Here is a 54,223-nt window from a genome sequence, read left to right as displayed (position 1 = left end):
CGTACGCACCCTCCCACCACGTGATCACCAGCACCCGGTCCTCGGGCGCGTGGAACGTCTCGCGGCGCTGTGGCGCCGGGTCGAGGGGCTGGTCGGCGACCCAGGCGAGCAGTTCCCCGCCCCGGCCCTCGACGGCCCGGGCTTCCCACATCAGGGCGACGGTCATGCGTAGAGGTTCTTCCGGCTCAGCTCGTGGACGTGGTCGTGGGTGTGCGGCGCGGGCGCCGGGACGTGGGGGTCCGTCACCGGGAGGGAGGAGTCCGCCGACAGGTCCCAGGCGGAAGCGGACCGGCCGCGCGCGACCATCTCCGCGCCGAGGGCGGCGACCATCGCGCCGTTGTCCGTGCACAGCTTGGGGCGCGGCACGCGCAGCGTGATGCCCGCGTCCTCGCAGCGGCGCTCGGCCATGGCCCGCAGCCGGGAGTTGGCGGCGACCCCGCCGCCGATCATCAGGTGGTCGACGCCCTCGTCCTTGCAGGCGCGGACGGCCTTGCGGGTCAGGACGTCGGCCACCGCTTCCTGGAAGGAGGCCGAGACGTCGGCGACCGGGACCTCCTCGCCCGCCGCGCGCTTGGCCTCGATCCAGCGGGCGACGGCCGTCTTGAGGCCGGAGAAGGAGAAGTCGTACGCGGCGTCGCGCGGCCCGGTCAGCCCGCGCGGGAAGGCGATCGCGTCGGGGTCGCCGTCGCGGGCGATGCGGTCGATGACGGGGCCGCCGGGGAAGCCGAGGTGCAGCACCCGGGCGATCTTGTCGAACGCTTCGCCCGCCGCGTCGTCGATGGTCGAGCCCAGCGGCCGTACATCGGTGGTGATGTCGGGCGCCAGCAGCAGCGACGAGTGGCCACCGCTGACCAGCAGCGCCATGGTCGGCTCGGGCAGCGCGCCGTGTTCGAGCTGGTCGACGCAGATGTGGGAGGCGAGGTGGTTGACGCCGTACAGCGGCTTGCCGAGGGCGTACGCGTACGCCTTGGCGGCCGAGACGCCGACGAGCAGGGCGCCCGCGAGGCCGGGACCCGCGGTGACGGCGATGCCGTCGAGGTCGGAGGCGGCGACCCCGGCGTCCTTCAGGGCACGCTGGATGGTCGGGACCATCGCCTCCAGGTGGGCGCGGCTGGCGACCTCGGGGACGACGCCGCCGAAGCGGGCGTGTTCGTCGACGCTGGAGGCGATCGCGTCGGCGAGCAGGGTGTGGCCGCGGACGATCCCGACGCCGGTCTCGTCGCAGGAGGTCTCGATGCCGAGGACGAGCGGTTCGTCAGCCATGGGTCTTCGTTCCTTGTACGCCTTGTACGGATGAGGGGGACGAGGGGGGCGCGACGGTGGTCGCCGGGCCGGTCAGGCGCATGACCAGGGCGTCGACGTTGCCGGGCTGGTAGTAGCCCTTGCGGATGCCGATGGGCTCGAAGCCGAAGCGCTCGTAGAGGCGCTGGGCGCGGGTGTTGTCGACGCGCACTTCGAGGAGCACCTCGCGGCATTCGAAGGCGGTGGCGGCGGCGAGCAGATCGGTGAGCAGGCGGGCGCCGAGGCCGGTGCCCCAGTGGTCGCGGGCGGTGGCGATGGTCTGGACGTCGCCGGTGCGGTCGAAGACGGCCAGCCCGGCGTAGCCGACTATGCGGCCGTCGGTCTCGGCGACCGTGTAGTGGCGGGTGGCGGCCCCGCCGCGGGCGTGCGCCAGCTCGGACCAGAACATCCCCTGCGACCAGGCGTCCTCGGGGAACAGCTCCTCTTCGAGCGTCAGCACCGGGTCGATGTCCCACCAGCGCATCTCGCGCAGCGCGACGTCTTCGTGGGCCGTGTCCGTCACTTGGGCGTGACCACCTTGTAGTTGGCGGGCACCTGGGCGTCGGGGCGGCGCAGATACAGCGGCCGGTCGGGCAGCAGCTCCTCGCCGCGCGCCAGCTTCTCGGCGGCGAGGGAGGCCAGCGCGCCCGCCGACTGGTACTCGGGCATGCCCGCGGGTACGTCGGCGAAGGCGTCCGGATAGAGCAGGGCGCCCGCGCCGACGGCCGGGAGCCCGGCGACGCCGGGCCGCCCGGTGAGGTCGGCGGGGTGGTCGACGGCAGGCTCGGTGACCCGGGTCCGCGGGTCGTCGTAGCGCGCCCAGTACACCTCCTTGCGGCGGGCGTCGGTGGCCACCACGAAGGGGCCGGTGAGCCCGGCCGCCCCGGCGGCGTACGCGATCCCGTCCAGCGTGCACAGTCCGTGCACGGGCACGTCCAGCGCGGCCCCGAAGGTGGCCGCCGTGACCAGCCCGACCCGCAGCCCGGTGTACGGGCCCGGGCCGACGCCGACGACGATGTCCGTCACGGCCCCCAGCTCCACGCCCGCCTTCTCCAGCGTCCGGTGGACGGCGGGCAGCAGCAGCTCGCCGTGGCGCCGGGCGTCGACCTCGGCGGTCTCGGCGAGGACTTCGGCGCCGTCGTGGAGGGCGACGGTGACGGCGGGGGTGGCGGTATCAAGCGCGAGCAACAGCACGAGGACAGCCTACGGCGCCGCCGGGGGCGGCCGCGGTGGACCGGTTGCGCCCGTTCACCGGTGCTACCGTCGGAGGACGTGCGTACGGGCGGTAAGCACGTACTGACCGCAGGAGAGGGTGGCCACCGTGCCAAGGAGCAGCACCGGGCCCGCCGTGGCCGTACTGACCGCGGCCGCGCTGGGCGTCGTCGGCTTTCTCGGGTACCAGGCCAAGGCCACCGCACCGGACCACCGCACCCAGGAGCGGCGCAGCTCGCACGCGGCAGGCGACGCGAAGGGCAAGACGAAGGACAAGGAGCGCAAGAAGTCCACCGCACTGCCCGGCGGCTCCGGCACGGGCCTGCGCGTCGTCTACGCCCTCGGCGACAGCCGGGTGTGGCTGGTCGGCGCCGACGGCAAGGCCACCCGCACGTATCCGGTGGGCGCCAGCTCGGCGAGCCCCGAGCCGGGCACGTACCAGGTCACCTCCCGCAATCCGAGCGGTGTCGGCTCGGACGGCGTGCAGGTGGAACACATCGTGGTGTTTCACCAGAACGAGGGAGTGACGTTCGGTTTCAGTGCGGCCATGGACGGCGGCATGCCGGACCAGCAGGCGACGAAGAAGACGGGCGCGGTGCGGGAGTCCCGGGCGGACGGCGCGGCGCTGTGGGAGTTCGCGCAGCCGGGCACGAAGGTCGTCGTGATCGCCTGAGCCGAGCCCCCTCAGGCCGCGTCGCGCTCCGGCTTGTCCCGCTGTGCCTCCACCAGGGAGGGAGCCGCCGCCTCGGCGGGGGCCTCCGGCGGGGTGGAGACGGCACTCGCCGCCGCGCAGGCCGCCAGCAGATCCCTCATCGACGGTGACCGGTCATCGCACCGGGGGTCGTCCAGGGCGGTGGGTTCGTGGGCCGACATGGATGCCTCCTGAGGGTCCTGGGGGCAGGTGGTTAGGCACGCCTAACCACGCTTCCCTCTCCATGTGACCACGTCCGATGCCCGAAGTGCAACATCATGCCGACGGCCTGTCGGAAACTCCGCCCGGAATTCCGCCCGGGCCCTCCCGCCTCAGCCCGCCAGCGACGCCAGGTCCGCGTCCGCCCAGCGAGGGCCCACGCCGGTCACGGCGACGCCGCGCACGTCGCTCGCCGCCGCGTCGGCCCCCACGGTGCGCTCGATCACCACGTGCAGCCGGTCCTCGGACAGCCCCTCGACCTTGCCCTCGCCCCACTCCACCGCGATCACGGACTCCGGCAGCGAGACGTCCAGGTCCAGGTCCTCCATCTCCTCCAGGCCCCCGCCCAGCCGGTAGGCGTCGACGTGGACCAGCGGCGGACCGTCGGACAGCGAGGGGTGGACGCGGGCGATCACGAACGTGGGCGAGGTGACCGCGCCCCGGACGCCCAGGCCCTCACCCAGGCCCCGGGTCAGCGTGGTCTTGCCCGCGCCCAGCTCCCCGGTGAGGAGCACCAGGTCGCCGGGGCGCAGCAGTTCGGCGAGCCTGCGGCCCAGGTCCCGCATCTGCTCGGGAGAGGTGACGGTCATGCGCGTGGTGCCTACGTCCATACCGGCCGATGGTACGGGCCTGGCCCGGGCCGCGCGTCCGCCCCGAGCCCCGGCCGAACGGCGGCCGACAACGCTGGTCAGCCCCTGGCCGAGCGGCGCCCCGTGCTGTCCCCCGCGTTGCCCACCACCTGGGTCAGCAGCTCGGCCAGATGCCCGTTGACCACCTCGGGGTGCTCCAGGATCACCAGATGGCCGCCGTCCTCCACGATCACCAGCTCCGCGCCGGGCAGCAGCTCCGCGATGGCCTGGCTGTGTTCCATCGGGGTGATCAGGTCCTTGTCCCCGGCCAGCACCAGCACCGGCACCCCGTCGAAGTGCGGCAGCGCCGCCGCCTTGTCGTGGGCGATGAACGCCGGATAGAACTCGGCGACCACATCGATCGGCGTCGCCTCGATCAGCCGCTCCGCGAACCGGGCCACCCCCGGGTCCACGTCCTTCGTCCCGAACGAATAGCGCTTGATCAGCCCCGCGAAGAGGTCCGCGGTCGCCCGGCGGCCCCGCTCCACCAGCTCGACCTGCCAGCCGAGCGCCTTGAGCAGCCCGGGCAGCACCCGCCGCACCGCGTTCATGCCGACCACCGGGAGGCCGAAGCTGACCTCGCCGAGCCGCCCCGCCGAGGTGCCGACGAAGGCCGCGCCGATCACCCGCTCGCGGATCAGCTCGGGGAACTGGGAGGCCAGCGCCATCATCGTCATGCCGCCCATGGAGTGGCCGACCAGCACCAGCGGCCCCTCGGGCGCCGCCGCGTCGATCACGGCCTTCAGATCGCGGCCCAGCTGGTCGATCGAGACCTGGGTGCCGTCCGTCTGGGAGCAGCCGCGCGCGGAGCGGCCGTGGCAGCGCTGGTCCCAGTAGACGGTGCGGACCACATCGCGCAGCGCGGCCCGCTGGAAGTGCCAGGAGTCCTGGCCGAGGCAGTATCCATGGCTGAAGATCACGGTCACCGGCGCCGCGGGCGCCCGGCGGAACCGGCGCTTGCGGCGGGTGGGTGCCGCCGGCTCACGTATCTCCTCGACCTCGTAGTACAGCTCCGTGCCGTCGTCGGCGACCGCCCGTCCCGGGGTGCCGCGCAGCGTGCCGTACGGGCCCTCCGCGTCCAGTGCGAGGCGCGCCTTGCGCCGTACGCCGCGGCCGACGGTCAGCCGCTCCAGCGCGACGCCCATCGCCGCGCCCGCCGCGACCACGCCGATCGCGGCTCCCGCGAACCCGGCGCCCCGGCGCCAGCCCACGGCTGTGGCCCCCGCCGCGGCCTTCGTCGCCGTCTCCACCGTGCTGTCGTCGCCCATGGTCAGATCCCTGTGCCCCCGAGGTCACCTACATAAACGCGGGGAACCCGGGCGCTGATCCGGGTGACGATCTCGTACGCGATCGACCCCACGGCCCGGGCCCAGTCCTCCGCGGTCGGCTCCCCGCTGTCGCCGGGGCCGAACAGCACCGCCTCGTCCCCCGGCTCCGCGCTGTCGCCGCCGAGGTCGACCACGAACTGGTCCATGGCCACGGTGCCCGCGATGGTCCGCCACTTGCCCGCGACCAGCACCGGTCCGGTGCCCGAAGCGTGCCGCGGAATCCCGTCACCGTAGCCGAGCGGCACCAGCGCGAGGGTGGTCTCCCCCGGGGTGACGTAGCGGTGCCCGTAACTGACGCCGTGCCCGCCCGGCACCCGCTTCACGGCGGCCAGCGATGCCTTCAGCGTCATCACCGGGCGCAGCCCGAAGTCGGCCGGAACGCCCAGCTCCGGGCTGGGCGAGATCCCGTACAGGGCGATCCCGGTGCGGACGAGGTCGAAGTGCGACTCGGGCACGGTCAGGGTCGCCGGGGAGTTCGCCAGATGCCGCACCTCCGGGCGCAGCCCCGCCCGTTCCGCCTGGTCCAGCATCTCGCGGAAGACGTCCAGCTGGGCGGCGATCGACGGGTGGCCCGGCTCGTCCGCGCACGCGAAGTGCGACCACAGCCCGGTCACCTTGACCGTGCCCTCCGCCTCCGCGGCCAGCGCCTCGGCGACCAGCTCGGGCCAGTCGGCCGGGGGGCAGCCGTTGCGGCCGAGCCCGGTGTCGGCCTTGAGCTGGACGCGCGCGGTGCGCCCGCACGCGCGGGCCGCCGATGCGGCCTCGCGCAGCGCCCACGTACCGCTGGCGGACACGTCGATGTCCGCCTCGATCGCCTGCCGCCACGGCCCGCCGGGCGTCCACAGCCAGCACATCAACCGGCCCTGGTCGCCCGCCGCGCGCAGCGCGAGCGCCTCCTCGGGCGTGGCCGTGCCCAGCCAGCCCGCGCCCGCCGCACGGGCGGCGCGCGCGCACGGGACCGCGCCGTGGCCATAGCCGTCCGACTTGACCACGGCCATCAGCTCGGCGGTGGGCGCCGCTGCACGCAGCGCCCGAACGTTGTCCCGCAGGGCGGTCAGATCGACCACGGCACGGGCGCGCATCGGTGTCTCGTCCATCTCCGTCAGTGTCTCAGGCTGGTCGACCGACCGGGGGATGTACCGGAATGTGAGCTTCCGAAAGCTGGCCGGAGTGGGCGCGAAAGCTGGCCGGAGTACGCGGCAAGGCTGACCGGAGTGTGCGCTTCCGAGCGCGGAGCGCCCTCCGTTCGGGAGACTGGGACCATGAGGATCGCCTACAGCGTCGAGACCGTACGAGCCGCTGAACAGGACCTGATGGCGCGGCTGCCCGAAGGAACACTCATGCAGCGCGCGGCAGCCGGGCTCGCCGCCGCCTGCGCCGACCTGCTCCCCCGGGTCTACGGGGCCCGGGTCGCCCTGCTGACCGGCAGCGGCGACAACGGAGGCGACGCGCTCTACGCCGGTGCCCGGCTCGCCCGGCGCGGCGCGGGCGTCACCGCCGTCCTGCTCGCCCCCGACCGCGCCCACGCCGGAGGTCTGCGCGCCCTGCGCGCGGCGGGCGGCCGCGCGGTGACCGCCGGCTCCGGCGCCCCCGCCGAGCGCGCCCTCGCCCACGCCGACCTCGTCCTCGACGGGATCGTCGGCATCGGCGGCAAGGGCGGGCTGCGGGAGGAGGCCGAGCGGCTGGTCCGGCTGGTGCGCGGCACCCTCGTCGCCGTGGACCTCCCCAGCGGGGTCGACGCCGACACCGGCGAGGTGCGGGGGGCGGCGGTGCGCGCCGACGCGACGGTCACCTTCGGTACGTACAAACCCGGGCTGCTCATCGACCCCGCCCATGAGCACGCGGGCGCCCTCCGCCTGGTCGACATCGGCCTGGAGCCCCATCTGCCCGCCGTCCCCGACGCGGAGGCCCTCCAGCACGAGGACGTCGCCGCCCTCCTCCCCCGGCCCACCGCCGAGAGCGACAAGTACCGGCGCGGCGTCGTCGGCGTCGTCGCGGGCTCCGCCCGCTACCCGGGCGCCGCCGTCCTCGCCGTCGCGGGCGCGCTGCGCGGCGGCGCCGGTGCCGTACGGTACGTCGGCCCCGGCGCCGACACCGTCATCGCGCGCTTCCCCGAAACCCTCGTCCACACCGGGCCCCCGGCCAAGGCGGGCCGCGTCCAGTCCTGGGTCGTCGGCCCCGGCCTCGGCGACGGCGCCGCCGCCCGGCACTCCCTGGACGACGTCCTCGGCTCCGACATCCCCGTCCTCGTCGACGCCGACGGCCTCCACCTCCTGCCCTCCGGCGGCCTCCACGGCCGCGCCGCCCCCACCGTCCTCACCCCGCACGCGGGCGAGGCGGCCGCGCTGCTCGGGGTGAGCCGCGCGGAGGTCGAATCCGGCCGGCTCGCCGCCGTACGGGCCCTGGCCGACAAGTACGGCGCCACCGTGCTGCTCAAGGGCTCCACCACCCTGATCGCCTCCCCCGGCCACCCCGTCCGCGTCAACCCCACCGGCATCGGCTGGCTCGCCACCGCGGGCAGCGGCGACGTCCTCTCCGGTCTCACCGGCTCCCTCCTCGCCACCGGCCTCACCGCCCGCGACGCCGCCTCCACCGGCGCCTACCTCCACGGCCTGGCCGCCCGCCGCACCACCGCCCCGGCGGGTGCCCCGATCGCCGCGTACGACGTGGCGACGGCCGTGCCGGAGGCATGGCGGGACATCCTGGGCTGACGCCGCCGAAGGCCGTGAGGGGGCGCCTCGCCCCCTCACGGCCGCGCCTGCTCCGGCAGGGTGAGGATCTCGGCACCGTCGTCGGTGATGGCGATCGTGTGCTCGCTGTGCGCCGTCCGGCAGCCCGTCGCGCTGCGGAGCGTCCATCCGTCCGCGTCGGTGACGAGTCGGGCGGTGTCCGCCATGATCCACGGCTCCAGTGCCAGCAGCAGTCCGGGGCGCAGCTTGTACCCGCGTCCTGGCCGTCCGGTGTTCGACACGTGCGGGTCCTGGTGCATCGTCGATCCGATGCCGTGTCCCCCGAACTCGGTGTTGATCGGGTAGCCCGCCTCGCTGAGGACCGTGCCGATGGCATGGGAGATGTCCCCGATACGCGCCCCGGGCCCGGCAGCTGCGATCCCCGCGGCCAGCGCGCGCTCGGTCGCGCTGATCATCGCGGCGCTCTCCGGGAGGTCCGCGTCGCCCACGATGAAGCTGATGGCCGCGTCCGCCGCGACGCCGCCCTTGGAGACGGCGAGGTCGAGCGTCAGCAGATCGCCCTCGGCGAGCGCGTAGTCGTACGGCCGCCCGTGGAGCACGGCGTCGTTGACGGCCGTGCAGATGTAGTGGCCGAACGGGCCGCGTCCGAAGGACGGCTCGTAGTCGACGTAGCAGGACAGCGCCCCCGCCTCGACGATCATGTCCTTGGCCCACCGGTCGATGTCCAGCAGGCTCGTTCCGACCGTGCTGCGGCTCTTCAGCGTCTGGAGGATGTCGGCAACCAGGGCGCCGGTGTCCTTGGCTCGGGCCAGCAGGGTGGGGCTCAGGATCTCGATCATGCGGCGCCCTTCTCATGCAACCAATTACTATACCGGCCATACTATACCGGTATTAAAATTGGGGACCCCCGGAAAAGGAGCGGCGACAGGAAGGGGCGGTCAGTAGCCTGACGCCGTGACTCCCCTGGGCTTCGACCGCTACCACGCCGAAATCGTCCGGCAGACCGACCAGTTGAGGGCCTGTCTGGCGGGGGCCGATCCCACGACCCCGGTGCCGACCTGCCCGGGCTGGAACCTCGGACAGCTCGTCCGCCACCTCGGCGGCGCCCACGGATGGGCCGAGACGGTCGTACGGACCCGGGCGTCCGAACCCTTCCCGGAAGACCTGCCCCGCCGCGCCGGCGAGGACCCCGCCGCCCTGAGCACCCAGCTCGGCGACGGCGCCGCGCGCCTGGCCGACGCGCTGCGCGACGCCGGGCCCGATACGCCGATGTGGACCCCGGGCCCCGGCGGGACCGCCATGTTCTGGGCGCGCCGGATGACCCACGAGACGGTGGTCCACCGGGCGGACGCCGCGCTGGCGGTCGGCGCCTCGTTCCGCCTGGACGAGGACGTCGCCCTCGACGCCCTCGACGAGTGGCTGACGTACAGCACGCTGCCCGAGGCGTACGAGGGCGAACCCGCCCTGCTCGGCCCCGGCCGCACCCTTCTTTTGCAGGCCACCGACGCGAACGCCCGGTGGCTGGCCGACCTCACCGGCCCCGCCCCCGTCCTGCGCGACGGCGACACCGGCCGGCAGCCCGCCGTCGAGCTCCGCGGCCCCCTGACCGACCTCCTCCTGCTGGTCTACCGACGACCCGCACCCGGCGTGGAGGTCACGGGCGACACGGCGCTGCTCGACCTGTGGCTGAAGCGGTCGGGCTTCTGGCTCCAGTGACGCGCCCCGCGCTCACCCCTTGACCGCGGAGCTGGCGACGCCCTGGACGAACCAGCGCTGGAAGAAGGCGAAGACGATCAGGACGGGCAGGACGAGGAGGACGCCGAAGGCGAGGATCTGCCCCCAGTCCGGGGGCTGTTGCCCCTGGAAGACGCTCATCTCCAGCGGCAGGGGGCGGACAGAGGGGTCGGAGACCATCAGCACCGGCCAGAGGAACGAGCCCCACTGCATGAGGAAGGTGAGGATCGCGACCGAGGCGAACACCGGCTTGGACATCGGAATGACGACCGCGAAGAAGGTGCGCCAGGGGCCCGCGCCGTCCAGTCGGGCGGCCTCTTCGATGCTGATCGGGATCTTCCGGAAGAACGTGTGGAACTGGTAGATCGAGAAGGCGTTGGCGATGAACGGGATCGCCTGGATGGAGATGGTGTTGCGCTGGTCGTTGAACATGTAGAAGAGCGGCACCGCCACCGACTCGAACGGCACCAGCATGAGCAGCAGGACGAGCGTGAAGACGGCATCCTGACCACGCCACTTCAGCCGTGACATGCCGTACGCCGCCATCGAGTTGACGAAGAGGCCGCCGGTCACGACCACGAACGACAGGAGCAGCGAGATGCCCATGAAGCGCCAGAAGTAACCGGTGCTGTCGGAGTTCAGGGCATCCAGTACGTGTGCGTAGTTGTCGAAGGACAGGTGGGTGGGAAGGAAGCCGGTCAGCCCGTTCAGCACCTCGTCGGAGGGCTTGAGGCTGCCCAGGAGCAGATACAGGACGGGCAGGACGAAGACGAACGCCAGGACGCCGAGGACGGCGTAGTCGGCGAAGCGGCGCAGACGGCGGCGCGGCGCATGGGACGTGGCCATGGATCTCAGTCCTCGTTGTCGGGCCGGACGACGCGGCGCTGGATGAGGGTCAGGACGACGACGATCAGGAAGAAGACAACGGTGATCGCGGACGCCTGGCCGATGTTGTTCTGGTCGAAGGCGGTCGTGACGGCCTGGTACATCACGGTGCGGGTGGAGTCCTCGTCGAGGCCGCCGCCATGGATGAGGACGTAGACCTGGTCGAAGACGCGGAAGCACAGCACCGAGGTGAGCATGGCGACGAACACGAGGGTGCCGCGGATGCCGGGCAGGGTGACGTGGCGGAACTGCTGCCATCGGGAGGCGCGGTCCAGTTCGGCGGCCTCGTAGAGTTCGCCGGGGATCTGCTGGAGGCCGGCGAGCAGGATGACCATCTGGAAGCCGACGCCCTGCCAGACGGACAGCACGATGATCGAGGCCATGGCGGTGGCGGTGTCACCGAGCCAGTCGAAGGCGCCCCAGTTGCCGAAACTCACCGCGTGCAGCGCGGAGTTGAGCAGACCCTCGTCGCTGCGGGCGAGGATGAGCCGCCAGATGACGGCGACCAGCGTCATGGGGAAGACGACCGGCATGAAGAACAGGGACCGGAACAGACCGATCGCCTTCAGCTTGCGGTTGAGGAGGATCGCGAGGGCGAGCGCCAGGCCCGACTGAAGCGGTACGACGACCACGGCGAAGGTCAGGTTGTTCAGCAGGGCCCGCAGGAACGGGCCGGACAGGTCGGGGTCGGTGAACAGCCGCCGGTACTGCTCCAGGCCGAAGAACTCAGGTGCCAGCGGCGAGCCCAGGCGCACGTTGTAGAAGGAGAGGACGACGGCGTAGCCGAAGGGGATGCCGACGAAGGCGATGAGGCCCACGAGGGCGGGCGTGGACATGAGCAGTCCGTGCAGCCAGTCGCGGTTCCTGGGCCCTGAACGCGCGGGCCGCTTCGGCCGCGCGGACTGCGCAGAGGTCATGGGCGGGCCTTCTTCCCCGCCTGGGGGCGCGGTGTGCGCGGGTTCGACGGTCTTCACGGGAGGTCCTGTTCCCGGCCGGAGCGGGCGCGCCGCCGCAGGCGGGCCCACCCCGGCCGATGCGTCCTACGGGATCTTGTAGCCGGCGTTGTCGGAGTAGTCCCGGTCGATGGCGCGGGTGGCCTTCTCCAGGGCCTTCTTGGCATCGGCGCCGCCGTAGACGGAGCTCAGGGCTTCGCTGAACTTGGCGGTGACCGTGGGGTATCCCGCGGTGACCGGGCGGGTCACGGCGACGCAGGACTTGATGATGTTGGTGTCGCCGCAGGGCTCGGCGAGCTGGTCGGCGAAGAGCTGGAGCGGGCCGCCCCGCTTGTAGAGGGGGCTCGCGGCGAGCGCGGTCCTGGTGGCGGGCGGGGCGCCATTGGCCTTCGTCATCGCCCTGACGTTGGTGTCGTTCAGGAGGTAGTCGAGGAAGGCGCCGGCGGCCTTGCCGTTCTCGGAGCCCGCGCCGATGCCCCAGGCCCAGGATCCCTGGCCGGTCTTGGGGCCGTTGCCGAAGTCGGGCAGCGGCAGCACGACCAGGTCCTTGCCGAGTGCCTTGCTGTAGGCGGGGTACATCCAGTGACCGACCCAGCTCAGCGCCACGCGGCCGTTGGCGAAGGCGTTGCCGTCGGTGTTGGGGTCGACGTACGCCTTCCAGGAGTGGAAGGTCTTCATCGCCGACACCACGGCCGGCGTGTCGAGGGCGCCTTCGGCCTTTCCGTTCTTCAGCAGGGAGCCGCCGGCCGACCAGACGATCGGGGCGAAGCCGTAGGTGCCCCATTCGGTGGCGTAGCCGGCGCTCTCCTGGAGGTCGAGCACCTTGCCGTCCGCGTCCTTGGCCTTGAGTGCCTTGAGCGCGGCGGTGAACTGGTCCGCGGTCCAGTCGTCGGACAGGCCGGTCGGGTACTTCACCCCGGCCGCGTCCAGCAGCTTCTTGTTGCCGTAGACGCCGAGCCCGGAGTCGTACATGCCCAGGCCGTAGTGCTTGCCGTCGATCTCGCCCTGCGCCTTGCTCGCGTCGGTGGCGTTGGCCAGGGTCCTCGCCGAGACGTAGGAGTCGATCGCGGCGAGCTTCTTGTTGTAGACGAAGTTCGCCATCGTGGGACCGTCGAACTCCATCACGTCCGGCAGCTCGGAGGCGTCGGTGGCGGTGATGGTCTTGGTGTAGTCGTTGCCGGGTATCAGCTTCAGCTCGACCTTGATCTTTTTCTGGGAGGAGTTGAAGGACTTCACGGCGTTCTGCAGGGCCGCGCCCTCGCTCTTCTGGCCCTGGTGGGCCCAGACGCTGATGGTGCCCTTGCCGCTGCCGGCCGAGGCGGAGGTGTCGCCACCACTGCCGCCGCCGCAGGCGGCCAGGGCGGCGAGGGGCAGGGCGAGGGCCAGGCTCGTACCGGCCGTGCGGCGGTACCTTCTGCTGGTCGGGCTCATCATGTCGTGCCTCCGTGCGGTGCGTGGGTTCGTGGTGCGCTGGCGCTTTCCGGAGTGGGAGGGGTGCTACTGGGGTCCGCGCGGGCGCGGCGGCGCGGTGGTCTCGCGCAGGACGAGACGGATGGGCATGTCCACCCGCCCCGGCGGTTCGGTGCCGGGTTCGTCCAGCCGGCTCAGCAGCAGCCGGGCGGCCTCGGCGCCCTGGCCGGCCACCGGCTGGGCGACGGTGGTCAGCCCGATGACGTCGGACAGTTCGTGGTCGTCGAAGCCGACGACCGACACGTCGTCCGGCACCTTCAGCCGGTGCCGGCGCAGGGCGCGCAGCGCGCCCATCGCCATCTCGTCGGACTGGGCGAACACCGCGGTCGGCGGCCGGGAGGCGGCCAGCAGTTCGGTCATGGCCCGCTCACCGCCCTCGACGGTGTAGTCGCCGTCCGCCTCCAACGCCGGATCGTGCGCGATCCCGGCTTCGGCCAGCACATCCAGGTACGCCTGGCGGCGCGCGATGGGCGTGGTCCAGTGCTGTGGACCGCTCGCCCCGCTGATCATGCCGATCCGGCGGTGGCCGAGGTTCACCAGATGCCGTACGGCACTCTCGGCGCCGGCCCGGTCGTCGATGCCGACGACGGTGAAGCCGGGACGGGCGCCGCCGACCGTGCTCGCCAGCGGTACGCCGAGGGAACGCAGTGCGGCCGACTCCTCCTCGTCGGGGATGAGCAGGGACAGCACGGCGTCCACCCGCTTGCGGACCGGCATCCTGGCGAAGAAGCGCTTGCGCGTCTCCGGCGAGCCCAGGTTGTACAGCAGGACGTCGTAGCCGGCGGCGCTGAACACCTGCTCGGCGGCGTCCAGAACGGTGCCGAAGAACCAGCGGCCCACGTGCGGGACCACGACGCCGATGGTGAAGGTGCGCCCGCTGGCCAGGCTGGACGCCGAACGGGACGCCGTGTAGCCGAGCCGCACGGCGACGGCGGTGATCTGTGCCCGCACCTCGTCGGAGACGCCCGGCCGGCCGCGCAGGGCGCGGGACACGGTGGAGGCCGAGACGCCGGCGGCGCGGGCGACATCGGTGATGCTGACGGTCACAGCGCGGTTCTCCCGTCGGTTTCACATCGGTGTGATCTGGAGGTGACGAGACCGTAAGCCCGGCCCCGCTGTTGCGCAAGCGTTTGCGTTCAGTTTTACTTGGCCCGATTCTCAAACGAGACCTTCGATGCCACTGGTCAGCGCACGCGTTTGAGCGCTGCGAGCCGACAGGAACTGCGCATGCGATACGCCCCGCCCGGCCTCTGTGTGAACGACTTCGCCCTGCTCCGCGACGGCGACGGCACCTACGCGGTGCTGCACCTCCAGGGCCCGTGGACGAGCGAGTTCGACCACCTGAGGATGGAGACCTCGTACGGCAGGGCCACCTCCGTCGACCTGGTCTCCTGGCGGCCCGAGGGCACCGCCTTCGGCAACGGCCTGCCCGGCCGCTTCGACCAGCAGGCGGTGTGGACCATGCACCCCGTTCCGTACGGCGACGGGATGGCGATGTTCTACACGGGCGTGAGCGGACTGACGGCGGGCGGCTGGCCGTTGCAGGCCGTCGGTCTTGCGTACTCGGACCGCACCGACGGCACGGGCTGGCGCCGCCACGGTACCGGGCCCGTCGTGGAGGCGGACGCCCGCTGGTACCGCACCGGTGAGCGCATGGGCTGGCGCGACCCGTTCGTCGTGCGCGACGACGAGTCGGACGGCTGGGTCATGGTCGTCTGCGCGGCCGACGCCTCCCTGCCCGTCGAGGTCAGCGGCTGCGTGGCGTGGGCGACCTCGGACGACCTGGAGCACTGGACGGTCCGCCCGCCGCTCATCTCACCCGGTGACGTGGACGAGCTGGAATGCCCGGTCCTCGAACGTCTCGACGACGGCAGCTGGCTGCTGATCGGCTCGATCGGCGCCACGCGCGGTTTCGAGGCGTGGACCGCGCCCCGGCTGCGGGGGCCGTGGACCCGGCGTGGTCCGCTGGGCCCGACCGGCTCGTACGCCCCTCGCGTCATCGCCGCCCCCGACGGCTCCCGCGTCGTCCTGCACACCACACCCCGCCGGGTCGGCCTGACGGACACCGGTGATCGCTGCCGCGGCATGCTGGCCCAGCCCAAGTCCCTGGTCGTCACGGAAGGTTCGGCACCCCGCCTGGAGTGGTGGCCCGGCCTGGACGCCTGGCTGCTGGAGGAGACGACGGAGCCGGCGCTGCACGCGGTCGGCGATCTCGACGTCTCCGGGCGCGTCGAGGTCACCCTGCGCACCGGCGACGACGGCCCCGCCCTCGCCGTCGGGTGCGACGGCACGAAACTCTGGATCACCGGCCCCGGCGGCAGCAGCATCGGAGAGACCGTCCTGTCCGAGCCCGCATCGGCCCTGCGCATCCTCACCGTCGGCGAGTACGTCGAGGTCTACGCCGACGGCGTCTTCGTCCTGACGAACCTGTGCTACTCGGGGCGCCCCACCCCGTGGACGGCGGTCTCGGAAGGCCGCACCCGCCCCGTCCCCGTCCGCCCGGTCCGCCTGCCCGACCCCGGCCGGGACGACGCCTCGGCCGTCTGGCCCGGACCGGCAACGCGTTGACGTCAACAGCGACTGGTGGCAGCGGGAGCCCGCCCGCCCCGATCGAGAACCATCACGTCATGCAGGTCGGCGCCGTCCCAGGGGTGCGCCTCGCCCACCTTGCGGTACCCCCACGCCCGGTAGGCGGCCTGCGCGGCCTCCACGTCCGGCCGGGCGTTGAGCAGCACGCGCTCCTCGGTGCCGCCCGCGAGCACCGCCTCGTGCAGCCGCCGCGCCACGCCCTGGCGCCGCCACGGCGCGCGCACGGCCAGCTCCATCAGCCCGAACGTCCGCCCCCGTCCTCCCGCCGCAGCTCGCCACTCACCGGCGTGATGAGCCGATCCCACCAGCCGGTGCTCGCGCTCAGCGGGTAGCCGTACGCGATCCCGACCGGCTCACCGTCGCCCGTGCAGGCGAGCGCGCCCCGGAAGGTCTTCTTGCGGACCTGCGAGCGGAACCGCCGGAAGTTCGCCTCGACCGAGTCCGACTCCTTGTCATACGGCGGCTCGGCGAACGCCTCTGCGTAGACCAGGGTGAAAGCTTCCTCGGCCCGCCCCGCCGCCACGCCGTCCATACGCTCAACAGTGATCATCGCTGGCCGCCCTCTCGCGTCGCCTCGCGGATACGTTCGATCACGTCACGTGCAGCGGGCGCATCGACGCTTACGGCGGATCGTTCGAACGCCCGTAAACGGCGCCGAAGCCTCGCCGACGACACACCACCGCACGCATCGAGCACGCCCGTCATCTCGTGGCACGCCTCCTCGACCTCGCTCGTGAGGAGCAGGGTCTGCGCGAGACGAGCCCGGTACCAAGCGGTGTTGCGGGTGTAGCCGCCGCCGAGCCCGGAGACCGCGGAGCGCAGGAAGGGCACGGCTCGCGCGGGCTGACCCCCCGTCGTGTAGTAGGCCGCCGTCGCGTAGTCCACCTCGACGGAACCGGCGAACCGCGCCCACCTCGGCACGTCCGCATCGGTGTCCGTACGCCCCTGGTAGGAGACGGCGCGGCTCAGCGCACGACGGGCGCCGGACAGATCACCCGCCTGCCCCGCCGCGCTCGCCTCCCGCAGCGAGATCACCAAGTGCACCGTCGGCCCCGCGCCCGCCCGGCGGGCAAGGCGGTAGGCGTTCTCAATGGCCGACGCCGCCTCCCACATACGCCCCGCGTCGACGGAGAGCAGGGAAAGCGTGTTGAGCGCCCGCACCTGCAACAGGGGGTCGTCGATGAGCTGTGCCGCCGTCATCGCTTCCATGCAGGCAGCGCGGGCCTCATCGGGCGGCCCGCCGTCGTATCCGAACCATGCGCGGTGACAGGCGATTTCGCAGACCATGGTGTGAAGGTCGCGACCGACCCTGCTCGTATAGACACCACCGCTGAGCGCGTGCGTAACGCGCCCCTCCAGCCGCTGGGCCCGCGCCTTCGCGGGGATTCCGCCGGACCGGTGGTCGACCGCGTAGAGATCGGTCAAACTCGCCCGGAACGCCGCCACCTCGCCGGCACCGATACGGATGCCGTGCCGATTCGGCAGGATCGCCGCTGCGGCGACCGCCCCGGACCCCGTGACGAATGCTCGACGTCTCACCTCTTCATCGTCGCCGATCCTTCCGGCAAACGTACGCCGGTACGAGGGAACCACGAATCCCATCTCCGCGAGCGGCAGGCCGAACATGGCCTCAAGCACGGCCTGTTGACCGGGATGCGGTACCGGAGGAGGCGACTCGCACTCCCACCGCCGGTACTGCCGGACGCTCACCGAAGCGTCGATACCCAGCCGGGCGGCCTCACGGCGGAAGGCAGCGACGAACGTCACCTGGGTGTACCCCGCTTCCCTGCGCAACCCCGCAAGCCGGGCGCTGTCCGCCATCAACGTCTCCCCACGCGCATGTCCGTCTACTCAGCGTAGCGATCCGGGAATGCGCCGCCTGGAAAACGTCCGCCCAAACGTCCTGTCGCGAGCGCCCCTCGACTCCCCAGGAGGCGCTGAACTGGTCGGGTACTCGCGAGACCTCAGCCAATGGGAGCTGACAATGACCGGCCTGCGCCTGCTGCCGTGGTCCGACCTCGAGGGCAGGCCCTGCTACCTGTCCTCGGACAACGGCAACAGCCCCCTGAACCGACGTGCGGACCAGATCGAGGAACTGCAACTGTCCATGGGGACGCAACTCCTCGGCCACGCCCGCGCCCTGCTGGACGCCCCCGCAGCGGACGCGCGAGAACTCCGCTTCCTGGCGGAGCGGCTGGGCGAGGCACTACGCGACGTCCTGCGGGTGGCGGAGAGCAGAGGCGGACGGCTTGCCGCCTCCAGCGAAGACGCGGATCTCGCCTGAGCGAAAACCGATCGACAGACGAGTCCGCACCGCACTGTGTCGGACATGTCACTCGTAGACTCCGGTCCCTGGCGTACGGGGACCGACGAAAGGGGCAGGGATGTCGCGGACCGAAGGGGCCCGGGTGTTCGGGAGGCGTGGATCGAGGGCGTGCGGCGGCACTTTCCCGGGGAGCCCAAGCCGGGGTATGTGACGCCTTGGGAGGACACCCCGGAGTGGGAGCGGGCGGCTGCCGGGGCCGTGTACGAGCAGGTACGGCAGTTCCTCCAGCTGAGTGAGGGGCATGCGGGGCGGCTGACGCGGGAGCAGCAGGGCCGCTTCGTCGCCACGTGCTGGACCGCACAGATGTACCGGCACTTCGAGGACCCGAAGCCCGGGTACGTCGCCGACTGGCCGGACCTTCCCGGCTGGCAGCGTGAGACGGACGCGGACATCTTCGAGGCGATCGAGAAGGGCGTCAGCTGACGCGCGCCCCCGGGCAGGCCGGAAGCGGACGGGAGCCGGGGGCCACCGGCGGGTGGCCGCCGATGAGACGGGAGGGGGCGGGGTCGCATCCCACCCCCGCCCGGCGCCCGCCCCACCGGGCGGACCGGAGGAGGGTCGGGTGCCAGGGGCCACTGGCGGTTGGCCGCCGCACGACGGGAGGGGGCGGGGTCGCAGGGGTGGGGTCCTGGACGACGACGTGTATTTGTGGCGCCCATTCGCGGCCCACCCCACGTCTCCGGGCACGGGCGCCAAAAATATACGAGTCCAGGGCTCTGCCCCGGAGGCCCCGCACCCGGCGCCCACCACCGAACCGACCGCGCACCCGCCCCGGGCTCACACCTCCGCGATCACCACCGCGGACGCGCCCCCCGCGTCGCGGCTCAGCGAGACGTGCCACCCGGCGACCAAAACGATATCTACTCCCGCGACTCAATGCTATCGTTTTCATGGCAGAAGCATTCGCGAAGGGACCGTCCGCATGGCCAGAACCGTCATCGACCTGGACGAAGACATGGTCGCCGAGGCCATGCGCATCTTCGGCACCAAGACCAAGGCCAAGGCCGTCCGCCTCGCCATGGAGGACGCCGTCAAGAGACACCTTCGCCAGGAAGGCTTCGACGCCATCGAAGCCGGTGAACTCGACTTCAGTGAGATCGTCGAGAACACCGGACCCCGCAACGCAGACGGCTCCCTCAAGCACAACGGCGACCGCGACGGAGGCCGGGCCGCCTGATGCAGGACCGCTATCTGGTCGACAAGTCCGCCCTGGCCCGCTGGACGAAGCCAAGCGTCAAGGAGGTGCTCAAGCCCCTGCACGAGCGCTACCTCCTCGCCGTGTGCCAGCCCACCGAGTACGAGATGATCCACTCCGCGCGGGACAGCTCAGAGGCGACCCGGATCAGCACCTGGCTCCACGCCTTCGACTACCTCCACGCCGACGACCACACCTTCGGCCACGCCCTGGAAGTCCAGCGCCACGCACTCAACGCAGGCTTCCACCGCGCGCTGTCCCTCCCCGACCTACTGATCGCCGCCACGGCAGAACTGCACCAGCGGACGATCCTCCACTACGACGGCGATTTCGACATGATCGCCTCCCTCACCGGGCAACCCGCCGAATGGGTCGTACCGCCCGGCAGCGCGGACCGTTGAGCAGGTCGAGGTCTTCCGCTCCCGGCCACTCTCGCGTGACCCATCGGCTGTGCACGCGGGACGGCTGACGCGGGAACAGAAGGGACGGGTCGGCTGACACGCGTTCCCGGCCTCACGCTTCCGCGATCACCACCGCCGACGCCACCCCCGCGTCGTGGCTCAGGGAGACGTGCCAGGTCCGTACGCCCAGCTCATCGGCGCGCGCCGCGACCGTGCCGCGTACGGACAGCCGGGGGCGGCCGCCGGGTTCGGTCCAGACCTCGGCGTCCGTCCAGCGCAGGCCGCCCGGGGCGCCCAGGGCCTTGGCCAGGGCCTCCTTGGCGGCGAAGCGGGCGGCCAGCGAGGCCGGGCCGCGGCGTTCGCCGCTCGGCAGGGACAGCTCGGCCTCGACGAACAGGCGCTCCGCCAGCCCCGGCGTACGGTCCAGCGACGCCGCGAAGCGGTCGATCTCCGCGACGTCGATGCCCACTCCGACGATCACGCGGTCACTCGACGGTCACCGACTTGGCCAGGTTGCGCGGCTGGTCGACCTCGTTGCCGCGGGCCGTGGCCAGCTCGCACGCGAAGACCTGGAGCGGCACGGTGGCGACCAGCGGCTGGAGCAGCGTGGGGGTGACGGGGATCTCGATGAGGTGGTCGGCGTACGGGGCGACCGCCTCGTCGCCCCGCTCGGCGATCACGATGGTGCGGGCGCCGCGGGCGCGGATCTCCTGGATGTTGGAGACGATCTTGTCGTGGAGGACGGACCGCCCGCGCGGCGAGGGCACGACCACGACGACCGGCACGTCCTGCTCGATCAGCGCGATCGGGCCGTGCTTCAGCTCGCCCGCCGCGAAGCCCTCGGCGTGCATGTACGCGAGTTCCTTGAGCTTGAGCGCGCCCTCCAGGGCGACGGGGAAGCCGACGTGGCGGCCGAGGAAGAGGACCGTGTTCTTGGCGGCGAGGGTGCGGGCCAGCTCCCGTACCGGCTCCATGGTCTCCAGGACCTCTTCGACCTGGGTGGCGATCTCGGACAGCTCGCGGATCACGGAGAGGATCTCGTCGCCCCACTTGGTGCCGCGCACCTGCCCGAGGTAGAGCGCCACCAGGTAGCACGCGACCAGCTGGGTGAGGAACGCCTTGGTGGAGGCGACGGCGACCTCGGGCCCGGCGTGGGTGTACAGGACGGCGTCGGACTCGCGCGGGATCGTGGAGCCGTTGGTGTTGCAGATGGCGAGGACCTTGGCGCCCTGCTCGCGGGCGTGCCGCAGCGCCATGAGGGTGTCCATGGTCTCGCCGGACTGCGAGATCGCGATGACGAGGGTGCGCTGGTCGAGAATCGGGTCCCGGTAGCGGAACTCGCTGGCCAGCTCCGTTTCGCAGGGGATGCGGGTCCAGTGCTCGATGGCGTACTTGGCGATCATCCCGGCGTGGTACGCCGTACCGCACGCCACGATGACGACCTTGCTGACCTCGCGCAGCACGGAGGCGGGGATGCGGACCTCGTCCAGGCAGAGGTTCCCGGCCAGGTCGATGCGGCCGAGGAGGGTGTCGGCGACCGCCTTCGGCTGCTCGGCGATCTCCTTGAGCATGAAGTAGTCGTAGCCGCCCTTCTCGGCGGCGGAGGCGTCCCAGTCCACGTGGTACGGGCGGACCTCGGCGGGCTCCCCGTCGAAGTCGGTGACGACGACGCCGTCGCGGCGGGCCTCGACGACCTGGTCCTGGCCCAGCTCGATGGCCTCGCGGGTGTGGGCGATGAACGCGGCCACGTCGGAGGCGAGGAACGCCTCGTCCTCGCCGACGCCGACGACCAGCGGCGAGTTGCGGCGCGCGCCGACCACCACGTCGGGCGCGTCGGCGTGCACGGCGACGAGGGTGAACGCGCCCTCCAGGCGGCGGCACACCTGGCGCATGGACTCGGCGAGGTCGCCGCAGGAGGAGAACGACTCGGCGAGCAGATGCGCGACGACCTCGGTGTCCGTCTCGGAGGCCAGCTCATGACCGCGGTCGGCCAGCTCGGCGCGCAGGGCGGCGAAGTTCTCGATGATGCCGTTGTGGACGACGGACACCCGGCCCGCGTTGTCCAGGTGCGGATGGGCGTTGGCGTCGGTCGGCCCGCCGTGGGTGGCCCACCGGGTGTGGCCGATGCCGGTACTGCCACTGGGCAGCGGCCGGTCGGAAAGCTCCTTCTCCAGGTTCGCGAGCTTGCCCGCCTTCTTGGCCGCGGCGAGCCCGCCGTCGGCCAGGACGGCGACCCCGGCCGAGTCATAGCCGCGGTACTCGAGCCGCTTGAGCCCGGCGAGGACGACATCGAGGGCGGACTGCCCTCCCACGTAACCAACGATTCCGCACATGCAGTGCAGCGTACGACCCACCGGTACGGGGGCCGACCACCGGCCACGCGCCGGACCTCGCATTTACCCCCATAACGGACCGGCCGCTCAGGCTCCCGCGTGGCACGGGGTGACAGACTCCACGCCCCCCGACCCGCTCCTCCGGCGGGCCCAACCCCGACAATGAAGGGATGATCACGTCTACCGCGCGCGAGGCGCGCACCGGGCCCGTGCGCGCTCCGCAGCGGCGGGGCGGCGAGGCGACCCCGTATGTGGACCTGTCCCGGGCCGAGTGGAGTGCGCTGCGCGACAAGACCCCGCTGCCGCTGAGCGCCGAGGAGGTCGAGCGGCTGCGCGGCCTCGGCGACGTCATCGACCTGGACGAGGTACGGGACGTCTATCTGCCGCTGTCCCGGCTGCTCAACCTGTACGTGGCCGCCACCGGCAGCCTGCGCGGCGCGCTGAACACCTTCCTCGGCGACACCAAGAAGGGGCACGGCACCCAGACCGGCACCCCCTTCGTCATCGGCGTGGCGGGCAGCGTCGCGGTCGGCAAGTCGACCACCGCCCGGCTGCTCCAGGCGCTGCTGGCCCGCTGGCCCGAGCATCCGCGGGTGGAGCTGATCACCACCGACGGCTTCCTCCACCCCAACGCCGAGCTCCACCGGCGCGGGCTGATGTCCCGCAAGGGGTTCCCCGAGTCGTACGACCGCCGCGCCCTGACCCGCTTCGTCGCCGATGTGAAGGCGGGCCGGGCGGAGGTCTCGGCCCCGGTCTACTCGCACCTGATCTACGACATCGTGCCGGGCGAGCGGCAGACCGTGCACCGGCCCGACATCCTCATCGTCGAGGGGCTGAACGTGCTCCAGCCCGCCCTGCCCGGCAAGGACGGGCTGACCCGGGTCGGGCTCGCGGACTTCTTCGACTTCAGCGTCTACGTGGACGCCCGTACGGCGGACATCGAGCGCTGGTACCTCGACCGCTTCCGCAAGCTGCGCCAGACGGCCTTCCAGGACCCCTCCTCGTACTTCCGCAAGTACACCCAGGTCTCCGAGGACGAGGCGCTGGACTACGGCCGCATGATCTGGCGGACCATCAACAAGCCGAACCTCCAGCAGAATGTGCAGCCCACGCGGGGACGGGCCACACTCGTGCTCCGCAAGGGCCCGGACCACAAGGTGCAGCGGCTCTCCCTGCGCAAGCTCTAAGGAGTTCCCGACGTGCTGCATCTGCGGCTGATCGCCCCGGCCGACCGGACGGACGCGGTGGTGCGCCTCCTGGAGGACACCGTGGGCACCGCCCACCTGATCGTCCTGCCCGGTGCCGCCCGCGATCCGGCCGGGGACGTGGTGCTGTGCGACGTGGCCCGCGAGGCCGGTGACGCGCTGCTGGGCGAGCTGCGGGCGCTCGGTCTCGACGAGCACGGCTCGATCGCCGTCGACGACATCGGCCTGTCCCTGTCGAAGCGCGCCGACCGGGCGGAGGAGGACGCCCCGGGGGAGGGCGCGGACGCGGTGCTGTGGGAGCACCTGGCGGACGCCACCCACGAGGAGTCCACCCTGTCGGTGACCTTCCTCGCCTTCCTCACCATCGCCACGATGATCGCGGCGTGCGGTGTGGTGCTGGACAACGCGGTCCTGATCGTCGGTGCGATGGCCGTCGGCCCGGAGTTCGGCCCGCTGGCCGGGCTGTGCACCGCCCTGGTGCGCCGCGCCCCGCGGCTCGCCGCCCGGTCGGCGCTGGCGCTGGTCGTCGGGTTCGCGGTGGCGATGGTCCTGACGACGGGCTTCAGCGTGCTGATGGACGCCTTCGGGCTGTTCAGCAAGGGCCAGCTGGACGGGAACCGCCCGAACACGGAGTTCATCTGGCAGCCGGATCTGTTCTCGTTCGTGGTCGCCGTGCTGGCGGGCATCGCGGGGACGTTGTCGCTGACCTCGGCGAAGTCGGGGGCGCTGGTGGGGGTGGCGATCTCCGTGACGACGGTCCCGGCGGCGGCCAACGCGGCGGTGGCGCTGGGGTACGGGGACGTCGACCAGATGGTGGGGTCGAGTGAGCAGCTGCTGCTGAACCTGGCGGGAATCGTGGTGGCGGGGACGCTGACGCTGCTGGCGCAGAAGTGGCTGTGGGCGCGCCGGGGGTAAGCCCCCACCCCGCGGCCTTCCCGGCACCTGTCGATTTGCGGCTCCGCCGCGCGAGGGGCCCCGCCCCCGACCCCCCTCTCCGCAAGCGCCGGAGGGGCTGGATTTCCAGCCCCTCCGGCGCAGCGAGCAGTCAGCCTGGCGCTAGCCCAGGGCCGACTTGACGGCGTCGGCCAGGCGGGCCGCCACGGAGCGGGCCTGGTCGATGTCGGCCGCCTCCACCATCACGCGGACCAGCGGCTCCGTGCCCGAGGGGCGGAGCAGGACGCGGCCCGTCTCGCCCAGTTCGCGCTCCGCCTCGGCCACGGCCGAGGCCACGTCGGCGCTGCTGGCGACGCGGGACTTGTCGACGTCGGGGACATTGATCAGCACCTGCGGGAGGCGTTCCATCACCCCGGCGAGGTCGGCCAGGGTGCGGCCGGTGGTGGCGACGCGGGCGGCGAGGAGGAGGCCGGTGAGGGTGCCGTCGCCGGTGGTGGCGTGGTCGAGGGCGATGACGTGGCCGGACTGCTCGCCGCCGAGGGCGTAGCCGCGGCTCTTCATCTCCTCCAGGACGTAGCGGTCGCCGACCGCCGTCTGGACCAGCTCGACGCCCTCGCGCCGCATGGCGAGCTTGAAGCCGAGGTTCGACATCACGGTGCCGACGACGGTGTTCCCGCGCAGCGTGCCCGCCTCGCGCATGGCGAGGGCGAGGACGGCGAGGATCTGGTCGCCGTCGATCTCGCGGCCCACGGAGTCCACGGCGAGGCAGCGGTCGGCGTCGCCGTCGTGGGCGATGCCGAGGTCGGCCTCGTGCTCGACGACGGCGGCCTGGAGCGGGGCCAGGTGGGTGGAGCCGCAGCCCGCGTTGATGTTGAGGCCGTCCGGCTCGGCGCCGATCGTCACGACCTCGGCCCCGGCGCGGGCGAACGCCTCCGGGGAGACCCGGGAGGCGGCGCCGTGGGCGCCGTCGATGACGACCTTGAGGCCGTCGAGTCGGCCCGGGAGGGCGCCGACGAGGTGGGCTACGTACGCGTCGAAGCCCTCCGCGTAGTCGCGCACCCTGCCCACCCCGGTGCCGGTGGGCCGGTCCCACGGCTCGCCCGAGGCGTGCGCGCGGTACGTGGTCTCGATGCGGTCCTCCAGCTCGTCGGCGAGTTTGTGGCCGCCGCGGGCGAAGAACTTGATGCCGTTGTCGGGCATCGGGTTGTGGCTGGCGGAGAGCATCACGCCAAGGTCCGCGTCGAGCGCGCCGGTCAGATGGGCGACCGCGGGCGTCGGCAGCACGCCCACCCGCAGCACGTCCACGCCCGCGCTGGCGAGCCCCGCCACCACGGCGGCCTCCAGGAACTCCCCGGACGCGCGTGGGTCCCGCCCGACCACCGCCACCGGCCGATGGCCCTCGAAGGTTCCCACCTCGGCGAGCACGTGTGCCGCCGCGACCGACAGGCCGAGCGCCATCTCAGCCGTCAGGTCGGCGTTCGCGACGCCGCGCACACCATCCGTACCGAAGAGTCGTCCCACTGGTGTCCTCCGAGATTGCGAGCTGAGGGGGCTGAAGCTTGCGTGGAGATTGATAGACGCTTGCCTGTAGGTATACGCCCCCTGGTGGCGATAGCCGAACGCCCCGGAGGCACGAGTGGTGCCGCCGGGGCGTTCGGGCGAGCGGCGGAAGCCGCCGAACCGCGAAGTGAAGCGGATTAACGCTTGCTGTACTGCGGCGCCTTGCGGGCCTTCTTCAGACCGGCCTTCTTACGCTCGGTGGCGCGGTCGTCACGGGTCAGGAAGCCGGCCTTCTTGAGCGGGCCGCGGTTGTTGTCCACGTCCGCCTCGTTCAGCGCGCGGGCGACGCCCAGGCGCAGCGCACCGGCCTGGCCGGAGACGCCACCACCCGCGATGCGGGCGACGACGTCGTAGCGGTCGTCGAGCTCGAGCACCTTGAAGGGCTCGTTGACTTCCTGCTGGTGCACCTTGTTGGGGAAGTACTCCTCAAGGGTGCGACCGTTGATCTTCCACTGGCCGCTGCCCGGGATGATGCGGACACGGGCCACGGCGTTCTTGCGGCGCCCGGTGCCGGCGGCCGGCTGCGGGTCACCGAAACGCGAGGCCATCGACTCGGAGGTGTACTCCGACTCGATCGTCTCCACGCTCTCGGTGGTGTACTCCTCGACATCGAGGGGGGTCTCGGCGGTGGTCTCGGCCACGATGCTCCTCAGATTCTTTTCGTCTTAGGGGGTGGCCGGACTTACTGCGCGACCTGGGTGATCTCGAACGGGACCGGCTGCTGAGCGGCGTGCGGGTGCTGGTCACCCGAGTACACCTTCAGCTTCGAGAGCATCTGACGGCCCAGGGTGTTCTTGGGGATCATGCCCTTGATGGCCTTCTCGACTGCCTTCTCCGGGTTCTTCGCCAGGAGCTCGTCGTAACGGACGGAGCGCAGACCACCGGGGTAGCCCGAGTGGCGGTAGGCCATCTTCTGGGTCCGCTTGTTGCCGGAGAGGTGCACCTTGTCGGCGTTGATGATGACAACGAAGTCACCCGCGTCGACATGCGGCGCGTACACCGGCTTGTGCTTCCCCCGCAGGAGGGTGGCGGCCTGGCTGGCCAGACGGCCGAGGACAACGTCGGTGGCGTCGATGACGTACCACTGACGCTGCACGTCGCCGGGCTTGGGGCTGTACGTACGCACGGTCGTAGCCTTCGCTTCTTCAGTGAGTGTGGTCCTGACAAGGCCACCCGGACGATCACGACAGCCCTGGCCGCACCTCGGTGACGCATTCCGAGTGCGTGCCGCTGGTCATCGGCCCGGTGAACCGGCGTAAGGGCCCCTCACGTGAGAACGAGCAAGCCAATACGCATAACGAACGAGCAGAATACCGGCCCCTACCCACGGGGGTCAAAACGCCTCCCTGGCCGCAGCCGGGTCCCGGCTGTCAGCTGCCCCCATTAGGATGCGCGCCATGAGCTTTGGGCAAGGGGGGCCGTACGGGCCCGGGGGATCTCAGCCGCCCCAGTCGCCTCAGTCGTCCCGATCGTCGACGCCGGACTGGGCCGCGATGGCCGATCACAGCGCCACGCGCGACCGCCGTCGCCGATGGCTCTTCATCGGGGGCGCGGTGCTCGCGACGGCGGCCGTGGGCGCGATGGTCGCCACGGCGGTGGTCAGCAGCAACGACGACGGCGGGTCCTCGGACGACTCGGCGAACCATCTGCCCTCGCAGCCGACGCTGCCGCGCGAGTCGGAGTCGCCCGAGCCGTCGTTCTCCAATGTGGCGCCCCCGGCGCCGCCCAAGCCGCTGGACATCATCTCCGACGCCAAGCGGGACAAGGCGCCGCTGAGCGCCAGGACGCTCTTCCCCGACGAGGAGGCCGCCAAGGAGGGCCGCAGTTACGCGAAGGCCGCGACCTCGTCCACGGCGAGCTGCGCCGCGGGCACCCAGGGTGGCCTGGGGTCGGTGCTCAGCGCCAACGGATGCCGCAAGCTGCTGCGCGCCACCTTCTCCCGGGACGGCGTGGCCACCACCATCGGCGTCGCCGTCTTCGACGGGCGCGCGGAAGCGGAGAAGGCGAAGAACGGGTACAAGCCGAACGTGGCATCGCTGTCGGGCGGCTCGGTCCCGTCGTTCTGCCGCCAGACCGCGTGCCGCACCTCGGCCAACGCGATCGGGCGGTACGCGTACTTCACGATCTCCGGCTACACCTCGGGGAAGAAGGTGACGGAGTCGGACACCGAGGCGCTCCAGGCCGGGCGCGACATGGCCGACTACACCTTCCGCCGCATCCTGGCCCGCGGCAACGCGCAGGCGTCGGCGGCCGCGGGTTCCAACGGCTGACGCGGCGCTCCCAGGGGCGTCCGGAAGGGGGTCCGGCATGACGGAGCTGGTGGGGTTCCGGCTCGGCGACGGCACGACGAGCGTGATCGTCGAGGTGGACGACGACGAGCCGGGGGTACGGCTGGCCGCCGGCGGCCGGAACGGGGTGCCCGATGCGAGCGCGGCCTTCGACGCCGGGTTCGCCCGGGTCAGGGAGGCGGCCGCACGGGCGCTGACGCAGCTCAGCACGCTGCCCGAGCCGCCGTCGACGGTGGAGCTGGAGTTCGGCGTGAAGCTGAGCGCACAGGCGGGGGCGGTGATCGCCAAGACCGGGGTGGACGGCCACCTCAGGATCAAAATGACTTGGGAGCGCGGTCCCGGCCGACCCGCCGCGGAGGACGAGGGCGCGGACGAGGACGGGTGACGGGCACCTCGCCGACGGGCATCTCGTCGAAGGCCGCGTCGGCAGGGGCAGCGTCGGCAGGGGCGGCGGGGCTCGGGGGCGCGTCCTCCGGCGGGATCACCGCCGTCAGCTCCGTCACCGGCTCCTTCTGCTCCCGGCGGTCCAGCTGGCTGCGGTAGATCGTCACGCCGCCCATCACCAGCGCCGCGCTCAGCACCGCGATGACGCCCGGTCCCAGCAGCCCGGAGTCCCCGCCGGTCTCCACGGCCATCACCAGGACCGCCACCGGGGCCCGCACCACCGGCCCGAGGCAGGCGGCCATGCCCACGATCACGAACATCGCCGGGCTCTGCGGCGCCCATCCGAGCGGTTCGGTCAGCCGCCACACCGCCGCCCCGACGCCCGCGCCGACCACGAACCCGGGGCCGAAGATGCCGCCGGAGGCGCCCGAGCCCACGGTGAGCGCGGTACCGACGATCTTCGCCAGCGGCACCAGCAGCACGGCCCAGAGGGAGAGGCCGAGCAGCACGTCCCGCTCCATCGCGCCCTCCATCAGCCCGTACCCCGTCCCCAGGACGCCCGGGACGAGCAGGCCGAGGCAGCCGACCGCGAGGCCCCCGGCGGCGGGGAACGCGAGCTTGCGGAGGGTCGTACGGGAGCGCGGCTCCACCCGGTCGTGGACCCAGTAGAACGCCGCCGCGTACAGCCGCCCGGCGCCCCCGGCCAGCAGTCCGATCACCACCAGCAGCGGCAGGTCCCCCAACCCGATGGCGCCGCTCACCGAGTGCTCGCCGAAGACCGGGCCGAAGCCGAAGCAGACGCCGAACGCCGCGTATCCGGCGGCGGAGGCGAGCAGCGCCTTGGGGACGATGCTCACGTCGGCGTCCTTGCGGTACAGCAGCTCAGCGCCGAGCAGCGCCCCGCCCAGCGGCGCCCGGAACACCGCCCCGACCCCGGCGGCCAGGCCGATCACCACGGCGGTGCGGGCCTGTGCGGGGGTCAGCCGGGCGCGGCGGGCGAAGACGGAGCCGAAGGCGGCGGAGATCTGGGCGGCCGGTCCCTCCGTACCGGCCGAGCCGCCGGAGCCGATGGTCAGCGCGGAGGCGAGCATCTTCACGATCGTCACCCGGCCGCGCATGCTCAGCGGCGCGTGGTGCGCGGCGGCGATGGCCGCGTCGGTGCCGTGCCCGCCCGCCTCGGGGGCCAGCCAGCGCACCAGGGCCGCGGCGGCGAGCGCGCCCCCGGCGACGACGAGCGGCACCGCCCAGGGGCGCTCGAAGGAGGACGCGAGTTCGAAGCCGCCCTCGATGGTCGTGCGGTACGGGTGGTAGCCGCCGAGTTCGCCGAGCACCCAGTGGGTGCCGAGCTTCAGCAGGCCGAACAGGCCCGCCGCCCCTAACCCCGCGACCGCTCCGATGCCGACCGCGAGCAGTGCCCACCGGGCCAGGGTGTCCCCGCCGGGTTCGTCACCCGGAAGCCATTTCTTCCGCCGGGACCCGCCATATCGTAGGCTTGGCACTGGAGCTCCCTCGGGCCGGTATGCACCATCTTCTCTTCTCGTGGTTCATATTGGCATCCCCACAACGTTCCTGACGTTGATTCACACACTGATTCGAGGGGGAGACGATGCACGGGATCACTGGGGAACGGGAACCTCTGATGCCGGATCTGACCGGCCTCCCCCTGGACGACATCCTGAGCGGGTCCAGCAGCGCGCTGGTCAACGCCCTCCACCGGGTCGTGGACGAGGTGGCCGCGGCCGAACCCGCCGTCTCCGCCTATGACTCGGGTGCCCAGCTCCTCCCCACCGCGCCGTCCGACCGGCCGTGACCCACGGCTTATCGCACGCGTTCTGGCCGGACGAGGCGCTGGACGTCGCCGCGCTGCGCGCCGCGGGCGTACCCCGGCTGCCGTTCCGCGAGTTCCTGCTGAAGGTGCACAGCCGGTGCAACCTCGCCTGCGACCACTGCTACGTCTACCGGGGCGCCGACCAGAGCTGGCGCGACCAGCCCCGCGCCATGGCCTGGCCGACCGCCGAGCGCACCTGCCGCCGCATCGCCGAGCACGCCGCCGCGCACCGGCTGCCCTCCGTACGGGTGCTGCTGCACGGCGGTGAACCGCTGCTCGCCGGGGCGGAGTTCCTCGGACGGCTGGTGCGGCGGCTGCGCGAACTGCTGCCGCACCACACCCGGCTCGACGTCCTCGCCCAGACCAACGGCACCCTCGTCGACGGGGCGGTGCTGCGGCTGTGCCACGACCACGGCATCCTGCTCGGCGTCAGCATGGACGGCGACCGGGCCGTCCACGACCGGCACCGGGCCCGCGCGGGCGGCGGCGGCAGCCACCGGGCCGTCGCCGACGCGCTGACCCTGCTGGGCCGCCCGGAGTACCGGCCGCTGTGGGCCGGGGTGCTGTGCACGGTGGACATCGCCGCCGACCCCGCCGCGACCTACCGCCATCTGCTGTCGTTCGCGCCCCCGGCGATCGACCTGCTGCTGCCGCTCGGGCACTGGGGCAGCCCGCCGCCCGGCCGTACCGCCGATCCGCGCCACGTTCCGTACGCCCGCTGGCTGACCACGGTCTTCGACCTCTGGTACGGGGCTCCCGAGCAGACCGTCCGGCTGCCGTTCTTCGAAAGCGTCCTCGATCTGCTGCTCGGCGGCACGAGCCGCGTCGAGTCGGTGGGCGGCGGCCCGTCCCGGCTGGTGGTGGTCGAGACGGACGGCCGCCTCACCCAGTCCGACCTGCTCAAGACGGCGTACGCGGGGGCGCCGGACACCGGGTGCGATGTGTTCCGGCACGGCCTGGACGCCCTGCTCGACCATCCCGGGATCGTGGCCCGCCAGCTGGGGCGGGACGCGCTCGCCGCCGAATGCCGGGCCTGCCCGGTGGAGGCGGTGTGCGGCGGCGGGCTCTATCCGCACCGCTACCGGCCGGGGGCGGGCTTCCGCAACCCGTCGGTCTACAGCCCCGACCTCAAGGCGTTCATCCGCCATGTCGCGGATGTCGTCCGGGCCGACCTGGCGCGGCTGTCCGGCGCCGGGGCGGTCCGGTGAGCGCTCCCTCCGGCTTCCTCGCCCCCACCCGGGCCGATCTGGAGTCCGTGGGGCGCGGCGGCGGCCCGGTCCGGCCGGAGCTGCTGCGGGAGGCCGTGCGCAGCCGGACCCTGCTGCTGCTCCGGGCGCTGAACGACCTGTCCAGGGCCGCCGGGCCCGCGGTTCCGGGCCTGGCCGCGGGTCTTGCGCTGCTGGCCGCCGTGCAGCGCCGCTCCCCCGCGGCCTTCGCCGCCGCGCTCGACCTCCCGGCGACCGGTGCGTGGGCCGCGTACTGCGTGCGCGCCGCGACCGCGGCGGGCCCCGGGGCGCCGCTGCCGCCGGAGGCCGACGGCCTGGCGGCGCTCGCGGGCGCGGCCGCGCACCGGGCCGGGATGCCGTACCGGATCACGGTCGGCGCCCTGGACGGCGCGGTGCCGCTGCCCGGCCTCGGCCTCGCCGTCCTGCCGTCCGGCACCGCGCGCGCCGAACTCCGCGGCGCGGGCGGGGAGTCGGTGCTGTGCGGCGGCGGCCGTACCGTACGCATCCCCCGGGCCGCCGGAGCCCGGGCGCCCGGCTGGCACCCCGAGCCCCGGATCCGCGTCACCGCCGCGGGCCGCACGCTGGACGTGGCGCTGGACTCCCTGCACCCCTTCCGCCAGGGCGGCGCCCCGCTGCCGCCGCGCCCGCTCGGCGCGGCGGAGCGGCGCGCCTGGCGGGCCGACACGGCGGCGGCGTGGGCGCTGCTGGCGGAGCGTCACCCGGCGCGGGCGCGGGACGTGGCGGCGACCGTGGCCTCGATCGTGCCGCTGACCGGGCCCTCGCCGTGGACCAGCGCCAGTTACGGCGACGCCGTCGGCGCGGTGGGCCTCTCCCCGCACCCGGACGCGGCGTCGCTGGCGGCGGCGCTGGTGCACGAGGCCCAGCACGCGAAGCTGTCCGCCCTGCTGACGGTGGTGGACCTGCTGGACGCCCCGCCGGAGTTACGGGCGTACGCCCCCTGGCGCGACGATCCGCGGCCGCCCGCCGGGCTGCTCCAGGGGGCGTACGCCTTCCTCGCGGTCACCGGCTTCTGGCGCGACGAGGCCGCTCGGGCGGGGACGGACGAGGAGGTCCACACGGCCCAGACCCACTGCGCCCGCTGGCTGCGGCCCACCGCCGACACCGTGGCGGCCCTGGCCCGCTCCCCGTGGCCGACCGCCGAGGGCCGCCTGCTGCTGGAGGCGATGCGGCGCACGCTCACCGACTGGGCGGCGACGGCCGAGATCGCGCCCACGGCCGCCGCCGAGGCCCGCTCGGCGGCGGTCCGGCACCGGGTCCGCTGGCGGCTGCGGCACGCCCCCGCGCCGCCGCGCACGCTGGTGGACGCGCTGGCGGCCGCGTACGGGGCGGGGCTGCCCGCGCCCCGGGAGGCGGCCCGGCTGCTGCACCGGTCGCCCGCCCTCACCCCGGACGCCGGGCCCGACCCCGCCGCCGCCATGCCGGAGCTGCTGCGCGCGGTGCGCGAGGCCGCGGGCCCCGCCCCGGCCCCCGGCCTCGCCGACTGGCTGCGCCCGGTGGTGGAACGCTGCGCTGCCCTGCGGGCTCAGGACGGCGGGGGCTCGATGTCCCATTCGGCGCGGACGCCTTCGGCGGCGGCGCGGGCCTCGGGGTGGTCCTCGCCGATGGTCGACCGGTAGCGGCCGAGCACGGTCCCGCGCAGCTCCTCCGCCCGGTCCGGCTGCCCCACCGTCTCCAGGTCGAGCGCGAGGTTGCGCAGCACGGCGAGGGTGCTGGGGTGGCTGTCGCCGAGCAGGGTCTCCAGCCGGGCGGCCAGCTCGGTGTTGAGCGCCCGGGACTCCTCGTGGTTGCCCAGCCGGGCCAGGCCGGTGGCGAGGTTGGCCCGGGAGAGCAGCACCCAGGGGTGGTCCGCCCAGAGGGCGCCGGCGATGCCGGGGGCGGTGTCCTGGTCGAGCCGGTGGGCGCGCGGGTGCTCGCCGAGCGCCCGGAGCGTCACGGCGTGGTTGAGGGCTGCCAGGTAGGTGTACGGATGGTGCTCGCCGAGCACCTCCCGGTACCCCTGGTGGGCCTCGGCCCCGCGCTGGCCCGCGGCCTGGAGGTCGCCGGTGACGCGCAGGTCGTTGCCGAGGTTGGTGAGGGCCGCGAGGGCGTCGGGGTGGCGGTCGCCGACGGTGCGGCGGTAGTGGTCGAGAACCAGCACGGCCAGCTCCAGGCCGCGTTCGTAGTCCCCGGCCTTGCGGCAGCTGACGGACAGGTTCTTGATGGCGCGCAGGGTGTGCGGATGGGTCTCGCCGTAGTACTGGCGGTAGGTGGCGACGGTCTGTTCCTGGAGGGTGCGCGCCTCCGCGTACTCACCGCATTCGCGCATGTCGCGGGCGAGGTTGTTGACGGTGAACAGCGTGGAGCGGGCCGTCGCGCCCAGGACCATGGCCCGGACCTGCCAGACCTTCCGGTCCAGCTCGCGGGCCTCGGCGAACCGGCCGGACAGCCGCAGGCTCACGGCGTAGTTGTGGCCCGCCATCAGGGTGTTGGGGTCGTCGGTGCCGAAGACCCGCACGCTCTTGGCGTAGGTGTCCTCGTCCAGCTCCAGGGCCTCCCGGAAGCGGCCGGTGGCGCGCAGGTCGGCGGCGACGCCGCCCGCCAGGTTGAGGGTGTCCTCGTGCTCCTCGCCGACGGTGGCGCGCAGCCGCCGCAGCGCGTCCGCGTTCATCTCGCGGGCCTCGTCCAGGCGGCCCAGGGAGCGCTGGGCCGCGCCGAGCAGCCGGATCAGGTTGATGGTGCGCAGATCGTCGGGGCCGAGGCGGCGGCGCCACTCCGTCAGGGCGCGCCGGGCCAGCTCCACGCCGCTGCGGAAGTCGCCGCGGGCCAGCAGATAGCGGACGACGTTGAGGACGGTGTGGCAGACGTCCGGGTCCTCGCACTCCAGCATCCCGGAGGTCTCGACGTGCGGCAGGATCTCGGTGTACTGCTCCCAGTTGCGCAGCATCTCGGGGTCGCCGGGGTCGTGCGCGGACAGCAGCAGATGGGCCAGATGGGCCGTGGACTCGGCCGCCCCGGCGTCCAGCCCGTCCTGGAGGACGCTGCGCACCAGCCGGTGCAGCTGCACCGTACCGGCCCGGTTGTCGATGGTGAGGAGCGAGTAGCGGCCGATGTCGCGGATGGCCCGGGCCCGGTTGAGCGGTTCCTTGACGGTGCGGGAGAGGGCGGCGGGCAGGCTGAGCAGCCGGGCGTTGTGCAGCAGGGACAGCGGCACCGGCTCGGGGCCGAAGAAGGCCAGCAGCCGCAGCAGTTCGAGGGCTCCCGCGTTGCGCGTCCGCAGCGAGTCCATGGAGACCTGCCACACGGCCGCCACGGATTCCGCGCCGCCGACGGTCATCGGCTCGGCGAACACCTCGGAGCGGCGGCTGGCCAGCAGGCCCAGGTACTCCTCGACCTGCACCCCGCTGTTGACCTGCCAGGCCGCGGCCTGCTCGATGGCGAGCGGCAGGTCGCCGAGGGCGTCGGCGAGCCGCGACGCGTCCGCGTCGGTCATGGTGGTGTCGCGGCGGCGCAGGAACTCGACGCTCTCCTCGCGCGTGAAGACGTCCACCTTGAGGGCGCTGACCTGGTCGGCCCAGCCGCCGTCCCGGGAGGTGATGATGACGTGGCCCGCGCCGCCGGGCACCCCCACCATGTGCGGGATGTACGGCAGGACGTCCTCGGGGCCGAGGGCGTTGTCGAGGACCAGCAGCCAGCGCTTGACCGGGAAGCCGGAGGCCAGGGCGGAGATGACCTTGTCGACCACGCCGTCCACGTCGGGGCCCTCGATGCCGAGGGTCGCGCCGAGCGCGGAGAGCGAGGTGCGGATGACGGCGGGCTGTTCGGCCCGCACCCACCAGACCAGCTCGTACTCCTCGGCGTACCGGCGGATGTACTCGATCGCCAGCTGGGTCTTGCCGACGCCGCCGAGCCCGTACAGCGCCTGGGGCAGCACGGCCGCGCGGCGGCCCTCGGTGAGATAGGACCGCAGCATCCGCAGATGCTCCTCGCGGCCGGTGAAGTTGGCGTTCGGCAGCGGGACGCTGCCGGGGGCGCGCACAGACCCGCCGGGCGGCGCACCGGCGGAGCCCTGGTCGGGGGCGGACCCCGGAGGGGTGTCCGGGGCGGCGCCGTTCTCCTGCGGGGGTCCGGCCGGTGGCGGGCCGGACTGCCGGGCGGCGGCCTGCGGGGGGCCTGCCGATGTGGACGATGCGAGCCGTTCCGTGTCCGGAGCGCTCCCTGACATGGTCTCTCCCTTGGTGCGGACGCCCGGAAGTTCGCTGCGGTCGTCGGGCGGGGAAGGCGACGGATCCACCAGGACGCGCACCTGCTGCGCGAGCCTGCTGTACGGACGGCCGAGCGCGAGGAGCGCGGGGTGGGCGGCCGCGGCCAGCTCCCGTTCGGCGGGGGTCAGCCGGTCGTCGACCGGCCCGTCGGGCGCGGCGAGGTACCGCGGCAGCAGATCGGGGCGGGCGCCGATGGCCTTGGCCGCCACCGCGGACACCCCTTGGAGGGCGCGGAACAGCTCGCCCCGGCCGAGCCCGCCGAGGAGCTGGTTGCGCACGCCGTCCCGGAACGCGAAGCAGGCGAGGCCCGTGGCGGCGGCGGCCGGGGCTGGACGCTCCAGCAGCCCGCTGAGCAGGACTTCGGCCAGCGGCAGCGGGCCCAGCCGGGGCAGCACGGCCTTCTTGACGTGCCGCATCACCTCCAGGGTCAGCGGCGCGAGCGCCAGATGGGAGGCGAGCAGCCGGGCGGCGGGCGAGGCGGCGGCACGGAAGTTGCGCACCCGCTCGGCCGGGGCGAGCGGATCGTCCTCCTCCGGGGTGCGCGGGGCGGCGGCGCAGCGGGCCGCGAGCCCGTCCGCGTCGGTGAGCAGGGCGGCGGCGGGCAACCAGCCGCCGCCGGTGCCGGTCACCAGCCGGGCCCAGGTGGCGAGCCATTCGGGCTCGATCTCCAGCACGGGTACGGGCACGGGCCGGTCCTCCGGCGGGCCCTCCCCGGGTAACGGCTCGTCCACGGCCGGGTCTTCCGCGTCCCGGTCCTCGTCCTCCGGGGCCGGGCCCGGGAGGCGCAGACCCAGCTCGGTGTTGGGCAGCCCGCCCGCGCAGGCGCGCAGCGAGACGTCCAGCGGGACGGCGTCGCAGCGGTCCCACATGTGGTGCGGCAGCGGGTTGAGCACGGCGACGGGGCCGCACCGCGCCCAGAGGTCGAGCAGCCGGGGCACGGTGCCCCGCGACCATGCCTCGCCCACGCAGTCGCTGAGCAGCAGGATCAGCCTGCGGCGCTGGGGGTGCAGCAACTCCTGCGGATCGTGGTCCCCGGCGTCTGCGTCCGGGCGCAGGACGGCCTCGCCGGGCTTCCAGGTGTCCAGCCGCCAGGGCCGTACGTCGCTGAACGCGCCCTGCTGCTGGAAGACCTCGGTGAGCGCCCGGGCCGCGCCGTCCCAGACGGACATGGAGACGCTGTCCTCCACGACCAGGGCGAGATCGAACCAGGGTTCATCGGCGCCCTCGAACACCGGCTCCCAGTAGCCCTGTTCGGCGGCGCGGACGGCGGTGCCCTCCTCGTCCAGGGTGAAGTGGCGGGTGGAGGGGAGGCGGCGCCCGAAGGGGCGCAGGGCGCGGCCGAGCCCCAGCGGGTCGCTCAGCTCGACCTGGCCCTGGGGCTCGTCGGCGCCCCAGGGCCAGACGGCGTGCAGCGCGGCCGCGCCGGGGCCGCCCGCCGCCCGGTCGAGGACGTAACCGGGCCAGCGGGCCCCGGTGGTGGGCGCCCCCGTGGCGCCGCCGGGCCGCTGGGGTTCGGCAGGGACCGCCGCGGGCAGGGGCGATCGCGGGCCGTCCTCGACGCGCTCGCCCCGGCTCGGGGAGGGCGCGTGCGGTGCGTCGGGGGCGGGGCCGGGGTCGGGCGGGGTGTCCGGTGCGGGGTCGGGGGGTGCGTCCAGCGGGGCGGCCACGGAGGCGGCGGCCTGCCGGATGCGCTGTTGCAGCAGTACGGCCTCCGCCCACTCCCGGGGCATGGGGTCGTCGGTCTCCCGGCCGTACCGGTACCCGGTCATGTCGGTGGTTCCGTGCCCAGCGCGTGCCACAGGGCGTCGCGGAGCCGCGCCCAGGAGGTCTCGTCGGATTTGGCCGCCCCGTTGGAGAGCATGTGCACGGTGTTGAGCAGCTGGTCGGTCGCCAGGCCGCCGTGCTCCCTGCTGTGGTCGAGGAATTCACGGATCAGCTCTCTGGTCTCGCGGCCCCGCTCGCCGCCGAAGTGGGCGGTGACCATGGCGGTCAGCCGCGCCTCGTCGGGGTCGGGCATCCGGATCTCCAGACAGCGGCGCCGGAACGCGGGCGGGAATTCGCGCTCCCCATTGCTGGTGATCACGACCACCGGGAACTCATGACAGCGGACATGACCGTTCGCGACCGGAACGGTGTCGGTGTGGTCCGCGGTCATCACCTTCACGACCGGGCGCTGCCGGTGGCGCTCCAGCTCGCGGATGCGGAACTCGCCCTCTTCGAAGACATGGAGCAGATCGTTCGGCAGGTCGATGTCGCTCTTGTCCAGCTCGTCGACGAGCAGCACCCGGGGCCGGGTCCAGGGCAGCAGGGCCGTGCCCAGCGGGCCCAGGGTCAGATAGCGGCCGAGATCCGGCAGGACCCGGTCCTCGGCGGCCCCGCCGACCGGCGGCGGGGTGTCCTGGACGCGGCCGATCGCGTCGTAGTCGTACAGCCCGTCCTTGAGCGTCGTACGGCTGACGATGGGCCATGACAGCACCGGGCCCAGGCCCAGCTCGGCGGCGATCCGGTACGCCAGGCTGGACTTGCCGGTGCCGGGCCGCCCGGTGACCAGCAGCGGGCGCCGGACGTGGAGGGCCACGTTGACCATCTCGACGACGGAGCGGTCCAGCGTGCCGCCCTCGGGCCTGCCCATCCGGCGCCGGCCTTCCGGGGCGCGGGCGGGCGGCGGCAGCGGGGCGCCGGTGTCCTCGAAGACGCGCCAGGGCGGCGGTGCCGGGATCGGCGGCGCCGCGTGCTCCCCGGAGGGCTCCCGTCCGCTGTCGTGGAACACCCACCAGGGCGGGGCGCCCGCACCGGCCCCGCCGCCCGCACCACCCAGCCCGTCCCCGCCGCCCAGGCCGCCTGGGATGCCGTCGATGTCATGCCGATCGGTCATGTTCCCCCCTGATCGGCGGATGCAGCAGTACGGACCGCAGCTCCTCCAGGCCGTCCGGGCTGTCCCATACGAGGCTGAGGTCCACGTCGAGGTCCACGTCGAGGTCCGCCGACAGCATCTCGCCGTTGCCTCCAGGTCGCAGTCCACCTCTCAACAGTCTTACCCGCTCGGGAAGATCGGTGAGTGCCGTTGTGAGGAAGTTTCGTATTTCTTGGCGTCCTGCGACCGTTTCGCCCCCGCTGCGTACCCCGACCAGCGCCGGAATACCCGCCTCCACCAGGACGGACAGATAGTCCGTGGCCTCGTCCCCGGTGTGCCTGGGCGGCTCGAACAGGACGAAGCAGACCGGGGTCTCGGCGTGCCGCAGCCGTCGGCGCAGTCTCCGGGGCTCCAGCACCACCCCCGGGTCGACCCACTCCACGGCCGCCTCCTGGTACTCCCGGCCATGGCTCTGGAGCCAGCGCCAGCGGCCCCGCAGATGGTGGTTGACGTGCGGCAGCCGCAGCCGCTCCCAGGGGCGGACCACCACCGTGTGGTCCTCGCCGATCGGCCGCGAGGACAGCCCCGTGGGGCGTACCTCGAACCGGTCGACGTCCAGCCAGATCAGATGCAGCGGCAGGACGAACTCCACCTGGAGCCCCGGGGCGAGCAGCCCCAGCCGCTCGATGGCCTCCCGGTGGACCGCCTCGACCCGCGCCTCCAGTTCGTCCCGCCCCCGGGCCCTGGCATCGCACAGCAGCGGGAACTCCCGCGACCGGTCGTCCATCAGCCGCGCCCGGACGCGGAACAGGGTGGTCGCCGCGCGCGGGGACGAGATCTCCACGACCAGGCTCCGCTCGCCGACCGGAAGCCCCGCCTCCGCCGCCTCCCGCTCACGGGTGGCGTCGAGCAGTCCTGGCGGCCAGTCGAGCCGCCTGGCGACCTGGTTGTTCCACTGCCGCAGCCCCTTGCGCAGCGCGGTCCGCTCGCCCGCCGCGACCCGCTCCACGAACGTCATCAGCGCCGGCGCCCGGCCCTCCACCTCGACGTCGTCCTCCAGGTCGCGCACCAGCCGCTCCACCCGGCCGCTCCAGGAGTCGTCGCCCTCACCGGCCCGGCCGAGCAGCTCGAACGCGTAGCGGGAGAGGGCGGTCAGCTCCGTCACGGCGGCGCCGTCGAGCAGCAGCGCGCACAGATCCCGGCGCTCGACGTCCGTCAGCAGCGGCACCGGACAGCACCGGTCGACCAGTTGCCAGGCCTCCACCAGCACCACGGTGCCCTCGAAGTCCTCGCCGACCGCGCGCAGCAGGACGCGCAGCCCGTCGGGGTAGCGGTCGCAGACTTCGGCGATGGACCGCAGGTCCCAGTCCTTGACGGTGTGCCGCTCCACGGGAAGCGTGACCCCGTAGTGCTCCCCGACGTAGTGGATCAGCCGGTCCCGCCAGGCGGTGCTGTCCGTCAGCCGGCCGAGGATCCTGGCCAGCTCCTGGTAGAGGTCGAACGCTCCGAAGCCGGTCATCCGGCCCGCCCCGCGTCCTGGTTGGGTTCGTCCACTCCCGCGCGCTCCCCCCGAAACCCGCCCCGGCTCCGCGTCGTTCGCTCCGGGGCGTTCGACGTACGGTGTCCGGTTTTCCCAAGTACGTCGAATGTTACGCGCGTACTGCGCGGATACGGGAGGCTTCGGACGCTTCTGCCCACGCCGAGCGCATACCACCGCAGCCTTATGACCGGTTCGCGGCCTCCACCTTTCGAACCTGACGGTCCACGACCGTTTTGGGGACCGCGGATCGCGTGGGATCGGACAGGTTCACACCGAACACCACGGTGAGCTGGGGTCCGGAGCGCACCACCGTGAAGGCGATGACCGCCTTCTCCTTGCCGCCGTCGACCATGCTGTACGCCAGCGCCTCGTCGCCCGCCTCAGGCGCGTCCCGCGAGGTCACCTCGGTGACGTCCGCCCGCTTCCCCGAACCGTCGGTGGCCTTGAAACCGCCGCTGCACGCGGACACCGCCTTCCGCAGGTCCCGCACCGTCCTCTCGGCGTCGCCCGGCCGGTACGAGGAGAGCCGGAGCACGCCGGAGACGCCCGCTCCGCCGCCCGGGGCCGCCGCGTAGCTCCGGTAGACGGACGTCCGGGGCGCCGGGTCGAAGCCGGTGCCCATCAGCGCGGCCAGCGGCTGGCATCCGGGCGTCAGCGCCTTGGCCTCCTTGCCGCCGCTGAACTCCCGCTCCGTCATCGGGCTGATCCCGTAGCCCTTGAGGTCGGACTTGGCCAGCGCGGCCCGCTCCAAGGCCGCCGCGGACAGCGGCCGCGCCGCCGCGCCGCCGCCCCCGCCCTTGTCCCCGCCCTCGTCCTGAGCGACCTTCTGGTCCGGCTTCCCGTCCGCTTTCCGGTCGGCGTCGCCGCATCCGGCCACCAGCCCCAGGGCCGCCAGGGCCGCCGCCGCGGTGAGCACGCCCCGCGCTCCGGATGTCATCACGTCTCTGCCCGCCCTTGGTTGACGCCCCCGCGGATTCCCTCCGGCCATCCAACAACGGGGGCCGCCGGAACCCAAGGGGTCGTGAACAACCTCTGCGGGCGCGGACTCGCCATGCGGGCGAAGGTTGTACAGCTCACACTGAATGTGGTGCATCCCATATCACCACACGCATAAGCAACTTTTGCTCGCTCAGCCTGTCTTACCGACCGATCGTTCCTTACTCACTCCATACCGGCATCACACCGGCGGCATACCAGCAGGGTGCAGCCTCGGTCGGGATTCGAGCGGAACGCACATCCGGAGGGGAGGGCACGTCGCGGCCGGCCCAGGGCGCCGCGCGTACAACACCATGAAGATCGCTTTTCTGCTGCACAACGCCTACGGAATCGGCGGCACCATCCGCTCGACCTTCAATCTGGCCGGGGCACTGGCCGCCCGCCACCGGGTGGAGATCGTCTCCCTGATACGCACCATCGACACCCCGGGCCTGCCCCTCCCCAGAGCCGTCCGGCTCAGAGCGCTGATCGACCAGCGCCCTGACGTGCCGCGCGAGTCCGGCGACTTGGACAACCCGCTGCTGAGGCAGCCCAGCGCCCACGTCCCGGCCGCCGAGTCCAAAGGGACCGTCAACTTCAACGCGCTCACCGACCAGCGCCTCGCCGCCTATCTGGCCGACACCGACGCCGATGTCGTCATCGCCACCCGCCCCGGGCTGGTGATCTGCCTCGCCGCGCTCGGCCAGGAAGGCCGCTATCTGCGGATCGGCCAGGAGCACCGGCTCTACGAGACCCACCGCGCCGAGATCCGCACCGCCTGCGACGCCGCCCTCGCCCGGCTCGACGCCAACGCCTCCGTCTCCCAGGCCGACGCGCAGACCCACCGCGACCAACTGCCCGGCGTCTCCACCCTGCTGGCCGGGCTGCCCAACTGCGTGCCCGCCACCGGCATCGAGCCCTCCGACGGCAGCGCCAAGCTGGTCGTGGCCGCCGGGCGGCTCATCCCCGTAAAGCGTTACGACCTGCTGGTCCGCGCCTGGGCCACGGTCGCCACCAAACACCCCGACTGGCACCTGAGGATCTACGGCCGCGGCCCCCAGGCGCCCGCCCTGCGCCGCCAGATCGACGAACTCGGGCTCGCCGGGCACATCACGATGATGGGCGCCCACTCCCCCATCGAGACCGAATGGGCCAAGGGCGCGATCGCCGCCGTCACCTCCCGCGAGGAGTCGTTCGGCATGACGATCGTCGAGGCGATGCACTGCGGCGTGCCCGTCGTCGCCACCGACTGCCCGCACGGTCCCGGCGAGATCATCACCGACGGCCACGACGGACTGCTGGTCCCCGTCGGCGACGCCGACGCCATCGCCAAGGGGCTGCTCACCCTGATCGAGGACGACGCGCTGCGCCGCTCCATGGGCGAGGCGGCGCGGATCTCGGCGCAGCGGTACGCACCGGCGCGGATGGCCGCCGCGTACGAGGAGCTGTTCGCCGAACTCTTCGCCCGGCGCGGCCAGTCGCCCCGTACCGCCGCCCGGCCCGCCGCCGCGGTGCGCGCCTTCGGCGCCCACACCGCGCGCCCGGCCGTGCCCAGGAAGTCCTTCAAGACCACGGTCAAGCAGCTGATCCGCAGGCCGCTGCGCCCGGTCGCCTCGTGCCGCGTCGACGCCGACGGCACCATGACCGTGCTGGTCGAACCCGCCGACGTGCACGGCACCGGCCTCGCGCTGACCCTCACCCAGCGCCGCGGCGAGAGCGCCCCGGTGCGGGTGCCGCTGCGGCCGCCGGTCGCTCCGGGCGGCCCCTGGACCGCGACCCTGGACCGCCGTGCGATCGACCTCGCCGAGGGCCGCTGGGACGTGCACGTGGTGCGCTCATCGGACGGGGTGCGCCGCCGGGTGCTCTGCCGGTTCGCCGAGGGGCGGGGGCTGATCGGCCTGGAGCCGCTGCCCGGTTCCCCGTTCGCCTGGTGGATCCCGTACCCCACGGTCGACGGCTACCTCGCGCTGCGCACCTGGCGCCGCCCGGCCCACGCCGAGGCCCGGGTGATCCGCGCCGAGGCCGACGGGCTCGTCGTCGAGGGCACCCTGCACGGCGCCCGGTTCGCCCCCGACGCCGCCCCGAGCGCGATCGCCACCCCGCGCGGCGCGGCACTGCCGTTCACCGCGGGCGTCACCGCGCTGGACGCGAGCCGGTTCCGCTTCACCCTTCCGTACGAGCGCATCCACGCGGCGCGCGGCGGCCAGCAGGGCACCGCGGGCTGGGACCTGACGCTCCGTAAGGCGCCCGACTCGACCGCCGCGATCCGCATCGGCCGGGTCGTCGGGGACATCCTCGACCGTCACACGACCGATCTGCACCCGATCACCCACGGTGTCCGGCCCTATCTCAGCGAGGCCGAGGACCTGGCCATTACCTGTGCACCACACACAAATTGATCGAAGGGGCCGGTGAATCGACTGCGTTTGCCTCTGGCCAGGGGGGTAACACTGGGTGATGTCAAGCCTCGAGCGAGGAAACCTCTGCGGAAGGCAATCCGATGTCAGTCACGCTCATCATCCTGATAGCGGCGCTGGTGGCCATGGTGGCGCTGGTGTTCGCGCGGCCGGTGCGGCAGAGCAGCCGCGACGGCCTCAAGAGCCGGTTCGGCCCGGAGTACGACCGGGCCGTAGCACGCCATGACGGCGATGCGAAGGCGGCGCAGTGGGAGCTCAGCGAGCGGCTGCGACGCTACGGCGAACTGTCGATACGGGCGCTGACGCCGGAGTCCCGGGAACAGTACGCGGCCTTCTGGTCGGGCATGCACGAGCGGTTCGTCGAATCGCCCGAGCTCGCCGTGCGGGAGGCCGACCGGCTGCTCGGCACACTGGCGGCCGAGCGCGGCTATCCGGCCGAGTCGCACGCACAGCTGCTGGAGGCGCTGTCCGTCCGGCACGCCCAGGAGGTCGACGGCTACCGTCGGCTGCACACCGAGGCGGAGCGGGCGCGCGCGGGCCACGTCGACACGGACCGGCTGCGGGAGGCGCTGCTCGGCGCCCACCCGCTGTTCGAAGAGCTGGTCCGGGCGCAGCCGCACGACCGGGCGCTGCGGCGACGGCGCCAGCGGGAGCGGCACCACCGGCCGGCGGTCCTGCGGTCCTCCCACGGCCTGCGGTCCTCCTGAGAATCCTGGGAATCGTCAGGACCGGACCCGGACGGCCAGCGCGAGCGTGTCGTCCGGGTGCAGGATCACGGTGTGCATATCGTCCGCGATGGCGCCGGGGATCTCCTCGATCGGGGCACGCAGATGCTCGTACGCGGCCTCGATCAATCGCTTCTCGCCCTCCACGGGGTCCCGACGGCTCTCGGTGAGCCCGTCGGTGTAGAGCAGCAGGAGATCGCCCGGCGCCATCTTCTCGGTCAACAGCCGGTCGCTTCCCGGCAGCGGGAAACCGATCCCGCGCCCCCGCGCCTCCAGATAGCGCGCCGTGCCGTCGTCGCGCAGCAGCAGCGCCGGCGGATGGCTGCCGTTGGCCACCCACAGCTCGCCGCTGGCCGGATCGATCCGGGCCAGCAGCACGGTGGCCATCACGCTGCGGTCGAACGGCAGCAGGATCTCGTCGGTGCGGGCGACGATCGACTGGAGGTGGTGGCCCTCCAGCGCCAGGGTGCGCACCGCGTGGGTCACGTTGAGCGCGCTCCGGGTACTGGTCACGCCGTGGCCCAGCGCGTCCACGACCGTGATGTGGACCGTGCCGTCGGGCAGCGTGAACCAGTCGTACAGGTCGCCCCCGGTGGGCGCGTCGGTGCCCGCGGGCTCGTAGTGGACGGCGAGTTCGAGCCCTTCGACCACCAACGGCGCCGGACGCAGCGCGTCCTCCAGCTCCCGCAGCGTCTGCCCGTGCGCCTTGCGCAGCCGCTCGTCGCGCTCGTCCAGCTGGACGTAGAGGGCCAGCACACCGCTGTTGGTCTCGGCGAGTTCGTCCTTCAGACGGCGGTGCTCGGCCGTGAGCGCGTCGGTACGGGCCACCACGGCACGCAGCTCCTCCGCCACCAGCGCCGCGTCGTCGGCCGCTGTCGGCTCAGGGACGTCCGCAGCCCGGGCGGCCGGAAGGCGCCACACCACCTCACGGCCGGTCACCGCGTCGGCGGGCAGCGGCAGCGCGGCGGCGGCCTCGGCGGACGGCAGCGCCATGGGCCCTTCCAACCCGAGCGCCAGCGTCAGCAGCCCGGCCCTGTCGTCATCCTCGCACTGGAACGTCCAGCTCAACGACGTGTGTCCGGCCGCCCGCAGGGCCGGTTCCGCGACGGCCGCGACGGACAGCACGAGCCGTCCGCGCTGCGCAGCGTCCACAGCGTGGTCACGGGCGATGCGGCGCACGGCCCGGCTGAGCCCGTCCGCCGTGGCGCAGCCGATGGTCCGGGTGGTCATGGATGCCTCTGTGGGGGCCTGGCCGTCAGAACCGTGGCGTCGTCGCGGCTGCGGCGATGGCCATGGGCGAGTGCGGCGGACAGCAAGGAGGGCGGGAGCCGGAGCAGGAACGGTGACGGATCGCGCGCCCATCCGGCGTCGATGCCGTCGCTGTGGAGCACCGCGGTGGCACCGGGCGGCAGCGGGAAGCGGTGGACGTGCGGGGCGGGCATGGACCAGCCGACGACACCGGGCTGCCCGGTGAGCCGGGAGTGCACGCCCTGATGGGTCAGGGCCAGCACCCGGACGTTGCCGATGCCGCAGTACTCGGCGTGGTCCGCGTGGAGCCGCACCAGCCCGGCCGCGGCCCCGCGGGTGTGCCGCAGGGCGCGGTGCATGGCGGTCAGCAGCTCGCCCAGCGGCCGCCCGGGGTCGGCGAGGAAGGTGCGCAGCGCGATATTGGCCGCCTCCGCCGCCTGGGTCCCATGGCCGAGACCGTCCAGGACGGCGGCGGTGCGGCTGTCCCCGGTGTCGGCGACGGCACGGGCGTCACCGCAGTCCTCCTCCCCCTCGACGGCCAGGCACACCGAGCCCACGCCCTGGGACGCGGTCGCCCAGTCGCCGGGCGGGGCGAGCCGGGCGCAGGCCCAGGTCCCGACCTCGGCACCGGCCCGCGTACCGGTGCGGATGACGAACTGGGTGGCGAGCCGGGTCACCGCGCCGAGCCCCACCCCGAGCGTCCCGGCGGTGGTGTAGCCGTCCGCGAGGCAGCGCTCCAACTCGGCCATGCCGGGGCCGCGGTCGGCCGCCAGGATCTCCACGCCCTCGCCGAGCGGCACCGGCTGGATGTAGAGGGTGCCGTCGCTGGCGTGCTTGTCGAGGTTGGTGGCCAGCTCCGAGGCCACCACGGCCGCCTGGTCGGGCAGCGCGCCGGGCAGCCCGCACGCCCGCGCCGCCCTCCGAGCCGTCTCGGCCGCCAGGTGGACCGCGCTGTGGTGGTCGATCCGTACCTGGGCGGTGGGGGTCACCGTCGTACGGGTCACCGGACCGTCCACCGGGTGGCGACCACGACCGTGCCCTGCCCGGCGCCGGTGTGCACCGTGAACTCGTCCATCAGACGGCGCGCCCCGCCCAGTCCGTGCCCCAGCCCCGCGCCGGTGGTGAAGCCGTCGGTGAGCGCCGTGTCGAGGTCGGCGATGCCGGGCCCGTCGTCCTTGACGACCAGCCGCAGCCCCCGCCCGCCGGGGCCGCGCACCTGCTCCACGGTCACGGTGCCGCCCCCGCCGTGCACATACGCGTTACGGGCCAGCTCGCTCGCCGCCGTGACCACCCGGGTCTGGTCGACGATCCCGAATCCGGCCTCGATGGTGGCCGCGCGCACCGCGTGCCGCACCGTCAGCAGATCCTCCTCGGTACGGACCTGATGGGTGTCCTGACGGACGGCCTGATGGGTTACGGGCGCACCCGCCCGACCGTCGCCCCCGCGGGGCGACGGTCCCGGCCGGGAAGCGACGGCGGACTCACCGGGCAACGCCACGTCGGGACCCTCCCAGGGGTTCCTGGGCCTGCCGCCACCCCAGTGCGGCCAGGCCCTGTTCCGGGTTGAGCGCGGTCTCCACACCGACCAGTTCGATCCCCAGCTCGACCAGGGTGATCGCCACCGGCGGCCGCATGCCCGCCACGATCACCCGGGCGCCCAGCAGCCGGGACACCGTGGTCAGCTCCATCAGGGTGCGCGCCACGAAGGAGTCGATGATCTCCAGCCGGGAGATGTCGATGAGCACGCCCCGCGCCCCCTCGGCGGAGATGCGCGCGGTCAGCTCCTCGGTGAAGGCGATGGCGGCCCGGTCGTCCAGCTCGTTGAGCAGTCCCGTGACCAGGACGTCGCCCAGCCGCAGGATCGGCACGCCCACCGGGCGGTGTCCGCTCACCGGCTCTCCCCCGCTTCCCCGTCCGGGCCGGGGCCGTCGGTCAGCTTGATCGCGGCGGCCAGCGCATCGGCCAGCGACGCCCGCGTGAGGATGGTGGACAGGTCGATGCCGAGCTGGGCGATCGTCTGCGCGATGGACGGCCGGATGCCGCTGATGACGCAGTCCGCGCCCATCAGCCGCACGGCGTTGACGGTCTGCATGAGGTGCTGGGCGACGGCGGTGTCCACCGTCGAGACGCCCGTGATGTCGATGATCGCGACCAGCGCCTCATGGTCCTGTATCGCCTGGAGCAGGTTCTCCATGACGACCTGGGTCCGCGCGGTGTCCAGCGTGCCGATCAGCGGCACCGCCAGCACCTGCTGCCACAGCCGCACCACCGGCGTGGACAGCTCCATCAGCTGCTGGCTCTGCCGCCGGATGATCTCCTCGCGGCCCTCCACATACGTCTCGAAGGACAGCGCCCCTGCCACATCGAGCAGCCGGTTGATGAAGACCGCCGTGGCGAACAGCTCCTCGGCCTCCAGGGTCTCCTGCTGGACGGCCTTCAGCAGCGCCTCCTTGAGCGCCAGCACCGCGAGCGAGGTCGCGGTCGGGGTCGCCCCGGACCGGGCCCGGCGCAGCGACAGCCCGATGACCGCCTCGTGCAGCCCCGGGTGCGAGGTGACGACCCGGTCCACCGGAGCTTCGCTCTCCAGGCCGTGGACCAGCGCGTCGATCAACGAGTCGGCCTCCTCGCGGAGTTCCGCCTCGCTGATGTCGGTGCCGAGCAGCGCCTGCTCCAGCTGGAGCGCGACCCAGCGGTCGGCGATCTCCTCGTCGCGCTCCTGCAGAGCCCTCGTCAGCCGTTCACGTACGGCGGCCTCACTGGTACTCACGCGGTCTTCGTCCCTTCCCGGTCGGCCACCGTATCTGCGGTGTAAATGTTATCGATCTCCTGTGCTCCGGCTCCAGACACAGATGCGCGCAATCGTGTACCCGCTGATCGCGATCACACACGCGTCGCAGGTCAACAGCATCCCGCACCGGGTAGTGAACGCTTGTTGCGGGCCTCCTTGTTCCGGGCCGCCAGCAGCCCGTCGGCCGGGTAGCCGACCTCTTCGAGGGTCAGCCCATGGGGGCGTACGACATGGACCGCCGAATCCCGCACCCCCGCCGCCAGCACCTTCCCCGGCCAGTCCGCCGGGCGGTGGCCGTCACCGACGAAGAGCAGCGCGCCGACCAGCGAGCGGACCATGTTGTGGCAGAAGGCGTCGGCCCGCACGGTCGCCGTGATCACCCCGTCCGCGCCGCGCTCCCAGCTCAGCTTCTGGAGGGTGCGGATGGTGGTGGCCCCGTCCCGCCGCTTGCAGTACGCGGCGAAGTCGTGCTCGCCGAGCAGCGGCGCCGAGGCCGCGTTCATGGCGTCCACGTCCAGCGGCCAGTCGTGCCACAGCACATGGCCGCGCAGCAGCGGATCGACCCCGCCCGGATGGTCCACCACCCGGTAGGCGTACCGCCGCCAGACCGCCGAGAAGCGCGCGTTGAACCCGGCCGGCGCCTCGGCGACCCGCCAGACCCGTACGTCGTGCGGCAGCCGCCCCGCCAGGCGGCGCAGCAGCTTGTCCCGGTGCTCGGCCCAGACCTCCGTCGGCAGATCGACGTGCGCCACCTGCCCACGGGCGTGCACCCCGGCGTCGGTACGGCCCGCCACCGTCAGGTCGAAGCCTTCCGGCGACCGGGTCACCGTGCGCAGGGCGCTCTCCAGCTCGCCCTGGACGGTGCGCCGCTCGCGCTGCTTGGCCCAGCCCGAGAAGTCCTTGCCGTCGTAGCTCAGATCCAGCCGGACCCGTACGAAACCGGGCGCCGCCTCGTCACTCACGCAACCGTTCCTCTCCACTCCGCACAACGCCGAACGGGCCCGCACCCAGAATCTGGGGCGGGCCCGTTCAGTACAACAAGCCTCAGGGACGTCAGGCGTCAGGGCCACCCCCGCTTACGCGGGGAAGACGTCAGGCGTCCTTGGACTCCTCCGCCGGAGCCTCAGTGGCCTCGGCCTCGGTGGCCTCGTCCTTCTTGAGGTCCGCGACGGCCTGGTCACCGGCGGCGTCCTTGGCGGTGCGCTTGGTGGCGGCCTCGGCCTCGCCGACCGCCTCCTGCTGCACGGTCAGGGCCTCGACCAGCTCGATGACCGCCATCGGGGCGTTGTCGCCACGGCGGTTACCGATCTTGGTGATGCGGGTGTAGCCACCCGGCCGGTTCTCGTAGCGCGGCGCGATCTCGGTGAAGAGAGTGTGCACGACGCTCTTGTCCCGGATGGACTGGAGCACCAGACGGCGGTTGTGAAGGTCGCCCTTCTTCGCCTTGGTGACCAGCTTCTCCGCGACCGGGCGCAGGCGGCGGGCCTTCGCCTCGGTGGTGGTGATCCGGCCGTGCTCGAACAGCGCGGTGGCGAGGTTCGCCAGCAGGAGCCGCTCGTGCGCAGCGCTGCCGCCCAGACGGGCGCCCTTGGTGGGCTTCGGCATGGTGTATCTCCTAGATGTCTGCACCGGCCGTATCAGGTACCGGTGTCAGTTACCGACGAGCGTGTGCCCGCCGGAGGTATCAGTACTGCTCGGTCTCGACGAAACCGGCGTCCGCGTCGTCGTCAGCGCCGAAGGCGTCCGCGGCGGCGGTCGGGTCGAATCCGGGCGGGCTGTCCTTGAGCGCGAGGCCCATCCCGGCCAGCTTCGCCTTGACCTCGTCGATCGACTTGGCGCCGAAGTTGCGGATGTCGAGCAGGTCCGCCTCGGAGCGCGCGACCAGCTCACCCACGGAGTGGATGCCCTCGCGCTTGAGGCAGTTGTACGAACGGACCGTGAGCTCGAGCTCCTCGATCGGCAGCGCCAGATCGGCGGCCAGGGCGGCGTCCGTCGGGGACGGGCCCATGTCGATGCCCTCGGCGTCCACGTTCAGCTCGCGGGCCAGGCCGAACAGCTCGACCAGGGTCTTACCGGCCGACGCCATGGCGTCGCGCGGGCGCATGGCCTGCTTGGTCTCGACGTCGACGATCAGCTTGTCGAAGTCGGTCCGCTGCTCGACACGGGTCGCCTCGACCTTGTAGGTGACCTTGAGGACCGGCGAGTAGATCGAGTCGACCGGAATCCGGCCGATCTCCTGGCCGACCTGCTTGTTCTGGACGGCGGAGACGTAGCCGCGACCGCGCTCGACGGTCAGCTCCATCTCCAGCTTGCCCTTGCCGTTCAGCGTGGCGAGGACCAGGTCCGGGTTGTGCACCTCGACACCGGCCGGCGGGGCGATGTCGGCGGCGGTGACCAGACCCGGGCCCTGCTTGCGCAGGTACATCACGACCGGCTCGTCGTGCTCCGAGGAGACGACCAGCTGCTTGATGTTGAGGATCAGGTCGGTGACGTCCTCCTTGACGCCCGGCACGGTGGTGAACTCGTGCAGGACCCCGTCGATCCGGATGGACGTGACCGCCGCACCGGGAATCGAGGAGAGGAGCGTACGACGCAGGGAGTTTCCGAGGGTGTAGCCGAAGCCCGGCTCCAGCGGCTCGATCACGAACCGGGAGCGGAACTCGTCGACGACCTCTTCGGTCAACGAGGGACGCTGAGCGATCAGCATGGGGTTTTCCTCCAGTCTCCGGCGCCCGCTATTTGACGCCGAACCCTTCAATGGTACGGGCGGTACGTGCCAAACGGCGCCGTACCGCCCGTATCGTCCTCGCTACTCGGTGTACTACTTCGAGTAGAGCTCGACGATCAGCTGCTCCTGCACCTGGGTGTCGATCACCTGGCGCTCGGGCATCGAGTGCACGAGGATGCGCAGCTTGGACGGAATGGCCTCCAGCCACGCCGGCACGGTGCGCTCGCCGGCCTCGGCCACGGCCACCTGGAAGGGGGTCATGGTCCGGGACTTCTGGCGGACCTCGATGATGTCGTTCACGGCGACGCGGGCCGACGGGATGTCGGTCTTGACGCCGTTCACGGTGAAGTGACCGTGACGGACCAGCTGACGGGCGTGGTCGCGGGACTTGGCGAAGCCGGCCCGGTAGACCACGTTGTCCAGCCGCGTCTCGAGGATGCGAAGAAGGTTCTCACCGGTCTTGCCGGTCTTCTTGTTCGCCTCCGCGTAGTAGCCACGGAACTGCTTCTCAAGGACACCGTAGATGCGGGTCGCCTTCTGCTTCTCGCGGAGTTGGAGAAGGTACTCGCTGTCCTTGGTGCGCCCGCGACCGTGCTCACCCGGGGGGTAAGGACGGATCTCGATCGGGCACTTTGCGCTCTCGCACTTGCTCCCCTTGAGGAAGAGCTTCTGCTTTTCCCGACGGCAACGCTTGCAGTCGGCCCCGGTGTAACGCGCCATTTTCTAGTTGTCTCCTACTTCAGCCGGTCAGACGCGCCGGCGCTTGGGGGGGCGGCATCCGTTGTGCGGAGTCGGAGTGACGTCCTGGATCGAGCCCACCTCCAGGCCGGTGGCCTGGAGCGAGCGGATCGCGGTCTCACGGCCGGAGCCCGGACCCTTGACGAACACGTCGACCTTGCGCATGCCGTGCTCCTGCGCGCGGCGGGCGGCCGACTCGGCGGCCATCTGCGCGGCGAACGGAGTGGACTTGCGCGAGCCCTTGAAGCCGACGTGGCCGGCCGAGGCCCAAGAAATCACGTTCCCGGTCGGGTCCGTGATCGAGACGATGGTGTTGTTGAACGTGCTCTTGATGTGAGCGTGCCCGTGGGCGACGTTCTTCTTCTCCTTGCGGCGCACCTTCTTGGCGCCGGCCGTCCTGCTCTTCGGAGGCATTCCTGAATTCTCCCGTGGAGGTGGTCGGTCCTACAGCTCGGACCGCTTGGCAGCGTCCGGTGCGGACTACTTCTTGCCCGGCTTCTTCTTACCGGCGATCGCGCGACGCGGGCCCTTGCGGGTGCGGGCGTTGGTGCTGGTGCGCTGGCCGTGGACCGGCAGGCCGCGGCGGTGACGCAGGCCCTGGTAGCAGCCGATCTCCACCTTGCGGCGGATGTCGGCCTGAATCTCACGACGGAGGTCACCCTCGGTCTTGATGTTGTTGTCCACGTACTCGCGGATCTTGACCAGGTCCTCTTCGGCCAGGTCGCGAACGCGGGTGTCCGGGTTCACACCGGTGTTGGCGAGCGTCTGCTGGGCAAGGGTGCGACCGATGCCGAAGACGTAGGTGAGGGCGACCTCGACGCGCTTTTCGCGCGGGAGGTCAACGCCTGCAAGGCGTGCCATGAATCTGGCTCCAGATGGTTGTCGGAGGTCTTCCACAGCACCACTCCCGGCCGAGCGGCCGGGTCCCCGGCCTCCGACCGGGGGTGTCGTCCCCACCGGAGCGGGAACGGGTGACTGTATATATACGTACAGCTATGCGTCGCGCGAAGATTGCTGCGAGAGGTGCAGGTCTATCGGCCGGCGTGCGTCAGCCCTGGCGCTGCTTGTGGCGCAGGTTGTCGCAGATGACCATGACCCGGCCGTGGCGGCGGATCACCTTGCACTTGTCGCAGATCTTCTTGACGCTCGGCTTGACCTTCATGGTGTGAGGTTCTCCGGGTCGTGAGATCTACTTGTAGCGGTAGACGATCCGTCCGCGCGTGAGGTCGTACGGAGACAGCTCCACGACAACTCGGTCATCGGGCAGGATGCGGATGTAGTGCATGCGCATCTTGCCGCTGATGTGCGCGAGGACCTTGTGACCGTTCTGAAGCTCCACCTTGAACATCGCGTTCGGCAGAGACTCGATCACGGTGCCCTCGATTTCGATGGCGCCTTGCTTCTTGGCCATGTCCTGCTTTCGGGATCGGCTACCTTGATCGGCTCGCGACATGCGGGAGGGCATGCGTGAGCCGACGTGTCAGTCTACGTCAGGGCATCCCGAAACACGAATCCGGGGCAGCATGCCCGGATTCCGCGCTGTTTATGCCAGAGAGGATCACGAGGGGGAACAGGTTCAGGCCAACGGGTCCGGCGCGGTCTCCACGCCGAGCTCGGCCAGCTTCGCCTTGCCGCCGTCCACCGCGGTCAGCACCAGCGGGCCCTCCTCGGTCAGCGCGACCGAGTGCTCCCAGTGGCTGGACCAGGTGCCGTCGTCCGTCTTGACGGTCCAGTCGTCGGCGAGGACGTGGGTCTTCGCGGTGCCGAGGCTCACCATCGGCTCGATCGCGATGCAGAAGCCGGGCACCAGCTTGGGGCCCTTGCCGCGCTTGCGGGAGACATAGTTCAGCAGATGCGGGTCCATGTGCATCTGGCTGCCGATGCCGTGGCCGCCGTAGTCCTCGATGATCCCGTACTTGCCGGAGGCCGGGCGCGGCTGGCGGCGGATGTAGCCCTCGATCGCCTTGGAGATGTCGATCAGCCGGTTGCCCTTGCGGACCGCGGCGATCCCGGCCCACATCGACTCCTCGGTGACCCGGCTCAGCTCGTACAGCTCCGGGTCGTGGCCCTCGCCGACGAAGACGGTGAGGGCGGCGTCGCCGTGCCAGCCGTCGATGATCGCGCCCGCGTCGATCGAGAGGAGGTCGCCGTCCTTGAGCACGGTCTCCCGGTCCGGGATGCCGTGGACCACGACGTCGTTCACCGAGGTGCAGATGGTCGCGGGGAAGCCGCCGTAGCCCAGGAAGTTCGGCTTGGCGCCGTGGTCGGCGATCACCTTGCGGGCGACGTCGTCCAGGTCCTTGGTGGAGGCGCCGGGCACCGCGGCGGCCCGCGTCGCCTCGTGGATGGCGGCCACGACCAGCCCCGCCTCGCGCATCTTCGCGATCTGCTCGGCCGTCTTGATCTCCACCATGGGGTGCCTTCCAGGGTCAGTCTCTGGTGCCGCGGTCGTCGTGCCGTGACGTATCTGCTCAACAGTACGGCCGTGGGGGGCCCCCCCGGCGGCCCCCCCCCCCAACCCCCCCCCCCCCCCCCCCCCCCCCCCGGGGGGGGCCCCCCCCCCCCCCCCCCGCCGGGAGCCCGACAACCAACACCACCCCCCCCCCGGCAACCCCACACCCCAGGAC

At 72.5% G+C, this 54,223-nt stretch carries 56 protein-coding genes and 1 pseudogene (1 of these 57 running past the window's edge); 17 read left to right on the top strand and 40 right to left on the bottom strand.

Annotation, left to right across the window (positions count from 1 at the left end; translation table 11 throughout):
- The 4 genes in view from ACH4TL_RS40920 to tsaB are tightly spaced (at most 35 nt apart) and all read right to left on the bottom strand, a layout consistent with a single transcriptional unit that may run on beyond the window.
- Window positions 1-166: the 5' portion of a hypothetical protein gene (locus ACH4TL_RS40920; RefSeq protein ID WP_398330326.1), read on the bottom strand. 89 nt of this gene lie to the left of the window's left edge; the window shows 166 of its 255 coding nt (coding positions 1-166); it begins with the start codon at window positions 164-166; its stop codon lies off the left edge, out of view.
- The gene (gene tsaD, locus ACH4TL_RS40915; protein WP_398330323.1) at window positions 163-1,263 is read right to left on the bottom strand and encodes a tRNA (adenosine(37)-N6)-threonylcarbamoyltransferase complex transferase subunit TsaD; all 1,101 of its coding nucleotides are present in this window, start codon (window positions 1,261-1,263) and stop codon (window positions 163-165) included. Before tsaD ends, ACH4TL_RS40920 begins: the two co-directional genes overlap by 4 nt.
- Window positions 1,256-1,765: a ribosomal protein S18-alanine N-acetyltransferase gene (rimI, locus tag ACH4TL_RS40910; RefSeq protein ID WP_398330410.1), complete on the bottom strand. Its 510-nt coding sequence runs from the start codon at window positions 1,763-1,765 to the stop codon at window positions 1,256-1,258. Before rimI ends, tsaD begins: the two co-directional genes overlap by 8 nt.
- A 35-nt stretch (window positions 1,766-1,800) precedes the next feature.
- Window positions 1,801-2,475: a tRNA (adenosine(37)-N6)-threonylcarbamoyltransferase complex dimerization subunit type 1 TsaB gene (tsaB, locus tag ACH4TL_RS40905; RefSeq protein ID WP_398330320.1), complete on the bottom strand. Its 675-nt coding sequence runs from the start codon at window positions 2,473-2,475 to the stop codon at window positions 1,801-1,803.
- A 127-nt stretch (window positions 2,476-2,602) separates the two neighbouring features.
- On the opposite strand from tsaB, the gene ACH4TL_RS40900 reads away from it, so the two are divergent.
- Window positions 2,603-3,166 carry a L,D-transpeptidase gene (locus tag ACH4TL_RS40900; RefSeq protein WP_398330317.1) on the top strand — a complete coding sequence of 188 codons (564 nt, stop codon included), beginning with the start codon at window positions 2,603-2,605 and terminating at the stop codon, window positions 3,164-3,166.
- A gap of 11 nt (window positions 3,167-3,177) precedes the next feature.
- Here ACH4TL_RS40900 and ACH4TL_RS40895 read toward each other — a convergent pair whose 3' ends face one another.
- The 4 genes from ACH4TL_RS40895 to alr all read right to left on the bottom strand — a co-directional run bounded on the left by ACH4TL_RS40895 (window position 3,178) and on the right by alr (window position 6,457).
- Window positions 3,178-3,366 carry a hypothetical protein gene (locus ACH4TL_RS40895; RefSeq protein ID WP_398330314.1) on the bottom strand — a complete coding sequence of 63 codons (189 nt, stop codon included), beginning with the start codon at window positions 3,364-3,366 and terminating at the stop codon, window positions 3,178-3,180.
- Between the two features lie 150 nt (window positions 3,367-3,516).
- Window positions 3,517-4,014 (bottom strand): tRNA (adenosine(37)-N6)-threonylcarbamoyltransferase complex ATPase subunit type 1 TsaE, encoded by a 498-nt coding sequence (gene tsaE, locus ACH4TL_RS40890; protein ID WP_398330311.1) that lies wholly within the window; start codon window positions 4,012-4,014, stop codon window positions 3,517-3,519.
- A gap of 77 nt (window positions 4,015-4,091) precedes the next feature.
- Window positions 4,092-5,300: an alpha/beta fold hydrolase gene (locus ACH4TL_RS40885; RefSeq protein WP_398330308.1), complete on the bottom strand. Its 1,209-nt coding sequence runs from the start codon at window positions 5,298-5,300 to the stop codon at window positions 4,092-4,094.
- Between the two features lie 2 nt (window positions 5,301-5,302).
- A complete protein-coding gene (alr, locus tag ACH4TL_RS40880) occupies window positions 5,303-6,457 on the bottom strand; it encodes an alanine racemase (RefSeq protein ID WP_398330305.1) in 1,155 nt (384 codons plus the stop codon).
- Between the two features lie 165 nt (window positions 6,458-6,622).
- On the opposite strand from alr, the gene ACH4TL_RS40875 reads away from it, so the two are divergent.
- Window positions 6,623-8,071 (top strand): NAD(P)H-hydrate dehydratase, encoded by a 1,449-nt coding sequence (locus tag ACH4TL_RS40875; protein WP_398330302.1) that lies wholly within the window; start codon window positions 6,623-6,625, stop codon window positions 8,069-8,071.
- 35 nt (window positions 8,072-8,106) lie between these two features.
- Here ACH4TL_RS40875 and map (ACH4TL_RS40870) read toward each other — a convergent pair whose 3' ends face one another.
- Window positions 8,107-8,889, bottom strand: coding sequence for a type I methionyl aminopeptidase (map, locus tag ACH4TL_RS40870; RefSeq protein WP_398330299.1), 783 nt, complete (start codon window positions 8,887-8,889; stop codon window positions 8,107-8,109).
- A 115-nt stretch (window positions 8,890-9,004) separates the two neighbouring features.
- Here map (ACH4TL_RS40870) and ACH4TL_RS40865 point away from each other — a divergent pair, with 115 nt between their 5' ends.
- Window positions 9,005-9,766 carry a maleylpyruvate isomerase family mycothiol-dependent enzyme gene (locus tag ACH4TL_RS40865; RefSeq protein WP_398330296.1) on the top strand — a complete coding sequence of 254 codons (762 nt, stop codon included), beginning with the start codon at window positions 9,005-9,007 and terminating at the stop codon, window positions 9,764-9,766.
- 12 nt (window positions 9,767-9,778) lie between these two features.
- Here ACH4TL_RS40865 and ACH4TL_RS40860 read toward each other — a convergent pair whose 3' ends face one another.
- The 4 genes from ACH4TL_RS40860 to ACH4TL_RS40845 form a co-directional block, all read right to left on the bottom strand.
- Complete coding sequence (locus ACH4TL_RS40860; protein ID WP_398330293.1) at window positions 9,779-10,630, bottom strand: carbohydrate ABC transporter permease; 852 nt, start codon at window positions 10,628-10,630, stop codon at window positions 9,779-9,781.
- Window positions 10,631-10,635: 5 nt separating this feature from the next.
- Window positions 10,636-11,643 (bottom strand): carbohydrate ABC transporter permease, encoded by a 1,008-nt coding sequence (locus ACH4TL_RS40855; protein WP_398330290.1) that lies wholly within the window; start codon window positions 11,641-11,643, stop codon window positions 10,636-10,638.
- 66 nt (window positions 11,644-11,709) lie between these two features.
- Complete coding sequence (locus tag ACH4TL_RS40850) at window positions 11,710-13,056, bottom strand: ABC transporter substrate-binding protein (protein ID WP_398330287.1); 1,347 nt, start codon at window positions 13,054-13,056, stop codon at window positions 11,710-11,712.
- A gap of 63 nt (window positions 13,057-13,119) precedes the next feature.
- Window positions 13,120-14,139, bottom strand: a complete 1,020-nt coding sequence (locus ACH4TL_RS40845; protein WP_398330284.1) for a LacI family DNA-binding transcriptional regulator — start codon at window positions 14,137-14,139, stop codon at window positions 13,120-13,122.
- Window positions 14,140-14,319: 180 nt separating this feature from the next.
- Between ACH4TL_RS40845 and ACH4TL_RS40840 the strand changes: the two genes are divergently transcribed.
- Window positions 14,320-15,660, top strand: coding sequence for a mucin-1 (locus ACH4TL_RS40840; protein ID WP_398330281.1), 1,341 nt, complete (start codon window positions 14,320-14,322; stop codon window positions 15,658-15,660).
- 2 nt (window positions 15,661-15,662) lie between these two features.
- Here the strand turns inward: ACH4TL_RS40840 and ACH4TL_RS40835 are convergent, their stop codons facing one another.
- From ACH4TL_RS40835 to ACH4TL_RS40825, 3 genes are read right to left on the bottom strand one after another with little or no spacing between them, the layout of a single operon-like run.
- On the bottom strand, window positions 15,663-15,986 hold the full coding sequence (locus tag ACH4TL_RS40835; RefSeq protein WP_398330279.1) for a GNAT family N-acetyltransferase: 324 nt from the start codon (window positions 15,984-15,986) through the stop codon (window positions 15,663-15,665).
- Window positions 15,917-16,231 (bottom strand): hypothetical protein, encoded by a 315-nt coding sequence (locus tag ACH4TL_RS40830; RefSeq protein WP_398330276.1) that lies wholly within the window; start codon window positions 16,229-16,231, stop codon window positions 15,917-15,919. The genes ACH4TL_RS40835 and ACH4TL_RS40830 overlap by 70 nt, the downstream gene beginning before the upstream one ends.
- Complete coding sequence (locus ACH4TL_RS40825) at window positions 16,228-17,502, bottom strand: hypothetical protein (protein WP_398330273.1); 1,275 nt, start codon at window positions 17,500-17,502, stop codon at window positions 16,228-16,230. Before ACH4TL_RS40825 ends, ACH4TL_RS40830 begins: the two co-directional genes overlap by 4 nt.
- Before the next feature lie 163 nt (window positions 17,503-17,665).
- Between ACH4TL_RS40825 and ACH4TL_RS40820 the strand changes: the two genes are divergently transcribed.
- From ACH4TL_RS40820 to ACH4TL_RS40805, 4 genes and pseudogenes are all read left to right on the top strand, one after another.
- The gene (locus ACH4TL_RS40820; RefSeq protein ID WP_398330270.1) at window positions 17,666-17,965 is read left to right on the top strand and encodes a hypothetical protein; all 300 of its coding nucleotides are present in this window, start codon (window positions 17,666-17,668) and stop codon (window positions 17,963-17,965) included.
- Between the two features lie 100 nt (window positions 17,966-18,065).
- Window positions 18,066-18,430 (top strand): annotated as a pseudogene (locus ACH4TL_RS40815) (hypothetical protein).
- 499 nt (window positions 18,431-18,929) lie between these two features.
- Entirely contained in the window at window positions 18,930-19,184 is a 255-nt protein-coding gene (locus ACH4TL_RS40810) for a type II toxin-antitoxin system VapB family antitoxin (RefSeq protein ID WP_398330267.1), read from the top strand.
- Window positions 19,184-19,603 carry a PIN domain nuclease gene (locus tag ACH4TL_RS40805; protein ID WP_398330264.1) on the top strand — a complete coding sequence of 140 codons (420 nt, stop codon included), beginning with the start codon at window positions 19,184-19,186 and terminating at the stop codon, window positions 19,601-19,603. The genes ACH4TL_RS40810 and ACH4TL_RS40805 overlap by 1 nt, the downstream gene beginning before the upstream one ends.
- Window positions 19,604-19,715: 112 nt before the next feature.
- Here ACH4TL_RS40805 and ACH4TL_RS40800 read toward each other — a convergent pair whose 3' ends face one another.
- Both ACH4TL_RS40800 and glmS read right to left on the bottom strand, forming a co-directional pair.
- Window positions 19,716-20,084 carry a holo-ACP synthase gene (locus ACH4TL_RS40800; RefSeq protein WP_398330261.1) on the bottom strand — a complete coding sequence of 123 codons (369 nt, stop codon included), beginning with the start codon at window positions 20,082-20,084 and terminating at the stop codon, window positions 19,716-19,718.
- 4 nt (window positions 20,085-20,088) lie between these two features.
- On the bottom strand, window positions 20,089-21,936 hold the full coding sequence (glmS, locus tag ACH4TL_RS40795) for a glutamine--fructose-6-phosphate transaminase (isomerizing) (RefSeq protein ID WP_398330258.1): 1,848 nt from the start codon (window positions 21,934-21,936) through the stop codon (window positions 20,089-20,091).
- A gap of 170 nt (window positions 21,937-22,106) precedes the next feature.
- On the opposite strand from glmS, the gene coaA reads away from it, so the two are divergent.
- On the top strand, window positions 22,107-23,123 hold the full coding sequence (coaA, locus tag ACH4TL_RS40790) for a type I pantothenate kinase (protein WP_398330255.1): 1,017 nt from the start codon (window positions 22,107-22,109) through the stop codon (window positions 23,121-23,123).
- 12 nt (window positions 23,124-23,135) lie between these two features.
- Window positions 23,136-24,056: a DUF389 domain-containing protein gene (locus tag ACH4TL_RS40785; protein WP_398330252.1), complete on the top strand. Its 921-nt coding sequence runs from the start codon at window positions 23,136-23,138 to the stop codon at window positions 24,054-24,056.
- Window positions 24,057-24,197: 141 nt separating this feature from the next.
- Here ACH4TL_RS40785 and glmM read toward each other — a convergent pair whose 3' ends face one another.
- The 3 genes from glmM to rplM all read right to left on the bottom strand — a co-directional run bounded on the left by glmM (window position 24,198) and on the right by rplM (window position 26,721).
- Window positions 24,198-25,556, bottom strand: a complete 1,359-nt coding sequence (gene glmM, locus ACH4TL_RS40780) for a phosphoglucosamine mutase (protein WP_398330249.1) — start codon at window positions 25,554-25,556, stop codon at window positions 24,198-24,200.
- 176 nt (window positions 25,557-25,732) lie between these two features.
- Window positions 25,733-26,236 carry a 30S ribosomal protein S9 gene (gene rpsI, locus ACH4TL_RS40775; protein ID WP_398330247.1) on the bottom strand — a complete coding sequence of 168 codons (504 nt, stop codon included), beginning with the start codon at window positions 26,234-26,236 and terminating at the stop codon, window positions 25,733-25,735.
- 41 nt (window positions 26,237-26,277) lie between these two features.
- The gene (rplM, locus tag ACH4TL_RS40770; protein ID WP_398330244.1) at window positions 26,278-26,721 is read right to left on the bottom strand and encodes a 50S ribosomal protein L13; all 444 of its coding nucleotides are present in this window, start codon (window positions 26,719-26,721) and stop codon (window positions 26,278-26,280) included.
- Window positions 26,722-26,992: 271 nt separating this feature from the next.
- Between rplM and ACH4TL_RS40765 the strand changes: the two genes are divergently transcribed.
- Together ACH4TL_RS40765 and ACH4TL_RS40760 are read left to right on the top strand one after the other, a co-directional pair.
- Window positions 26,993-27,865 carry a hypothetical protein gene (locus tag ACH4TL_RS40765; protein WP_398330241.1) on the top strand — a complete coding sequence of 291 codons (873 nt, stop codon included), beginning with the start codon at window positions 26,993-26,995 and terminating at the stop codon, window positions 27,863-27,865.
- Window positions 27,866-27,902: 37 nt separating this feature from the next.
- Window positions 27,903-28,268 carry a CU044_2847 family protein gene (locus tag ACH4TL_RS40760; protein WP_398330238.1) on the top strand — a complete coding sequence of 122 codons (366 nt, stop codon included), beginning with the start codon at window positions 27,903-27,905 and terminating at the stop codon, window positions 28,266-28,268.
- On the opposite strand, the gene ACH4TL_RS40755 is transcribed toward ACH4TL_RS40760, so the two are convergent.
- Window positions 28,198-29,766 carry a chloride channel protein gene (locus tag ACH4TL_RS40755; RefSeq protein ID WP_398330235.1) on the bottom strand — a complete coding sequence of 523 codons (1,569 nt, stop codon included), beginning with the start codon at window positions 29,764-29,766 and terminating at the stop codon, window positions 28,198-28,200. The genes ACH4TL_RS40760 and ACH4TL_RS40755 overlap by 71 nt on opposite strands.
- Before the next feature lie 140 nt (window positions 29,767-29,906).
- Between ACH4TL_RS40755 and fxsA the strand changes: the two genes are divergently transcribed.
- Genes fxsA through ACH4TL_RS40740 form a run of 3 tightly spaced genes read left to right on the top strand, consistent with a single transcriptional unit; the run spans window position 29,907 to window position 32,958 of the window.
- Window positions 29,907-30,077, top strand: coding sequence for an FxSxx-COOH cyclophane-containing RiPP peptide (gene fxsA, locus ACH4TL_RS40750; RefSeq protein WP_398330232.1), 171 nt, complete (start codon window positions 29,907-29,909; stop codon window positions 30,075-30,077).
- Window positions 30,074-31,303, top strand: coding sequence for an FxsB family cyclophane-forming radical SAM/SPASM peptide maturase (locus ACH4TL_RS40745; RefSeq protein ID WP_398330229.1), 1,230 nt, complete (start codon window positions 30,074-30,076; stop codon window positions 31,301-31,303). Before fxsA ends, ACH4TL_RS40745 begins: the two co-directional genes overlap by 4 nt.
- Window positions 31,300-32,958 (top strand): aKG-HExxH-type peptide beta-hydroxylase, encoded by a 1,659-nt coding sequence (locus tag ACH4TL_RS40740; RefSeq protein ID WP_398330226.1) that lies wholly within the window; start codon window positions 31,300-31,302, stop codon window positions 32,956-32,958. Before ACH4TL_RS40745 ends, ACH4TL_RS40740 begins: the two co-directional genes overlap by 4 nt.
- On the opposite strand, the gene fxsT is transcribed toward ACH4TL_RS40740, so the two are convergent.
- The 4 genes from fxsT to ACH4TL_RS40720 form a co-directional block, all read right to left on the bottom strand.
- The gene (gene fxsT / locus ACH4TL_RS40735) at window positions 32,865-37,352 is read right to left on the bottom strand and encodes an FxSxx-COOH system tetratricopeptide repeat protein (RefSeq protein WP_398330223.1); all 4,488 of its coding nucleotides are present in this window, start codon (window positions 37,350-37,352) and stop codon (window positions 32,865-32,867) included. The two genes, ACH4TL_RS40740 and fxsT, sit on opposite strands and share 94 nt — an antisense overlap.
- Window positions 37,349-38,458 (bottom strand): AAA family ATPase, encoded by a 1,110-nt coding sequence (locus ACH4TL_RS40730; RefSeq protein WP_398330220.1) that lies wholly within the window; start codon window positions 38,456-38,458, stop codon window positions 37,349-37,351. The genes fxsT and ACH4TL_RS40730 overlap by 4 nt, the downstream gene beginning before the upstream one ends.
- Window positions 38,442-39,956 (bottom strand): hypothetical protein, encoded by a 1,515-nt coding sequence (locus tag ACH4TL_RS40725; protein ID WP_398330217.1) that lies wholly within the window; start codon window positions 39,954-39,956, stop codon window positions 38,442-38,444. The genes ACH4TL_RS40730 and ACH4TL_RS40725 overlap by 17 nt, the downstream gene beginning before the upstream one ends.
- 202 nt (window positions 39,957-40,158) lie before the next feature.
- Window positions 40,159-40,914, bottom strand: a complete 756-nt coding sequence (locus ACH4TL_RS40720; RefSeq protein WP_398330214.1) for a hypothetical protein — start codon at window positions 40,912-40,914, stop codon at window positions 40,159-40,161.
- A 352-nt stretch (window positions 40,915-41,266) separates the two neighbouring features.
- On the opposite strand from ACH4TL_RS40720, the gene ACH4TL_RS40715 reads away from it, so the two are divergent.
- Entirely contained in the window at window positions 41,267-43,351 is a 2,085-nt protein-coding gene (locus ACH4TL_RS40715; protein WP_398330211.1) for a glycosyltransferase family 4 protein, read from the top strand.
- A 101-nt stretch (window positions 43,352-43,452) separates the two neighbouring features.
- Window positions 43,453-44,076, top strand: a complete 624-nt coding sequence (locus ACH4TL_RS40710; RefSeq protein ID WP_398330208.1) for a hypothetical protein — start codon at window positions 43,453-43,455, stop codon at window positions 44,074-44,076.
- 15 nt (window positions 44,077-44,091) lie between these two features.
- Here the strand turns inward: ACH4TL_RS40710 and ACH4TL_RS40705 are convergent, their stop codons facing one another.
- From ACH4TL_RS40705 to map (ACH4TL_RS40640), 14 genes are all read right to left on the bottom strand, one after another.
- On the bottom strand, window positions 44,092-45,324 hold the full coding sequence (locus tag ACH4TL_RS40705) for a PP2C family protein-serine/threonine phosphatase (protein ID WP_398330205.1): 1,233 nt from the start codon (window positions 45,322-45,324) through the stop codon (window positions 44,092-44,094).
- On the bottom strand, window positions 45,321-46,346 hold the full coding sequence (locus tag ACH4TL_RS40700) for a SpoIIE family protein phosphatase (protein ID WP_398330202.1): 1,026 nt from the start codon (window positions 46,344-46,346) through the stop codon (window positions 45,321-45,323). Before ACH4TL_RS40700 ends, ACH4TL_RS40705 begins: the two co-directional genes overlap by 4 nt.
- Window positions 46,343-46,840, bottom strand: coding sequence for an ATP-binding protein (locus ACH4TL_RS40695; protein WP_398330199.1), 498 nt, complete (start codon window positions 46,838-46,840; stop codon window positions 46,343-46,345). Before ACH4TL_RS40695 ends, ACH4TL_RS40700 begins: the two co-directional genes overlap by 4 nt.
- Window positions 46,824-47,234 carry an STAS domain-containing protein gene (locus ACH4TL_RS40690; RefSeq protein WP_398330197.1) on the bottom strand — a complete coding sequence of 137 codons (411 nt, stop codon included), beginning with the start codon at window positions 47,232-47,234 and terminating at the stop codon, window positions 46,824-46,826. The genes ACH4TL_RS40695 and ACH4TL_RS40690 overlap by 17 nt, the downstream gene beginning before the upstream one ends.
- Window positions 47,231-48,109, bottom strand: a complete 879-nt coding sequence (locus ACH4TL_RS40685) for an STAS domain-containing protein (protein ID WP_398330196.1) — start codon at window positions 48,107-48,109, stop codon at window positions 47,231-47,233. Before ACH4TL_RS40685 ends, ACH4TL_RS40690 begins: the two co-directional genes overlap by 4 nt.
- A 131-nt stretch (window positions 48,110-48,240) precedes the next feature.
- Window positions 48,241-49,092, bottom strand: coding sequence for a tRNA pseudouridine(38-40) synthase TruA (truA, locus tag ACH4TL_RS40680; RefSeq protein ID WP_398330193.1), 852 nt, complete (start codon window positions 49,090-49,092; stop codon window positions 48,241-48,243).
- 130 nt (window positions 49,093-49,222) lie between these two features.
- Complete coding sequence (gene rplQ, locus ACH4TL_RS40675) at window positions 49,223-49,735, bottom strand: 50S ribosomal protein L17 (RefSeq protein WP_398330190.1); 513 nt, start codon at window positions 49,733-49,735, stop codon at window positions 49,223-49,225.
- Between the two features lie 79 nt (window positions 49,736-49,814).
- Window positions 49,815-50,837, bottom strand: a complete 1,023-nt coding sequence (locus ACH4TL_RS40670) for a DNA-directed RNA polymerase subunit alpha (protein WP_009715858.1) — start codon at window positions 50,835-50,837, stop codon at window positions 49,815-49,817.
- A gap of 114 nt (window positions 50,838-50,951) precedes the next feature.
- Entirely contained in the window at window positions 50,952-51,578 is a 627-nt protein-coding gene (gene rpsD, locus ACH4TL_RS40665) for a 30S ribosomal protein S4 (protein ID WP_398330187.1), read from the bottom strand.
- A gap of 27 nt (window positions 51,579-51,605) precedes the next feature.
- On the bottom strand, window positions 51,606-52,010 hold the full coding sequence (gene rpsK / locus ACH4TL_RS40660) for a 30S ribosomal protein S11 (protein WP_009715860.1): 405 nt from the start codon (window positions 52,008-52,010) through the stop codon (window positions 51,606-51,608).
- 66 nt (window positions 52,011-52,076) lie between these two features.
- Window positions 52,077-52,457 (bottom strand): 30S ribosomal protein S13, encoded by a 381-nt coding sequence (gene rpsM, locus ACH4TL_RS40655; protein ID WP_009715861.1) that lies wholly within the window; start codon window positions 52,455-52,457, stop codon window positions 52,077-52,079.
- Between the two features lie 187 nt (window positions 52,458-52,644).
- Window positions 52,645-52,758 (bottom strand): 50S ribosomal protein L36, encoded by a 114-nt coding sequence (rpmJ, locus tag ACH4TL_RS40650; RefSeq protein ID WP_003956441.1) that lies wholly within the window; start codon window positions 52,756-52,758, stop codon window positions 52,645-52,647.
- A gap of 27 nt (window positions 52,759-52,785) precedes the next feature.
- Window positions 52,786-53,007 (bottom strand): translation initiation factor IF-1, encoded by a 222-nt coding sequence (gene infA, locus ACH4TL_RS40645; RefSeq protein WP_003956442.1) that lies wholly within the window; start codon window positions 53,005-53,007, stop codon window positions 52,786-52,788.
- 165 nt (window positions 53,008-53,172) lie between these two features.
- Window positions 53,173-54,009, bottom strand: a complete 837-nt coding sequence (gene map / locus ACH4TL_RS40640; RefSeq protein ID WP_398330184.1) for a type I methionyl aminopeptidase — start codon at window positions 54,007-54,009, stop codon at window positions 53,173-53,175.
- Between the last annotated feature and the right edge of the window lie 214 nt (window positions 54,010-54,223).

It is taken from the genome of Streptomyces sp. NPDC021115 (genome assembly GCF_044333065.1).
Taxonomy (GTDB): Bacteria; Actinomycetota; Actinomycetes; order Streptomycetales; family Streptomycetaceae; genus Streptomyces.
This window is presented reverse-complemented; position numbering and strand designations above follow the sequence as displayed.

Excerpts from the sequence above, each read along its gene's own strand:
- alr (WP_398330305.1), bottom strand. The coding sequence starts at position 6,457 with ATGGACGAGACACCGATGCGCGCCCGTGCCGTGGTCGATCTGACCGCC.
- coaA (WP_398330255.1), top strand. The coding sequence starts at position 22,107 with ATGATCACGTCTACCGCGCGCGAGGCGCGCACCGGGCCCGTGCGCGCT.
- ACH4TL_RS40875 (WP_398330302.1), top strand. The coding sequence starts at position 6,623 with ATGAGGATCGCCTACAGCGTCGAGACCGTACGAGCCGCTGAACAGGAC.
- map (WP_398330299.1), bottom strand. The coding sequence starts at position 8,889 with ATGATCGAGATCCTGAGCCCCACCCTGCTGGCCCGAGCCAAGGACACC.
- ACH4TL_RS40885 (WP_398330308.1), bottom strand. The coding sequence starts at position 5,300 with ATGGGCGACGACAGCACGGTGGAGACGGCGACGAAGGCCGCGGCGGGG.
- ACH4TL_RS40895 (WP_398330314.1), bottom strand. The coding sequence starts at position 3,366 with ATGTCGGCCCACGAACCCACCGCCCTGGACGACCCCCGGTGCGATGAC.
- ACH4TL_RS40805 (WP_398330264.1), top strand. The coding sequence starts at position 19,184 with ATGCAGGACCGCTATCTGGTCGACAAGTCCGCCCTGGCCCGCTGGACG.
- ACH4TL_RS40820 (WP_398330270.1), top strand. The coding sequence starts at position 17,666 with ATGACCGGCCTGCGCCTGCTGCCGTGGTCCGACCTCGAGGGCAGGCCC.
- ACH4TL_RS40670 (WP_009715858.1), bottom strand. The coding sequence starts at position 50,837 with ATGCTGATCGCTCAGCGTCCCTCGTTGACCGAAGAGGTCGTCGACGAG.
- ACH4TL_RS40860 (WP_398330293.1), bottom strand. The coding sequence starts at position 10,630 with ATGGCCACGTCCCATGCGCCGCGCCGCCGTCTGCGCCGCTTCGCCGAC.
- ACH4TL_RS40850 (WP_398330287.1), bottom strand. The coding sequence starts at position 13,056 with ATGATGAGCCCGACCAGCAGAAGGTACCGCCGCACGGCCGGTACGAGC.
- ACH4TL_RS40810 (WP_398330267.1), top strand. The coding sequence starts at position 18,930 with ATGGCCAGAACCGTCATCGACCTGGACGAAGACATGGTCGCCGAGGCC.
- rpsM (WP_009715861.1), bottom strand. The coding sequence starts at position 52,457 with ATGGCACGCCTTGCAGGCGTTGACCTCCCGCGCGAAAAGCGCGTCGAG.
- ACH4TL_RS40760 (WP_398330238.1), top strand. The coding sequence starts at position 27,903 with ATGACGGAGCTGGTGGGGTTCCGGCTCGGCGACGGCACGACGAGCGTG.
- ACH4TL_RS40765 (WP_398330241.1), top strand. The coding sequence starts at position 26,993 with ATGAGCTTTGGGCAAGGGGGGCCGTACGGGCCCGGGGGATCTCAGCCG.
- ACH4TL_RS40730 (WP_398330220.1), bottom strand. The coding sequence starts at position 38,458 with ATGACCGATCGGCATGACATCGACGGCATCCCAGGCGGCCTGGGCGGC.
- ACH4TL_RS40705 (WP_398330205.1), bottom strand. The coding sequence starts at position 45,324 with ATGACCACCCGGACCATCGGCTGCGCCACGGCGGACGGGCTCAGCCGG.
- ACH4TL_RS40830 (WP_398330276.1), bottom strand. The coding sequence starts at position 16,231 with ATGATCACTGTTGAGCGTATGGACGGCGTGGCGGCGGGGCGGGCCGAG.
- ACH4TL_RS40840 (WP_398330281.1), top strand. The coding sequence starts at position 14,320 with ATGCGATACGCCCCGCCCGGCCTCTGTGTGAACGACTTCGCCCTGCTC.
- ACH4TL_RS40720 (WP_398330214.1), bottom strand. The coding sequence starts at position 40,914 with ATGACATCCGGAGCGCGGGGCGTGCTCACCGCGGCGGCGGCCCTGGCG.
- rplQ (WP_398330190.1), bottom strand. The coding sequence starts at position 49,735 with ATGCCGAAGCCCACCAAGGGCGCCCGTCTGGGCGGCAGCGCTGCGCAC.
- ACH4TL_RS40725 (WP_398330217.1), bottom strand. The coding sequence starts at position 39,956 with ATGACCGGCTTCGGAGCGTTCGACCTCTACCAGGAGCTGGCCAGGATC.
- glmS (WP_398330258.1), bottom strand. The coding sequence starts at position 21,936 with ATGTGCGGAATCGTTGGTTACGTGGGAGGGCAGTCCGCCCTCGATGTC.
- ACH4TL_RS40825 (WP_398330273.1), bottom strand. The coding sequence starts at position 17,502 with ATGGCGGACAGCGCCCGGCTTGCGGGGTTGCGCAGGGAAGCGGGGTAC.
- fxsA (WP_398330232.1), top strand. The coding sequence starts at position 29,907 with ATGCCGGATCTGACCGGCCTCCCCCTGGACGACATCCTGAGCGGGTCC.
- tsaE (WP_398330311.1), bottom strand. The coding sequence starts at position 4,014 with ATGGACGTAGGCACCACGCGCATGACCGTCACCTCTCCCGAGCAGATG.
- tsaD (WP_398330323.1), bottom strand. The coding sequence starts at position 1,263 with ATGGCTGACGAACCGCTCGTCCTCGGCATCGAGACCTCCTGCGACGAG.
- fxsT (WP_398330223.1), bottom strand. The coding sequence starts at position 37,352 with ATGACCGGGTACCGGTACGGCCGGGAGACCGACGACCCCATGCCCCGG.
- rpsK (WP_009715860.1), bottom strand. The coding sequence starts at position 52,010 with ATGCCTCCGAAGAGCAGGACGGCCGGCGCCAAGAAGGTGCGCCGCAAG.
- infA (WP_003956442.1), bottom strand. The coding sequence starts at position 53,007 with ATGGCCAAGAAGCAAGGCGCCATCGAAATCGAGGGCACCGTGATCGAG.
- rpmJ (WP_003956441.1), bottom strand. The coding sequence starts at position 52,758 with ATGAAGGTCAAGCCGAGCGTCAAGAAGATCTGCGACAAGTGCAAGGTG.
- rimI (WP_398330410.1), bottom strand. The coding sequence starts at position 1,765 with ATGCGCTGGTGGGACATCGACCCGGTGCTGACGCTCGAAGAGGAGCTG.
- ACH4TL_RS40710 (WP_398330208.1), top strand. The coding sequence starts at position 43,453 with ATGTCAGTCACGCTCATCATCCTGATAGCGGCGCTGGTGGCCATGGTG.
- rpsD (WP_398330187.1), bottom strand. The coding sequence starts at position 51,578 with ATGGCGCGTTACACCGGGGCCGACTGCAAGCGTTGCCGTCGGGAAAAG.
- ACH4TL_RS40715 (WP_398330211.1), top strand. The coding sequence starts at position 41,267 with ATGAAGATCGCTTTTCTGCTGCACAACGCCTACGGAATCGGCGGCACC.
- map (WP_398330184.1), bottom strand. The coding sequence starts at position 54,009 with ATGGTGGAGATCAAGACGGCCGAGCAGATCGCGAAGATGCGCGAGGCG.